This window comes from Pseudomonas sp. NPDC089547, assembly GCF_050280665.1.
GTDB lineage: Bacteria > Pseudomonadota > Gammaproteobacteria > Pseudomonadales > Pseudomonadaceae > Aquipseudomonas.
In genome coordinates this window covers 1-57671 of sequence record NZ_JBNNVS010000005.1, presented here as the reverse complement: position 1 = coordinate 57671, position 57671 = coordinate 1, and the positions used below count along the sequence as shown (strand labels likewise).

At 61.2% G+C, this 57671-nt stretch carries 49 protein-coding genes, 1 tRNA gene and 1 pseudogene (1 of these 51 running past the window's edge); 22 read left to right on the top strand and 29 right to left on the bottom strand.

Annotated features, from left to right (window positions below; all coding sequences use genetic code 11):
* The 4 genes and pseudogenes from ACQKPZ_RS05110 to tatC all read left to right on the top strand — a co-directional run.
* On the top strand, positions 1–551 hold the 3' end of the coding sequence (locus ACQKPZ_RS05110) for an NAD(P)/FAD-dependent oxidoreductase (protein ID WP_391128256.1). Its footprint begins 772 nt before the window's first position; only the last 551 of its 1323 coding nucleotides appear in the window; its start codon lies beyond the left edge, outside the window; its stop codon occupies positions 549–551.
* A gap of 62 nt (positions 552–613) precedes the next feature.
* Positions 614–820 (top strand): twin-arginine translocase TatA/TatE family subunit, encoded by a 207-nt coding sequence (locus ACQKPZ_RS05105; RefSeq protein WP_391128131.1) that lies wholly within the window; start codon positions 614–616, stop codon positions 818–820.
* 3 nt (positions 821–823) lie between these two features.
* Positions 824–1075: pseudogene (gene tatB, locus ACQKPZ_RS05100) on the top strand (Sec-independent protein translocase protein TatB); the annotation flags it as partial.
* The gene (gene tatC, locus ACQKPZ_RS05095) at positions 1075–1818 is read left to right on the top strand and encodes a twin-arginine translocase subunit TatC (protein WP_427535900.1); all 744 of its coding nucleotides are present in this window, start codon (positions 1075–1077) and stop codon (positions 1816–1818) included. The pseudogene tatB and the gene tatC, both read left to right, overlap by 1 nt.
* A 245-nt stretch (positions 1819–2063) precedes the next feature.
* Here tatC and ACQKPZ_RS05090 read toward each other — a convergent pair whose 3' ends face one another.
* From ACQKPZ_RS05090 to ACQKPZ_RS05040, 11 genes are all read right to left on the bottom strand, one after another.
* Positions 2064–3404: a CitMHS family transporter gene (locus ACQKPZ_RS05090; RefSeq protein WP_427535899.1), complete on the bottom strand. Its 1341-nt coding sequence runs from the start codon at positions 3402–3404 to the stop codon at positions 2064–2066.
* 60 nt (positions 3405–3464) lie between these two features.
* The gene (gene phbB, locus ACQKPZ_RS05085; RefSeq protein ID WP_427535898.1) at positions 3465–4208 is read right to left on the bottom strand and encodes an acetoacetyl-CoA reductase; all 744 of its coding nucleotides are present in this window, start codon (positions 4206–4208) and stop codon (positions 3465–3467) included.
* A 168-nt stretch (positions 4209–4376) separates the two neighbouring features.
* The gene (locus tag ACQKPZ_RS05080; RefSeq protein ID WP_427535897.1) at positions 4377–6020 is read right to left on the bottom strand and encodes an acetolactate synthase large subunit; all 1644 of its coding nucleotides are present in this window, start codon (positions 6018–6020) and stop codon (positions 4377–4379) included.
* Positions 6021–6090: 70 nt separating this feature from the next.
* A complete protein-coding gene (locus ACQKPZ_RS05075) occupies positions 6091–6819 on the bottom strand; it encodes a transporter substrate-binding domain-containing protein (RefSeq protein ID WP_427535896.1) in 729 nt (242 codons plus the stop codon).
* Positions 6820–6898: 79 nt separating this feature from the next.
* Complete coding sequence (locus ACQKPZ_RS05070) at positions 6899–8152, bottom strand: OprD family porin (protein WP_427535895.1); 1254 nt, start codon at positions 8150–8152, stop codon at positions 6899–6901.
* Positions 8153–8265: 113 nt separating this feature from the next.
* The gene (locus tag ACQKPZ_RS05065) at positions 8266–9582 is read right to left on the bottom strand and encodes an MFS transporter (RefSeq protein WP_427535894.1); all 1317 of its coding nucleotides are present in this window, start codon (positions 9580–9582) and stop codon (positions 8266–8268) included.
* A 62-nt stretch (positions 9583–9644) separates the two neighbouring features.
* On the bottom strand, positions 9645–10697 hold the full coding sequence (locus ACQKPZ_RS05060) for a lactonase family protein (RefSeq protein WP_427536078.1): 1053 nt from the start codon (positions 10695–10697) through the stop codon (positions 9645–9647).
* Between the two features lie 257 nt (positions 10698–10954).
* A complete protein-coding gene (acnA, locus tag ACQKPZ_RS05055; protein WP_427535893.1) occupies positions 10955–13633 on the bottom strand; it encodes an aconitate hydratase AcnA in 2679 nt (892 codons plus the stop codon).
* A 148-nt stretch (positions 13634–13781) separates the two neighbouring features.
* The gene (locus tag ACQKPZ_RS05050) at positions 13782–14669 is read right to left on the bottom strand and encodes a LysR family transcriptional regulator (protein WP_427535892.1); all 888 of its coding nucleotides are present in this window, start codon (positions 14667–14669) and stop codon (positions 13782–13784) included.
* Positions 14670–14780: 111 nt separating this feature from the next.
* Entirely contained in the window at positions 14781–15566 is a 786-nt protein-coding gene (locus ACQKPZ_RS05045; RefSeq protein WP_427535891.1) for a 2-keto-4-pentenoate hydratase, read from the bottom strand.
* Between the two features lie 7 nt (positions 15567–15573).
* Entirely contained in the window at positions 15574–16482 is a 909-nt protein-coding gene (locus ACQKPZ_RS05040; protein ID WP_427535890.1) for an NAD(P)-dependent oxidoreductase, read from the bottom strand.
* 276 nt (positions 16483–16758) lie between these two features.
* Here ACQKPZ_RS05040 and ACQKPZ_RS05035 point away from each other — a divergent pair, with 276 nt between their 5' ends.
* The 3 genes from ACQKPZ_RS05035 (at position 16759) to ACQKPZ_RS05025 (ending at position 20257) form a co-directional block, all read left to right on the top strand.
* Entirely contained in the window at positions 16759–17853 is a 1095-nt protein-coding gene (locus tag ACQKPZ_RS05035; protein WP_427535889.1) for a GlxA family transcriptional regulator, read from the top strand.
* A 218-nt stretch (positions 17854–18071) separates the two neighbouring features.
* A complete protein-coding gene (locus tag ACQKPZ_RS05030) occupies positions 18072–19142 on the top strand; it encodes an isocitrate/isopropylmalate dehydrogenase family protein (RefSeq protein WP_427535888.1) in 1071 nt (356 codons plus the stop codon).
* Positions 19143–19192: 50 nt separating this feature from the next.
* Positions 19193–20257 (top strand): AbrB family transcriptional regulator, encoded by a 1065-nt coding sequence (locus ACQKPZ_RS05025; protein ID WP_427535887.1) that lies wholly within the window; start codon positions 19193–19195, stop codon positions 20255–20257.
* Between the two features lie 4 nt (positions 20258–20261).
* Here the strand turns inward: ACQKPZ_RS05025 and ACQKPZ_RS05020 are convergent, their stop codons facing one another.
* On the bottom strand, positions 20262–21185 hold the full coding sequence (locus ACQKPZ_RS05020) for a GntR family transcriptional regulator (RefSeq protein ID WP_427535886.1): 924 nt from the start codon (positions 21183–21185) through the stop codon (positions 20262–20264).
* Between the two features lie 241 nt (positions 21186–21426).
* Between ACQKPZ_RS05020 and ACQKPZ_RS05015 the strand changes: the two genes are divergently transcribed.
* Positions 21427–22350, top strand: a complete 924-nt coding sequence (locus ACQKPZ_RS05015) for an FCD domain-containing protein (RefSeq protein WP_427535885.1) — start codon at positions 21427–21429, stop codon at positions 22348–22350.
* A 12-nt stretch (positions 22351–22362) separates the two neighbouring features.
* On the opposite strand, the gene ACQKPZ_RS05010 is transcribed toward ACQKPZ_RS05015, so the two are convergent.
* Positions 22363–23055: a transporter substrate-binding domain-containing protein gene (locus tag ACQKPZ_RS05010; protein ID WP_427535884.1), complete on the bottom strand. Its 693-nt coding sequence runs from the start codon at positions 23053–23055 to the stop codon at positions 22363–22365.
* 427 nt (positions 23056–23482) lie between these two features.
* Between ACQKPZ_RS05010 and ACQKPZ_RS05005 the strand changes: the two genes are divergently transcribed.
* Both ACQKPZ_RS05005 and ACQKPZ_RS05000 read left to right on the top strand, forming a co-directional pair.
* The gene (locus tag ACQKPZ_RS05005; RefSeq protein WP_427535883.1) at positions 23483–25903 is read left to right on the top strand and encodes a membrane-bound PQQ-dependent dehydrogenase, glucose/quinate/shikimate family; all 2421 of its coding nucleotides are present in this window, start codon (positions 23483–23485) and stop codon (positions 25901–25903) included.
* Between the two features lie 107 nt (positions 25904–26010).
* Positions 26011–26487 (top strand): winged helix-turn-helix domain-containing protein, encoded by a 477-nt coding sequence (locus ACQKPZ_RS05000; protein WP_427535882.1) that lies wholly within the window; start codon positions 26011–26013, stop codon positions 26485–26487.
* Between the two features lie 199 nt (positions 26488–26686).
* Here ACQKPZ_RS05000 and ACQKPZ_RS04995 read toward each other — a convergent pair whose 3' ends face one another.
* From ACQKPZ_RS04995 to ACQKPZ_RS04955, 9 genes are all read right to left on the bottom strand, one after another.
* The gene (locus tag ACQKPZ_RS04995; RefSeq protein WP_427536076.1) at positions 26687–27145 is read right to left on the bottom strand and encodes an ImmA/IrrE family metallo-endopeptidase; all 459 of its coding nucleotides are present in this window, start codon (positions 27143–27145) and stop codon (positions 26687–26689) included.
* A gap of 163 nt (positions 27146–27308) precedes the next feature.
* Positions 27309–29087 (bottom strand): tyrosine-type recombinase/integrase, encoded by a 1779-nt coding sequence (locus tag ACQKPZ_RS04990; protein WP_427535881.1) that lies wholly within the window; start codon positions 29085–29087, stop codon positions 27309–27311.
* A 221-nt stretch (positions 29088–29308) separates the two neighbouring features.
* Positions 29309–29384, bottom strand: a tRNA-Gly gene (locus ACQKPZ_RS04985).
* 63 nt (positions 29385–29447) lie between these two features.
* Positions 29448–30008: a CDP-diacylglycerol--glycerol-3-phosphate 3-phosphatidyltransferase gene (pgsA, locus tag ACQKPZ_RS04980; protein WP_403196287.1), complete on the bottom strand. Its 561-nt coding sequence runs from the start codon at positions 30006–30008 to the stop codon at positions 29448–29450.
* A gap of 33 nt (positions 30009–30041) precedes the next feature.
* Positions 30042–31865, bottom strand: coding sequence for an excinuclease ABC subunit UvrC (uvrC, locus tag ACQKPZ_RS04975; protein ID WP_403196284.1), 1824 nt, complete (start codon positions 31863–31865; stop codon positions 30042–30044).
* Between the two features lie 6 nt (positions 31866–31871).
* Positions 31872–32510, bottom strand: a complete 639-nt coding sequence (gene gacA, locus ACQKPZ_RS04970; protein WP_003251380.1) for a response regulator transcription factor GacA — start codon at positions 32508–32510, stop codon at positions 31872–31874.
* 63 nt (positions 32511–32573) lie between these two features.
* A complete protein-coding gene (locus ACQKPZ_RS04965; protein WP_427535880.1) occupies positions 32574–32963 on the bottom strand; it encodes a helix-turn-helix domain-containing protein in 390 nt (129 codons plus the stop codon).
* Between the two features lie 110 nt (positions 32964–33073).
* Positions 33074–33505: a GNAT family N-acetyltransferase gene (locus ACQKPZ_RS04960; RefSeq protein ID WP_427535879.1), complete on the bottom strand. Its 432-nt coding sequence runs from the start codon at positions 33503–33505 to the stop codon at positions 33074–33076.
* 11 nt (positions 33506–33516) lie between these two features.
* Positions 33517–33903, bottom strand: coding sequence for a DUF488 domain-containing protein (locus ACQKPZ_RS04955; RefSeq protein ID WP_427535878.1), 387 nt, complete (start codon positions 33901–33903; stop codon positions 33517–33519).
* 126 nt (positions 33904–34029) lie between these two features.
* Here ACQKPZ_RS04955 and ACQKPZ_RS04950 point away from each other — a divergent pair, with 126 nt between their 5' ends.
* Positions 34030–35646, top strand: coding sequence for an inorganic phosphate transporter (locus tag ACQKPZ_RS04950; protein WP_427535877.1), 1617 nt, complete (start codon positions 34030–34032; stop codon positions 35644–35646).
* Between the two features lie 173 nt (positions 35647–35819).
* Here ACQKPZ_RS04950 and ACQKPZ_RS04945 read toward each other — a convergent pair whose 3' ends face one another.
* The 3 genes from ACQKPZ_RS04945 to ACQKPZ_RS04935 form a co-directional block, all read right to left on the bottom strand.
* Positions 35820–36515, bottom strand: coding sequence for a glutathione S-transferase N-terminal domain-containing protein (locus ACQKPZ_RS04945; protein WP_427535876.1), 696 nt, complete (start codon positions 36513–36515; stop codon positions 35820–35822).
* 87 nt (positions 36516–36602) lie between these two features.
* The gene (locus tag ACQKPZ_RS04940; protein ID WP_391128099.1) at positions 36603–37100 is read right to left on the bottom strand and encodes a PaaI family thioesterase; all 498 of its coding nucleotides are present in this window, start codon (positions 37098–37100) and stop codon (positions 36603–36605) included.
* 57 nt (positions 37101–37157) lie between these two features.
* Positions 37158–38540 carry an amino acid permease gene (locus tag ACQKPZ_RS04935; protein ID WP_427535875.1) on the bottom strand — a complete coding sequence of 461 codons (1383 nt, stop codon included), beginning with the start codon at positions 38538–38540 and terminating at the stop codon, positions 37158–37160.
* Positions 38541–38795: 255 nt separating this feature from the next.
* Between ACQKPZ_RS04935 and ACQKPZ_RS04930 the strand changes: the two genes are divergently transcribed.
* A complete protein-coding gene (locus tag ACQKPZ_RS04930) occupies positions 38796–39692 on the top strand; it encodes a LysR substrate-binding domain-containing protein (protein ID WP_012273282.1) in 897 nt (298 codons plus the stop codon).
* A gap of 235 nt (positions 39693–39927) precedes the next feature.
* The gene (locus ACQKPZ_RS04925) at positions 39928–41178 is read left to right on the top strand and encodes a 2-aminoadipate transaminase (protein ID WP_427535874.1); all 1251 of its coding nucleotides are present in this window, start codon (positions 39928–39930) and stop codon (positions 41176–41178) included.
* A gap of 3 nt (positions 41179–41181) precedes the next feature.
* Here ACQKPZ_RS04925 and ACQKPZ_RS04920 read toward each other — a convergent pair whose 3' ends face one another.
* Positions 41182–41484, bottom strand: coding sequence for a hypothetical protein (locus ACQKPZ_RS04920; protein ID WP_201199645.1), 303 nt, complete (start codon positions 41482–41484; stop codon positions 41182–41184).
* A gap of 245 nt (positions 41485–41729) precedes the next feature.
* Between ACQKPZ_RS04920 and ACQKPZ_RS04915 the strand changes: the two genes are divergently transcribed.
* The 3 genes from ACQKPZ_RS04915 to ACQKPZ_RS04905 all read left to right on the top strand — a co-directional run bounded on the left by ACQKPZ_RS04915 (position 41730) and on the right by ACQKPZ_RS04905 (position 45252).
* Entirely contained in the window at positions 41730–42155 is a 426-nt protein-coding gene (locus ACQKPZ_RS04915) for a hypothetical protein (protein ID WP_427535873.1), read from the top strand.
* A 73-nt stretch (positions 42156–42228) separates the two neighbouring features.
* Positions 42229–44340 (top strand): elongation factor G, encoded by a 2112-nt coding sequence (gene fusA / locus ACQKPZ_RS04910; protein ID WP_427535872.1) that lies wholly within the window; start codon positions 42229–42231, stop codon positions 44338–44340.
* A gap of 96 nt (positions 44341–44436) precedes the next feature.
* The gene (locus tag ACQKPZ_RS04905; protein ID WP_427535871.1) at positions 44437–45252 is read left to right on the top strand and encodes an RHS repeat-associated core domain-containing protein; all 816 of its coding nucleotides are present in this window, start codon (positions 44437–44439) and stop codon (positions 45250–45252) included.
* A 121-nt stretch (positions 45253–45373) separates the two neighbouring features.
* Here ACQKPZ_RS04905 and ACQKPZ_RS04900 read toward each other — a convergent pair whose 3' ends face one another.
* The 3 genes from ACQKPZ_RS04900 to mgtA form a co-directional block, all read right to left on the bottom strand.
* Positions 45374–46816: a SulP family inorganic anion transporter gene (locus ACQKPZ_RS04900; protein WP_427535870.1), complete on the bottom strand. Its 1443-nt coding sequence runs from the start codon at positions 46814–46816 to the stop codon at positions 45374–45376.
* A gap of 92 nt (positions 46817–46908) precedes the next feature.
* Positions 46909–48069, bottom strand: a complete 1161-nt coding sequence (locus tag ACQKPZ_RS04895; RefSeq protein ID WP_427535869.1) for a hypothetical protein — start codon at positions 48067–48069, stop codon at positions 46909–46911.
* A 77-nt stretch (positions 48070–48146) separates the two neighbouring features.
* Positions 48147–50831, bottom strand: coding sequence for a magnesium-translocating P-type ATPase (gene mgtA, locus ACQKPZ_RS04890; protein ID WP_427535868.1), 2685 nt, complete (start codon positions 50829–50831; stop codon positions 48147–48149).
* 250 nt (positions 50832–51081) lie between these two features.
* Here mgtA and ACQKPZ_RS04885 point away from each other — a divergent pair, with 250 nt between their 5' ends.
* The 6 genes from ACQKPZ_RS04885 to nuoC all read left to right on the top strand — a co-directional run.
* Positions 51082–51846, top strand: a complete 765-nt coding sequence (locus tag ACQKPZ_RS04885; RefSeq protein WP_427535867.1) for a secretin N-terminal domain-containing protein — start codon at positions 51082–51084, stop codon at positions 51844–51846.
* A gap of 490 nt (positions 51847–52336) precedes the next feature.
* Positions 52337–53662 carry an isocitrate lyase gene (gene aceA / locus ACQKPZ_RS04880; protein ID WP_054913919.1) on the top strand — a complete coding sequence of 442 codons (1326 nt, stop codon included), beginning with the start codon at positions 52337–52339 and terminating at the stop codon, positions 53660–53662.
* 263 nt (positions 53663–53925) lie between these two features.
* The gene (locus ACQKPZ_RS04875; protein ID WP_427535866.1) at positions 53926–54588 is read left to right on the top strand and encodes a lysoplasmalogenase; all 663 of its coding nucleotides are present in this window, start codon (positions 53926–53928) and stop codon (positions 54586–54588) included.
* Positions 54589–54972: 384 nt separating this feature from the next.
* Positions 54973–55386 carry an NADH-quinone oxidoreductase subunit A gene (locus ACQKPZ_RS04870; RefSeq protein WP_003251427.1) on the top strand — a complete coding sequence of 138 codons (414 nt, stop codon included), beginning with the start codon at positions 54973–54975 and terminating at the stop codon, positions 55384–55386.
* 10 nt (positions 55387–55396) lie between these two features.
* Complete coding sequence (locus ACQKPZ_RS04865) at positions 55397–56074, top strand: NuoB/complex I 20 kDa subunit family protein (RefSeq protein ID WP_008096180.1); 678 nt, start codon at positions 55397–55399, stop codon at positions 56072–56074.
* 79 nt (positions 56075–56153) lie between these two features.
* On the top strand, positions 56154–57671 hold a 1518-nt coding region (nuoC, locus tag ACQKPZ_RS04860; RefSeq protein ID WP_427535865.1), incomplete at its 3' end, for an NADH-quinone oxidoreductase subunit C/D.

Sequence of the window (57671 nt, the reverse complement as noted above, 5' to 3'; positions counted from 1 at the left end):
CGATCTTCACCTACGGCAGCCTGACCCGCCCACTGACCCCGGCCGAACAGGCCAGCATCGGTGGCCATGAGTTCTGGGGTGTGATCCCGGCCGACCCGTTCGGCTCGACCCTGCGTCGCACCCACGACAACCGCATCCTGGTGCGCAACAGCTTCAGCTTCAACCCCGACGGGCGCAGCAAGGACGGTTACACCGACAAGGTCCGTGTCGCCCACCGCCAGTCGTTCGAGCGCCGCTTCCCGACCCTCACCGACGTGCCGTTCGAGCACACCTGGGGCGGCGGCCTGGGCATGACCCGCAATGGCGCCGGTTTCTTCGGCGAGCTGCGCCCGAACGTGTATGGCGCGCTGGCCTGCAACGGCCTGGGTACCGTGCGTGGCACCGCCACCGGTACCCTGCTGGCGAACCTGCTGGCAGGCAAGTCCGAGCCACTGACCGAGTTCCTGCTGGCGGCACCCAAGCCAAACTGGAACCCGCCACAGCCTGCCCTGTCGATCGGTGTCAACTTCACCCTGCGCACCGGCCAGGCCAAGGCCGGCCTCGAAGCCTGATGGCACCCGGGCTGGCGCCAGCGCGCCAGCCCGGGCCCTGCATTTCACCCAAGGAGCACACCATGGGCATTTTTGACTGGAAACACTGGATCGTCCTGCTGGCCGTCGTGGTCCTGGTCTTCGGCACCAAGAAGCTGAAGAACCTCGGCAGCGACCTGGGCGAATCGATCAAGGGCTTTCGCAAAGCCATGAACGACGAAGACAGCAAACCGCTGGATCAGGCCACGCCGCTGGCCCAACAGGCCAACGCTGCGCAGGGCAAAGACTGAACGATGTTCGGAATCAGCTTCAGTGAACTGTTACTGGTCGGCCTGATCGCCCTGCTGGTACTTGGCCCCGAGCGGCTGCCCGGTGCCGCGCGCACGGCGGGCCTGTGGGTCGGGCGGCTCAAGCGCAGCCTCAATAGCATCAAGCTGGAAGTGGAACGTGAAATCGACGCAGGCCACATCCGCCGACCGCCTGCTGCCGCCACGCCGGCGCCCCCTCTCGAATCCCCCGAACCGCCCCAAACGCCACGAGCCCCATGAGCGAATACCTGCAACACGACCAGCCGATGCCGCTGGTTTCGCACCTGACCGAACTGCGCACCCGCCTGCTGCGCTGCGTTGCCGTCGTATTCCTGATCTTTGCCGGGTTGTTCTCCTTCGCCCAGCAGATCTACACGCTGGTCTCGGCGCCTCTGCGTGACCACTTGCCGGCCAACGCCACGATGATCGCCACCGACGTGGCCTCGCCGTTCCTCACGCCGTTCAAGCTGACCATGATCGTGTCGCTGTTCCTGGCGATCCCGTTCATCCTGCAACAGGTCTGGGGCTTTATCGCGCCCGGGCTGTACCGCCACGAAAAGCGCATTGCCATGGCGCTGCTGGTGTCGAGCATCTTCCTGTTCTACGCCGGCATGGCCTTTGCCTATTGCCTGGTGTTCCCGCTGATCTTCGGCTTCTTCGCCAGCGCCACGCCGGAAGGCGTGTCGATGATGACTGACATCGCCAGCTACCTCGATTTCGTGATGACGCTGTTCTTCGCCTTTGGCGTGGCGTTCGAAATCCCGGTGGCGGTGGTGCTGCTGGTGTGGATTGGCGTGGTCGACGTGAAGTACCTGAAGCAGATCCGGCCTTATGTGGTGATTGGTTGCTTCGTAGTCGGCATGGTTCTGACGCCGCCGGATATCTTCTCCCAGACCCTGCTGGCGGTGCCTATGTGGCTGTTGTTCGAGGCTGGCGTGCTGTGCAGCGGCTTGATCCGCAAGCGTGGTGAGGGGGTATGACAGGAGGGGCCAATAAAACGCGGGCATAAAAAAAGAGGCCTTAAGGCCTCTTTTTTTTGATCCCGGCGACGCACCGAGGATCGAATTTGGAGCGGGAAACGAGACTCGCATCGGGCTTGCGAGCCATTGAAATCCAAGGGTTTTCAGCTATCCCTGAAACAGAGATAGCCTTGATTCTGGACTCATTCTCCAACCCTTTCAACGCCTGGCCCGACAGGTGGCCAGGCGCACCCACCCCAGTTTCCTCAACTCGCCATCGAGTACCACGGGTACAAGCCGAAAGCCATGGACGCTGCCATGATAATCAGACACAACAGCAGCGACCATTTGAAGGTGTACTTCTGGTGGTCACTGAATTCCACGCCCGCCAGGCCCGCCAGCAGGTAGGTCGACGCCACCAGCGGGCTGAGCAGGTGCACCGGCTGCCCGACCATCGAGGCCCGGCCAATTTCGGCCGCCGTGATGCCATAGGCTTCCGCAGCATGGGCCAACACCGGTAACACCCCGTAGTAGAAGGCATCGTTGGACATGAAGAAGGTGCCGGGGATACTGATGATGGCCGTGATCGGCGCCAGGTGCGCCCCCCAACTTTCAGGCAGTGCCCAGAGCAGGGTTTCCGACATCGCTTTGACCATCCCAGTGCCCGAAAGAATGCCCGCGAAAATACCGGCGGCCAGGAATATGGCAATCTGGTTAAGCGCAGTCGGGGCGTGAGCAGCGATGCGTCGACGCTGATCATCGATGCCCGGATAGTTGATCACCAGCGCCACCGAGAACGCCAGCATGAACAAGATCGGCAGCGGCAGCAGTTCGATCACCAGGCACGCCATCAGGGCAATGGTCAGCGCAGCATTGAGCCAGAACATCTTGGGCCGGCGCAGTTCGGCATTCTCATCGCTTAGAGTCAGCAGGTCACTGATATCATCGTCCGACACGCTGGCGTGACGGCGTGGATCGCCCGGCAAGGTCAGGGTACCTAGACGCTTGCGCTCCTGCAGGCCCAGGTAGAAGGCCAACGCCAGCACGCTGGCGAAGCCAATGATCATGGCAGGTATCAGCGGCAGGAACAGCTCTGTGGTCTCCACCTGCAACGAAGCGGCAGCACGAGCCAATGGCCCTCCCCATGGCAAGAGATTGGTCACGCTGGCTGCCAGGATGACTACGCAAGGCAAGATCAGCGGATTGATCCGCAAGCGCTTGAACAACGGCAGCATCGCCGTAAGGGTAATCATGTAGGTGGTCGAGCCATCACCATCGAGCGACACCATCCCAGCGAGCAAGGTGGCAAACAGTACGGCCTTGGCCGGATCACCCTTGATCAGTTTGATGAACGTTCGGATGACCGGGTCGAACAAGCCGGTGTCGAACATCATGCCAAAATACAGAATGGCAAACATGACCATGACGGCAGTCGGCGCAACTTTGCGTAAACCTTCGATCATCATCAAACCCATATCCCCGGTAAATCCGCCCAACATGGCGAAAATAATGGGAATAGTGGTCATCGCTACCAAAGGTGCCAAACGCTTGGTCATGATCAACGACATGAATGTGATGATCATGCCGTAACCCAGAATGGACAGCATGGGTGTCTCCGAAACAGTCTTGTAATTGTTATTTATCGTTTACATGAGTAAGCCGCCGGCTCAACTCATGTGCAGGCCGCCGTTGATAGCGAAATCAGCGCCTGTGGCGAACGCGGACTCTTCGGACGCCAACCACGCGCACATAGAGGCAACTTCTTCTGGCGTGCCGAGGCGTTTGACCGGAATGTCCTGGATCACTTTGTCCATTCGTTCGTTTTCGGTAATGGCCTTGAGACGGGCTGTGGCGATATAGCCAGGGGATACGGTATTGACGGTGACACCGCGTGCGGCCACCTCGCGAGCCAGTGCGCGGGTGAACCCACGGATCGACGACTTGGCCGTCGCATAGTTCACTTGGCCGACATGGCCCAGTTGGGCATTGACCGAGGAGATATTGATCACCCTGCCCCAGCCCCGGGCAGTCATGTCATCGATGACTTGTTTGGTGACGTTGAACAACGAGTTGAGGTTGGTATCGATGACGGTCTGCCAGTCACCGGGGGCCATGTCACGGAACAACACGTTGCAGGCAGTACCGGCGTTGTTCACCAACACATCGACGGGCCCAACGTCCTTGCGGACTTTTTCAAACGCACTGACGGTAGAGTCCCAATCCGCCACATTGCCCGAGGAGGCAATGAAATCAAAACCGGCTTTCTTTTGTTGTTTCAACCATTGTTCACGGATCGGTGAGTCCGGGCCACAACCGGCCACTACAATAAATCCATCCTTGGCCAGGCGTTGGCATACCGCTGTGCCAATACCACCCATACCACCGGTAACGAAGGCAATTTTCTTCGACATGACGTACACCCTTGTAATTGTTGTAGGGACGCTTCGACTTGCAGGAAACATCCTAGAAAGCGGGGCACGAAATGAAAATTGGTAATTATGCAATGCAGCGTTCTCCGTCAGAGAACGCTGCATTGCCCATTAAAAAAGTCCAACGATTAATTGTTACAGCTTATATATTCAAACTGCCAGGCTGCGTGCTCGGAGTTCGTTATTGAGAATACGGTCGTTCTCGCTGTAGTCGACCGGGCAATCGATTACGTGCACGCCCGGATTGGAAATGCAGTGGTCGAGCAGCGGCAGCAAGGCCTCTGCGCTTTCGACGCGGTAGCCGTTGGCACCATAGGCTTCGGCATACTTGACGAAGTCCGGGTTGCCGTAATCCAGGCCATAGTCGGTGAAACCCATGTTCGCCTGCTTCCAGCGGATCATGCCGTAGCCGTCGTCACGCAGGATCACCACGGTGATGTGCATGCCGAGGCGCACTGCGGTTTCCAGCTCCTGGCTGTTCATCATGAAGCCGCCGTCACCGCACACCGAAATTACCGGGCGGTCCGGGTGCACCAGGTGCGCCGCCATCGCCGATGGCAGGCCAGCGCCCATGGTCGCCAGGGCGTTGTCCAGCAGCACGGTGTTCGGCTTGTGCGCTTTGTAGTTACGGGCGAACCAGATCTTGTAGATACCGTTGTCCAAGGCGACGATGCCTTCGGACGGCAGTACGCGACGGATGTCGGCAACCAGGCGCTGTGGGTAGACCGGGAAGCGGTTGTCGTCTGCGCCTTCGGCGATCTGTGCTTCGTTCGCTTCACGGATGGCCATCAGGCGGGTGAAGTCCCAGTGCGCGGTGTCGTTCAGCGCTTCGCCGATCTGCCACACGGCGTTGGCGATGTCGCCGATCACTTCCACCTGTGGGAAGTACACGGCATCGACTTCGGCGGAGCGGAAGCTGATGTGAATGACTTCGGTGCCGCCGCGGACCATGAAGAATGGCGGTTTTTCGATCACATCGTGGCCGATGTTGATGATCAGGTCGGCCGCTTCTATGGCGCGGTGCACGAAGTCGCCCGAGGACAGCGCAGCGTTGCCGAGGAAGCGCGGGTGGCGCTCGTCGACCACGCCCTTGCCCATCTGGGTGGTGATGAACGGGATGCCGGTCTTGTCGATCAGCTGCTTGAGCACCTTGGCAGTCATCTTGCGGTTGGCGCCGGCGCCGATCACCAGGATCGGGCTGCGCGCGTTCTGCAGCTTGGCCACTGCCGCCTCGATGGCCACGTGCTCGGCCAGCGGGCGACGGTGCAGGCTGCGTGGGATGGGCAGCGCGTCAGTCTGCTCGGCGGCGATGTCTTCCGGCAGTTCCAGGTGCACAGCGCCCGGCTTTTCTTCTTCAGCCAGGCGGAAGGCTTCGCGCATGCGCGCCGGGATGTTGTCGGCCGAGGCGAACTGGTGGGTGTACTTGGTGATGGGGTCCATCATGCCGCACACGTCGATGATCTGGAAACGGCCCTGCTTGGACTTCTTGATCGGCTTCTGCCCGGTGATCATCAGCATCGGCATGCCGCCCAGGTACGCATAGGCGCTGGCGGTGACCAGGTTGGTCGCGCCCGGGCCCAGGGTCGACAGGCTGACACCGGTCTTGCCGGTCAGGCGGCCATAGGTGGCGGCCATGAAGCCTGCGGACTGCTCGTGGCGGGTCAGCACCAGCTTGATCTTCGACTTGCGCAGGGACTCCAGCAGGTCGAGGTTTTCCTCACCAGGAATGCCGAACACATACTCGACACCTTCGTTTTCCAGGCATTGCACAACGACATCGGCGGCCTTGGCCATTTTACTTCGTACCTCAGGTTTTGCTTCGGATTGGAGATCACATCACCCGTAATACGGGTGATCGGATTAGTCAGCGGCGGGCGCTGACATCAGTCTGCCCGGTGGCCAGCAACGCACCGCGGACAAAACCACTGCTCAGGCTGCGTTCGACGAAATCACGCACGTACGCAGCGGCGGCATCATTGCCCCGGGGCACCGCCATGGCTTGGCGGATAGCCGTGAAGGCGCCATCAAGCACCCGATAGCGCGCGTCACCGTCCGCCACTTTCTGCAAGGGCTGACGCACACCGGCAGCCGCGTCCAGGCTTTGCTCGACAAACAGGTCGACGGCGCCAGCCGAGGTTTCGGCACGCACCAGTTTGGCATGCTCAAGCGTGCGGCTCAGGTACAGGTCGTAAGCCGCCCCTTTGCCAACGGCCAAGCGCAGGCCCGCAGCGTCCAACTGGTCGACGCTGGCGTACGGCGAATCCTGCTTGACCAGGTAAGTCCCCTCGATCAGCACGTAGGGCTCACTGAAGCAGATCTGCGCTTCGCGGACAGGTTCGATGGCCAGGAAAGCCAGGTTCCAGGCCCCCTCCTCCAGCGCGGCGAAGACTTTGCCGGCGGCATCGAAGGTACGCATGTTCAGGCTGACGCCGAGTTCCTCGGCCAGTGCCTTGGCCAGGGCGACCGAGACGCCCTGAGGCTCGCCGTCGGGGCCGCGCTGGGCGAGAACCGGGTTGCCGAAGTTGATGGCGGCGGTAAGGGTGCCGTTGGGGGCCAGTTCGGCCAGGAGGGCTGGGGTGATTGGGGTGGACATTGGGTTCTCCGTTATCGGTAAGGGCCCTATCGCCGGCAAGCCGGTTCCTACAGGAGCCGGCTTGAGCCGCGAATGGGCCTCACCAGATGGGCAAGGTGTACGACACGATCAAGCGGTTCTCATCGGCGCCGCGGGCAAAGTTGGAGCGGTATGCCGCATTACGCCAGCGAATGCCCACGTTCTTCAATGCGCCCGACTGGAACACGTAGGCGATATCAGTATTGCGCTCCCACTCGCGACCTTCCTCACTACTCGTGGCAGGGTCGGCGTGGTCGCCTTTGACGTAGCGCGTCATGAAGGTAAGGCCGGGGATGCCGACTGCGGCGAAGTTGTAGTCGTAGCGCAACTGCCAGGAACGTTCGCCCGGCTCGGCAAAGTCGTTGAGCTGGATGTAGTTGGTGAGATAAGGGTCGGTGCCGTTGAGGAACGGCATCGAGGTATCACCGTTCATTTTCTGCAGGCCCAAACCGAAGGCATGGCCGCCCAGGCTGTAGGTGAACATGCCGCTCAACGCGCCACTATCGATAGCACCGCCTTGAGCGTTGCCGGCATCGTCGCTGAGCATGTAGCGCAGGTCGCTCTTTAGCTTGCCCGGGCCGATGCTCCAACTGTGATTGACGCCGAAGAAGTTCTGCCGATAAACGTCCTGCAGCTCGGCATACTGGTAGCTCAGGGTCAGGGTCTTGCTCAGCGCATAGTCGGCGCCGCCAATCCAGTAGTCATCCCCTTCCACCGCACCGGCAAAGCGCCGGTTCTTGTTGTTGAGGGTGATCTTCTGCGCATCGGTGGAGTCGCGGTCGGTCATGCGGTTGAAGCGTGCGCCGGTAAAGGTCAGGCCATCGATCTCATTACTGGTCAGCAGGCCGCCCTCGAAGGTCTGCGGCAGGATGCGCCCGGTATTGGCCTGCACGGTGGGCAGCTTGGGTATCAAGGTGCCGTACTTGAGCTCGCTCTGCGACACCTTGACCTTGGCAGTCAGGCCCAGCCGGCTGAACTCGTCCGCTGCACGGCCGTCATCGTGGACCGGCAACAGACCGGTGCCGGCACGGTCGGGGCTTGAATCAAGCTTGATGCCGAGCATGCCCAGTGCATCGAGACCGAAGCCGACAGTGCCCGGCGTGTAGCCGGAGCGGAAGTCCAGCAGGAAACCCTGGGCCCATTCTTCACGCTTGGATTGACCGCTGCCATCGCGAAAATCGCGGTTCAGATAGTAGTTCTGCATCTGCAGGTTGAGCTTGCTGTCTTCGACGAAGCCCTCGGCACTGGCAGCGCCGGCGATCATGCAGGGAGAGAGGGTGACAAGGGTACGCAGGATGTTCTTGTTGTTGTGCATCTGGCGATTTCCATCTGGTTGGCATGAGACTGCCCGACCCGGGGCATGGCACCGGGCAGTGAAAGGAAATGGAACGGGTCAGCGAGGGGGCGCGGTTGCTGCCCCCTTCAGGATCAGTGGGCCGAGGCGGCCACGGGCTGATCGGGGTCTTTGTTGGTGACGCGCATCAGTGCCGTCATCAGGAAGGCGATGACCAGCAAGGCGCTGAGGAACAGCAAGCCTGTGGCCGCGCTTTGGCTGTTGCCCTTGACCACACCGATCATCGATGGCCCAACGAAGCCGCCGAGGTTGCCGATGGAGTTGATCACGGCAATCGACACCGCTGCGGTGGCACGATCGAGGAACAGTGTCGGCAGTGCCCAGAACGGTGACTTGAAGCTGTACAGGCCGGACAGCGCGACACAGATCATGGCCATCGAGGCCACCGCACTCGGCAGCATGCCTGCCCCGATCAAGCCGAGCGCTGCGACCGCCAGCGGAATGGCCGAGTGCATCTTGCGCTCATTGCGTCGGTCGGAACTGCGCGACCAGACAATCATCGCGGCGGTGGCGACAATGTACGGCACCATGGCAATCAGGCCGATCTGAGTATGGCTCAAGTCGCTGGAGAAGCCCTTGATGATCTGCGGCATCCAGTAACCGACACCCAGGCTGCCGCACTGGTAGACGAAGTAGATGAAGGCCAGGTACAGCACCTTCTTGTTGACCATGGTTTGCAACACACCCAGACGCTTGACGTTCTTGCGACTCTGGCGGTCGCGCTCAAGCTCGGCCAGCAGCCAGTCCTTTTCCTGCTGGGTCAGCCATTTGGCTTGCTCGGGCTTGTCGGTCAGGAACAGGAAGCAGGCAATGCCGAGGAACACGGCCGGAATGCCCTCAAGGAACAGCATCCAGCGCCAGCCACTCCAGTCGAACCACTTGATGTTGTCCATGATCCAGGTGGAAAGCGGTGCACCGATGATGTAGCTGACCGGAATCGCGGCGGTGAACAGTGCCACGGTGGTTGCCAGTTCCTTGGCGCGGAACCAGTAGGTCAGGTAGACGATCACGCCTGGGAAGAAGCCGGCTTCGGCCACCCCGAGGAAGAACCGCAGTACGTACAGCTGGTTGGCGGTCTGGGCAAAGGCGGTGGCGGCGGCAATCGCACCCCAGGTCACCAGGATGCGGGCAATCCACACCCTCGCACCGTATTTGTTGAGCATGACGTTGCTGGGCACTTCGAACAGGAAGTAGCCGATGAAGAAAATTCCGGAAATGAAGCCGAACGCCTCGCTGGTCAGGGCCAGCTCCTTGTTCATCTCCAGCGCGGCATAACCGATGTTGGCGCGATCCAGGTAGGACACGATGTACAGCAGGAACATGAACGGGATGATGCGCAGGGTGACCTTGCGTACGATCGCCTGTTCGTCGACAGTTTTGTTGTTGTTCATAAGGACCTCATCGAGGGCAAGCCGTGGCCTGCCCCTTTAATTGTTATCGATACAACGGAATATCAGGCAGAAAAGATCATGCACACCGGACTGCCGGTCGAAACCGCGAAGCCGGTCTTGTTCAACGCACCGGTTTGCGGGTCCACTGCAAACGAGACGATGCTGTCGCTGTCCTCATTGAGGGCGAACATGAAGCGTTGGTTGGGGGTCAGGGAGAAGAAGCGCGGCGTCTTGCCTTCGCTCGGCACGTACTCGACCGGGCTGAGCAGGCCACTGCCCTGGTCGATGGCGAACACCGCGATACTGTCGTAACCACGGTTGGAGGCGTACAGGAAGCGGCCACTGCGGTCGACCTCGATTTCCGAGGCTCGGCTGTTGCCGGTAAAGGTCGCAGGCAGCGACGACAGCACCTGCAGCGGGCTCAGCGCACCGCTGGCCGCATCGAAGCGATAGCTGGTGACGGTCGAGTCCAGTTCGTTGATCACATAGGCGAAGCCGGCCTTCGGGTGCATGGCGATGTGGCGTGGGCCGGAACCCTCGCGGGCCACGGCGAACGGTTGCTCGGCCGGGTGCAGCTTGCCGTTGTCGAAACGGAAGCTGAAGACCCGGTCCAGGCCCTTGTCCGGCACCAGCACGAAGTTTCCCGAGGCGTCGAACGGGTTGAAGTGCGGCTTGGCGAAGGGCTGCTCGACACGGTGCGGGCCCAACGGGCCTTCCAGCTTCACCAGTTGGTTGACGCTGCCCAGGGCCCCGTCTGCGCCGACGTTGAGCACTGCCAGCGAGCCCGTGATGTGGTTGGACACCACCATGAAGCGTTCGCTAGGGTCCAGTGCCAGGTGCACGGGGTTCTTGCCTTCGCAGCTGGTCCGGTTGAGCAGGCTGAGCTTGCCGCTTTGCTTGTCGACCGTGAATGCACTGACCTCGCTGCGGTCACCGTGCACGCTGTACAAGCGGTCGCCGGCGCGGTTCAGGGCCAGGAACGACGGGTTGACCAGATCATCGACCACCTGGACCTTCTCCAGCGTGCCCGCCTGCTGATCCAGGCGGTAGACCGTGATGCCATCACCACGCGCATTGCGCTCCCGGGTGGTGCGCGATCCGACGTACGCGAACATAGGGGTGTTTCTCCCGCTTGCAGAATGGTTCGAAGACAAGGCGCTTGCCGCACTGGCCATGCCAGCCGGCAGGATCGCGCCCAACAGGCCCAGCCCAGCGGCTGCACCCAGTTGTTTGAGGACGATGCGTCGGCCCACATCCGTGTGCTCGGCGCTCACGGCATCAGGCGCGACAACAGGGGGTTGTTCGCGGTGCATAGGGGTGTTCCCTTTTGTTGTTGTGCCTGACGGCCCCGACAACCGGGGCCGTGGTCAGATCAGTGCCGGGTACGCGCGACGACCTTGCGAATCACAAAGGGCAGCACGCCGCCGTTGCTCAGGTAGCGCACTTCCTGCTGCGAATCGATTCGGGCGATGACCTTGACTTCATCGCGGCGGCCATCGGTGCGGTGGATGATCAGGCCGATTTCGTTCTGACCCACCACCAACTCGTCGAGGCCGATGAAGTCGAACTGCTCGGTGCCCTCTAGCTTGAGGTCATCGACGCTCTGGCCGGGCTGGAAGACCAATGGCAGCACGCCCATGCCGATCAGGTTGCTGCGGTGAATCCGCTCGATGCTCTGCGCCACCACCGCCTTGACCCCTAGCAGGGCCTGGGCCTTGGCCGCCCAGTCGCGACTGGAGCCGGCGCCGTAGTTGATCCCGGCGAACACCACCATGGGCGTGTGCTGGGCGGCGTAGCTCTTGGCCGCCTCGTACAGGGGCAGGCACTCGCTGTGGTCCGCATTCCAGGCCCAGGCGCCCTGCCCTGGCTGCGACTCCCCAAGCAGGCGGTTTTTCACCGACTTGTTGGTGAAGGCGCCGCGCAGCATCACTTCGTGGTTGCTGCGGCGGGTAGAGTACTGGTTGAGGTCCTGCGGGTCTTCGCCGCGCTCCAGCAGCCATTGGCCGGCCAAACTGTTGGCCGGAATGGCCCCGGCCGGCGAGATATGGTCGGTGGTGACGTTGTCACCCAGCACCATCAGTGCACGGGCACCGCTGATGGCCAGGGAAGCCTTGGGCTCGGCCTGAATATCGGCCAGGTATTGCGGGCGACGCAGGTAGGTCGACTGCGGGCTCCACGGGAACTGCACGCTGCCCTCGGCCGACAGTGCCTGCCAATGGTGGGTGCCATCCCAGACAGTGGCCAGGCGCTGCTGGAAGAACTCGGGCTTGACCACACGGGCGACTTGCGCGGCGATCTCGGTATCCGATGGCATCAGGTCGTGCAAGTACACCGGTTGGCCTTCGGCATCGGTGGCCAACGGCTGCGTGGTCAAGTCGACATCGATGCTGCCGGCAATGGCATAGGCCACACACAGGGCAGGCGAAGCCAGGTAACCGGCCGGCACCTTGGGGTTTACCCGACCTTCGAAGTTGCGATTGCCCGACAGCACTACCACACCTTTGAGACCCTGATCGGCGAACGCCTCGACATGTTCTTCGAGCTTGCCGGAGTTGCCGATGCAGGTCATGCAGCCGAAACCGGCCAGGTCGAAGCCAAGCGCGGAGAAGTCCTCCAGCAGCCCGGCCTCGGCCAGGTAGTCAGCCACGACTTGAGAGCCAGGCGACAGCGACGTCTTGACCCAGGGCTTGCGCTGCAGGCCCAGGCTGCGGGCTTTACGGGCCAGCAGGCCGGCCTGGATCATCTGCGCCGGGTTGGCGGTATTGGTGCAACTGGTGATGGCGGACATCACCACTGCCCCGTGGGTGATTGGCTGACCAAACGAAGGCTCGAAGAAGCGCTGCTCCTGCGGCGCATCGATCAGCTTGCCGGCGCCGAGCACTTCTTCATGGAAGGAGGCACCCGCCCTGGACAGCGGCTGACGCTGGTGCGGCTGGTGCGGGCCGGCAACGCTTGGCTCGATGCTGGCCAGGTCCAGCTCGATCAGCTCGTCGAATTCCGGTTCGGGCAGTTCGTCACGGCGCCACAGCGGCTGGGCGCTCATGTAGCTGACCACCTGCTCGCGCAGTTTTGCCGAACGGCCGCTGAGCTCCAGGTAGGCCAGGGTTTCGTTGTCGAACGGGAAGAACACCACCGTGGCGCCATACTCCGGCGCCATGTTCGACACGGTACCGCGGGCGGCCCAGCTCAGGGTGGAAAGGCCAGGGCCGGTGAATTCGACGAACTTGCCGACCACCGAACGCTGACGCAGGATCTCCGCCACGTGCAGCGACAGGTCCGTGGCCGTGACACCCGCGCGCAAGGCGTTGGTGACCCGAATACCGATCACTTTCGGGAAACTGATCGGCACCGGCTCTCCGACCATCGCCGCCTGCCCTTCCAGGCCGCCGACACCCCAACCCAATACGCCAATGGCATTGATCATCGGGGTGTGGCTGTCGGTGGCGACCATGTCGTCCGGGTGCAGCAAGCGCTCGCCGTTTTCGCCGCGGGTTTCCCAAACCACCTGGGCCAGGGCTTCCATGTTCATCTGGTGAATGATGCCGGTACCCGGCGGGATCACCCCGAAGTTGTCCAGGCTCTTCTGCGCCCACTTGATGAAACGATAGCGCTCGCTGTTGCGACGGAAATCGATGTCCAGGTTCTGCTCGACCGCATCGGCCTCGGCGAAGCGTTCGACGATCACCGAGTGGTCGATGGTCAGCACTGCCGGGATCAGCGGGTTCATCGCCTGCGGGTCGCCACCCAGCTCGGCGACCACATCGCGCATTCCGGCGAAGTCGGCCAGTGCAGGCAGGCAGGTGGTGTCATGGAACATCAGCCGATTCGGCTGGAAAGGCACCTCGCAATCAGGACCCTGGCCAATGGCCCGCGCCAGCACGGATGGCAGTGCCTGGGGCGAGCAGCGCGCAACGTTCTCCAGCAGGATGCGGATGGAGTACGGCAGTTTGGCCAGTTGGCTGTGATCGAGCATCTTGCTCAGGTCGACGATGGTGAAGGCATCGTCGTTGATCACCAGGGGGCTGAAGAGGTCGCAGGCAGTCTCGGTCATACTGGAATCGCTCGGCTTCTTATAATGTTCACAGGCCCTGCGCGGAGGCAGGCGGCACTGCGGATAAGCCGATACTACGAGCAGGCCGGCTGGATGAAAATTGGTCAATTGCCATAGCAGCGTTCTCCAAACGAGAACGCTGAAAACGTCAGCCGGGCAACCTGAGATGGTCGATGAAGGTCTTCAACGTGGGGGATGCGGCATCGTATTTGCGCAACACCAGCATCAGCGTGCGCCGCGCCCAAGGTTCGCTGAGCGTGACCGCCTTGAGCTTGTGGCTGCGCAGGTACTGGTTGATGACGCTGCGTGGCAGCACGGCGATGCCAAGGCCATTGGAGACCATGCGGCACATGCAGTCGAAGCTGCTGATGCGGATGCGCAGCTTGAGGGCCATGCCCAGCTTGTCGGCCTCGCTGGTCAGCAGAGTATTCATCGAGCTTTCCAGATGTGGACCGACGAACTCGTGCTCGAGCACTTCCTTGAAATTGATCGATTTGCGCTCCGCCAATGCGTGCCCAGCGGGCACCACCAGCGTCAGCTCATCGTACCGATAGGTAAAGGTCTCCAGCCCCTGCGCCGCCGTTTGCGCCGCGATGATCCCCAGGTCTGCTCGACCGTCTGCAACCGCACGAATCACCGCCGAGCCGACCCGCTCCTCGATGTCGAACTTGATCTGCGGGTACAACTCAGCGAAACCCGCCACATCCTGCGGCAGAAACTGGGAGAGTGCCGAGGTGATCGCATGCACCCGAATGTGCCCCTTCACACCACTGGAATAGCCACTGAGTTCGCTGTCCAACTGGGCCATGGTCTGCTTCAACTGACGGGCATAGAACAAAAGGGATTGCCCTGCAGGCGTCAGCTCCACGCCGCGCGCATTGCGCAGCAGCAGTGGCGAGCCGATCTGCGCTTCCAGCTCGCTGATCCGTTTGCTGATCGCCGACACCGCGACATGCTTGATCCGCCCGGCACGCGTGAGATTGCGCTCCTGGGCGACAGTGATAAATAGATCCAGGCTAGTGAGGTCGTAGCGCACGGTGTCAGTCCCGAGAAGCATCGCAGGCCAGATAACGGCCCAGTTAGCAAGGGCGTGCCTGCCAGCAACGGTTCATGGGAAACGCCGCTCGCCAAGACAGCCCTCATGGCTTTACAGCGTGAACGATAGCTCTTGGCCGAGGAATCGCGCCGCTATGCGGTAGCCCGTGCCCACCAGGTCGAAAGGTTGGCACATGGCGCCCGTAGAGACGATATCTCCAGCCCTCAAGACTTCTCCTCGCTCGGCGGCGTGGGCATAGAGTGCCGCCAGCGACGCCAGTGGATCGGTGGCAGCATCCCCCGACAACCCGCGTGCCTTCGGCTGGTCGTTCAGGTACACCACGGCCGATTCAGCCAAGGCGGCCAGCAAGCCTTCGTCGAGCCCCTCACACAGACGTTCACCGACCACCAGTGCCTCGAAGCCCACGTTGTCAGCAGCGAAGCTCGGCCAACCGACACTTTTGCGATCGACGAAGCGTGAACGCACCACTTCGAAGGTGACGCACGTCGCGCGGATATCTCCCGCTGCTGGCACTCGACCGGCATCGGGCAGGACGTCACGGTCCAGCACGAATGCGACTTCGCATTCGATGGTCACGGGGGTCTGCGCGGGTAAGCGGATATGCGCGCCATCCGGGTGGCAACGTGCCGCCTCGAGCTGACCGATCAGCGGCCGCGCCAGATTGCCCGCGCGCATGGCTGCCGGGCTACCTACACCGAGCTTCCAGCCCACGCGCCTGCCCGCAGTCCCGGCGAACATGTGATCCTGAATGTCATACCCCTGGCTCAGCAACTCAGGCTTGAGGTGCGCTGGCAAGGCGGTCAGAAGCTCGCCGCTGCGCCAGGTCTGCAACAGCAGTTCGGCCGTTCGTTGGGCAGTGAAAAGTGATGGATTCATCGTGACCTCAATGGGATGGAGGGGTGCCTTCCGGCGCCCGAAATTGCACATTCAGCAGGGACTCATAGACCTTGATCATCGCGCCCTTGTCATCAGCCCCATGTCCCTGCAACAACGCCTGCTGATAGGTGGTCATGGCGGCACTCAACACGGGCAGCGGGCTGCCTAGACCAGCACTCACCTTCATCCCATGGCGCATGTCCTTGTAGGCGTCCTGCAGCGGATAGGCGGTATCGAAGCGACCCGCGAGAATATGCGGCAAGAAATACGTCGAAGCATGGCTACGCCCAGTGCCACTGTTGACGACCTCAGCCAACTGCTGCGGATCAAGCCCGAGCTTACAGGCCATAGGCAGAACTTCGGCCAATGCCGCGCAGTTGATGTTGTACAGCAACTGGTTGACCAGCTTGGCCAATTGGCCACTCCCCACACCGCCCATGTGCAGGATGTTCGAAGCCATGCTCTGCAAGTAAGGCCGCACAGCTTCCAGAACCTGCGGATCACCACCACACATCACCGTCAGCGTGCCATCGACTGCACGGGCTGCCATGCCCGATACCGGTGCGTCCAGATAAGCGACGCCAAGCGCCGCCAGGCGCTCGGCAATACTCAGCGTGCGGTCATGGTCGACGGTGCTGGTATCCACAACGGTGCTACCGGATGCCATCCACTTCGCAATACCCGTGTCTGGCGAGAACAGGATTTCTTCGACCACATCCGCATCCGGCAGCGAAAGAAACACTAGCTCGCACCGGCCCAGCATCTGCGGATCATCGGTGGGCTGGGCGCCCAATCCCAGCAGCTCGGGGTAGGCACGCCCACTGGCAGAGTGGACACGCAGGCCGGGGCTGAATTGCAGCAAGTTGATAGCCATCGGCAGCCCCATCTGCCCGAGCCCAATGAACGCGATCGTCATACTGTTTCCTCATGAGTTACCCCGCTGTTTCCTGGCGGTGATACAAAAATGCCCACGGCACGAACCTGTGGGTCGATTTCGTTCCACGATCCAGTTGCAGCTCGCCGACCAAGACAGGAAAACGGCTGCACTGCCGGGCACTTTGTACTTCATTCTAATAAAAATCAATTAAGGCATGAGAATTGCGTCGAAAAAACCCTACCCCGCTTGAGCGGGGTGACAAAAATAAACGTTCGCACGGCCGCGACGACCTGATCTGTGTGAGGAGACACAATAATGACGCCCCATCCTTCAAACCCCGAACGCCCTCCTCAAGCCATAGGCTTTCTACTGTTGGACAATTTCACCCTGATTTCCCTGGCAGCAGCCGTCGAGCCACTGCGCATGGCTAATCAGCTGTCCGGTCGCGAGCTGTACCGCTGGCATACACTCAGCCTCGAAGGCGGCCAGGTCTGGGCTAGCGACGGCTTGCAGATTACCCCGGATGCAGCCGTCTATAACGCCCCGCCCATGGATACGGTAATCGTCTGCGGTGGCGTGGGTATTCAGCGCACAGTGACCCGCCAGCACATCACCTGGCTGCAAATGCAGGCCCGCCAATCACGACGGCTAGGAGCGATATGCACCGGTAGCTGGGTACTGGCCTTTGCAGGCTTGCTGGATGGTTTCGACTGCAGCGTGCATTGGGAGTGCCTGGCAGCCATGCAGGAAGCCTACCCACGCGTCAACATGAGCACCCGCCTGTTCACCCTGGACCGCAGCCGCTTTACCAGCTCGGGCGGCACCGCGCCGCTGGACATGATGCTGCACCTGATCAGCCGCGATCACGGTCGCGAGCTGTCGGCGGCGATCTCGGAGATGTTCGTCTACGAGCGTATCCGCAACGAACACGACCATCAGCGCGTGCCACTCAAGCATATGCTCGGCACCAACCAGCCGAAACTGCAAGAAATCGTTGCGCTGATGGAAGCCAACCTCGAAGAGCCGATCGACCTCGACGAACTGGCCGTGTACGTGTCGGTGTCGCGTCGCCAGCTCGAGCGCCTGTTCCAGAAGTACCTGCATTGTTCGCCTTCGCGCTATTACCTCAAACTGCGCCTGATCCGCGCGCGACAACTGCTCAAGCAGACACCGATGTCGATCATCGAGGTCGCTGCCGTGTGTGGCTTCGTCTCCACGCCGCACTTCTCCAAATGTTACCGGGAGTACTTTGGCATCCCGCCGCGTGACGAACGAGTGAGTTCGAATACTTCGGAGCAGGTGGTGATGACGCCTGCCCCACAAGCCCTGTCATTGCCAGCACTCAATGGGCCTCTGGCGGCCTTCAGCCAAGCACGCAACGAGTCGACGTTCGCAAGTATCAGACTCTGACGCGACCTTGACTCGAACGTAGGAGTGGAGCAAGGCATTGCGAAAATTGGCTTTTGATGCGATAAAGTGCAAATTATTGCGCTGCCAGCCCGTCAGGGTGCAGCAACAGCCGCTTGGAAAATCGTGATCGACTGCCTGCGACTGTACTTCATGGCAACGATATACATCATGAATCGCTGCCTGCTTCGCCCCTCAATAACCCACAGAAGGAAAGTGTGATGCGTATTCTGGTACTTCCTGGCGACGGCATCGGCCCTGAGATCATTGAGTCGTCACTGTTGCCGTTGCATGCGGCCAATAGCAGATACCACTTGGGTCTGAGCTTCGATCATGACGACGTTGGCTTCAGCAGCCTGGAAAAGTACGGCACCACGTTGCGCGACGAAGTGCTGGAGAAGGCCAGGACCTACGACGGCATCATTCTCGGCACTCAATCTCATGCCGACTATCCAGCCCCCGAGAAAGGCGGCCGCAACGTGTCCGCAGGTTTTCGCATCGGCCTGGACCTGTATGCCAACGTACGCCCTGCACGCACCCGGGCGTTTCTGGAGTCGAACATGAAACCGGGCAAGCGCATGGACCTGGTGATCATGCGCGAAGCCACCGAAGGCTTCTATCCGGACCGCAACATGTCGCGCGGCTGGGGGGAAGTGATGCCCTCCCCGGACATGGCCCTGTCGACCCGCAAAATTACTCGTCACTGCAGCGAGCGCATCGCCCGCCGCGCCTTCGAGTTGGCGATGCAGCGCAACCGCAAAGTCACCGCGATTCACAAGGCCAACAGCTTCCACATGACCGATGGCCTGTTCCTGGAATGCGTGCGCCACGTGGCCAGGGATTTCCCCGAAGTACAACTGGATGACCTGCTGGTCGACGCCTCCACCGCCCACCTGGTGCGCAACCCCGAGCGCTTCGACGTGCTGGTGGCGACCAATTTCTATGGTGACATCATCAGCGACCTGGCCAGTGAACTGTCCGGCAGCCTGGGCCTGGCCGGCTCGATCATGGCCAGCGACAGCCACTGCTGCGCCCAGGCACAGCATGGCTCCGCGCCGGATATTGCTGGTCAGGACAAGGCCAACCCGGTGTCGATGATCCTGTCGGTTGCCATGCTGCTGCACTGGATGGGCGACCACCACGCCAAGCCCGCCCTGGTCGAGGCCGCGAAGGCAATGGAGCACGCGGTAGACGTCGTACTCGAAGACCCGAGCAAGCGCACCCCAGACCTCGGTGGCAACTTGGGGTGCCAGGCATTCGGCGCGGCCGTCGCGGCCGTCATCACTGGCTAATGACGCAGCAGCAGTCGCGTGTGACGCTCTTCTCTACAAAGTGAAACCTTATGCTTGCAAGCCTCAAAACCTGGTGGGCCACACCCCTGGCAGGCATCGTCGGCGCGCTGCTGGCCAGTGCTGCGCACTGGCCGTTGCCGTGGATCATCGGCTCGATGCTGGCGGTGATCTTCATTCGTTGCTGCGGCTGGTTGATTGCCGAAATCCCCAACGGCCGCAAGTCGGGCCAGTGGATCATCGCCACCTCCATCGGGCTGCATTTCACCCAGCCAGTGCTTGCGCAGATCGTCAGCCATTTCCCGATGATGCTCGCCGCAGCCTTCCTCACCCTGGTGCTGGCCTTGGCCGGTATCGCCTGCATGCGGCGCCAGGGCATGGACCTGACCACCGCCTATTTCGCCTTCATGCCGGCGAACTTCGCCGAAATGATCCAGCTAGGCCTGCGCTACCGCGCCGACACCAGCCAGATCGCAGCAGCCCACAGCATTCGCCTGGTACTCATCGTGCTCACGGTGCCGCCGGCGATGTTGCTGCTGGTGCACCTGCCCCCCGGCGCCATACAGCCGCATCCCGCCGCCGAATGGCCATGGCTCGCGCCGATGCTGGCGGGAGGAATCGTGGCCGCGCTGCTGTGGAAGCGCCTCGGCCTGCCCAACCCCTGGATGTTCGGGCCCATGGCCTTGTGCGCTGGGGTGACGGCAGTGTTCGACCTGCGCACCGCCCTGCCGGTGGAGCTCAGCCACTACGGCCAACTGATGATCGGCTGCGCGCTGGGCAGCTTCTTCGATCGCGGCTTCTTCCGCCGCTCGCCGCTTTACCTGTGCAAGGTGGTGCTCTTCACCTTCTTGATGATTGCCTGCACCTTCCTGTTCGCCTGGGGCTTTGGCTGGCTGTCGGGGATGCCGGTGTTGTCGCTGGCATTGGGCATGATGCCCGGCAGCAGCACCGAAATGTATCTGACCGCCGAAGCCTTGCAGCTTGGCGCAGGGATGGTCACAGCCATGCAGATCATGCGCCTGGTCGTGGTCATGCTATGTGCAGAGCCTGTGCTCAGGCGCTGGCTGGCATGGAGCGGGGGCCGCGAAACGCCGGTAACCCATGAAGACAAGGACTGAGGGATCAGGTTGGCGGCATTGCAGGCTCGGTACCCGGCGTGCCTTGCCGCCCGATGAGCAGCGACTTGCGCGCCAGCGAATCGTTCAAGTGCTGCCTCATCAGGTTCGCAGCCTCAAGATTGTTGCCCTGCTCCAGCCACTCGAGCATCTGCAAGTGCTCGGCGCACTGCCCGCGAAAACGCTGACGATCCAGCATGGCGCGGTACTCGAGCAGCCGGCGCATGTTGTTCATCTGCTTGAGGATCATGAGGTACAGCGGGTTGCCGGACAGTCTCATCAGCTCCTCGTGGAAGCGAAAGCCAGCCTCGAGCAAGGCGTCCGTCGGGAGCGTGTCAACGCCTCCCGCCTGGAGCGCCAATTGTTCTTTCTTCAGGCAACCGAGCACCTCCAGATCGTGCTTGAAACCGCTTTCAAGCAGGGCCGCTGGCTCTATCAAGGCGCGTACTTTGTAGATATGTTGCAACGCCTCAGGCGTTTTCGCCACATCCAGCAAGCGCCAGCCGTAGCCCGGCTTGGGTTCAGCCCAGCCGACTTTGGCTGCCCGACCAAGGATGTCGATCACCTGCGCCTTGGTCAGGTCATAACGGTCGCGCAAGTACTTTTCCGTGACTTCAGCCGCTATCGCATTATTCAGCCAATCTTCGGAAAGCTGGTAGTACGCCCGGGGCTCTTGCATCGCGGTTATCTGGTCGATGCTGCCGAATGCACCCTGCGCAGCCTCCACAACGAAATAGCCGCGGTTGGGAATCTGCTCCAGCACGCCCTGCTGTGCCAGAATGCTAAGCGCCTCGCGCGCGGGCGAGCGCGAAACCTCAAAGGCATCGGCCACTTTCTGGGCGCTCAGGTGCGAGCCCCCGGGGAGGTCTCCCAGCTGAACCTTGCGCCGGATATCAAAGACAATGCGCTGCGTGAGCGGACTTGAAGCCATGCAGGTGAACCCAGTGATGAGAAAAGCCGGATGAACCCGCCATTCTGGTTATCGAAACCTGAAAATGCAAAAACATCCACCCAGCCAGGGGAGCAAGCACTGGCCATGCCTCACGCAACATGCAACCATTGAGCGCGAACCCAACCCTGACTGCAAAGCAGCGGCCATCGACTCAAGCAGCAGCCATCACCGGCCGCGATGCTCGTGACACGCCCGCAGCACCACCCTGAATCGCCCCCTGATGACAGCCAAAATCAAAGTGGACCTCGCAGGCCACCTCGCCCCCAGGATCATCGACATGGCCAGAGCACGCTCGATGCGCGCCGGCGATCCGTTGCGGGAAGAATTCTTCGCCCGGGAGCTGGGCGTTTCGCGCTCGCCGATTCGCCGCGGCTTCGCCCTGCTCGAAGAACTGGGCCTGGCCGTCAAGGAGCCCAACCGGGGCTATTTCCTGACCCTGGACTCGCGCACGATCGACACCGGCAAGCTGCCACTGGAGGTCGACCCGTTCGAAGATCTTTACCTGCGTATGGTCGACGATGTGCTTGCAGGGGACATCGCCACCTCCTTTTTCGAGGCCCAGTTGCTGCGCAAGTACGACGTACCGCGCGGTCAGTTGCTCAAGGTGCTCAACCGGTTGGCCAACGAGGGCATGATCGAGCGCAACCCTGGCCAAGGCTGGACCATTAACCATTTTCTGCACGATGCTGAAGCGCACATCCAGAGCTACCGTTTTCGCATGGCCATCGAGCCGGCGGCACTGCTCGAACCAACCTATAAGGTAAACAGTGCAGCCTTTGCCAAAGCCCGCAAAACCCAGCAGCAACTGCTTGACGGTGCGATCTTCACACTCTCACGGCCAGAGCTGTTCCAAATCAACTCACAGTTGCATGAGCTTATTGTCGGCTGCTCGGGCAACGCCTTCTTCCTCGAGGCCTTGCGCCGGCAAAACCAGCTGCGCCGCTTCATGTCCTATCAGTCCAATGTCGACCGATCACGCTTGGTCAGCCAATGTCAGGAACATATCCAGCTACTGGACCTGATCGAGGCGGGACAACGGGAGGAAGCTGCCGAGTACCTGCGCAGGCACCTGGACATCGTCAGCCGTCTGAAGGCAGCGCCGCAGATATTGGGCCACGAATCCAGAAGCGACGACCTTCTCTAATGCCTGCGTGCGTCATGGCACCAATCCGGACTCCGGTGGGGCACTGACGTCGGCCTGCCCGCTCTCGATCAGCGCCGAGCGGACAAAACCCGAGGCCTTCATGCGTTCGACGAAAGCCTGGATGTACGCGGCACCCGCCTGATGCCCCTGGGGCACGGCCATCGCTTGACGAATCGATGTGAACGATTCGCTGAGCACACGTACATTCGGGTCCTGCGCTGCAGCCTTTTCCAGAGGCTGGCGCACACCCGCTGCGGCATCGAGACGTTGCTCACGATACGCCTCGATGGCAGCCGCTGAAGTGGCCACGCGGACCAGTTGCGCGTGCTTGAGCGCACGTGTCAGGTACAGATCATAAGCTGAACCCTGCCCCACTGCCACGCGAATGCCCGGCTGATCAAGCTCACCCACGCGGTGGAAACCTGCATCACGGGCAACCAGGTAGGTGCCTTCGATGAGTACATAGGGCTCACTGAAGAGGATCTGCTCGGCACGCACCGGATCAATCGCGATGAACGCGACATCCCACGCCTGCGTCTCGAGCGCGGTGAACACCTTGCCGGCGGCATCGTAGGTCGAGAAGGTGACCGGTATCCCCAACTCCCGCCCCAGGGCCTTGGCCAACACCACCGAAACCCCCTGAGGCGTGCCGTCAGCGGCTTTCTGCGCAAGCACGGGGTTGCCGTAGTTTATCGCCACACGCATCACACCGCCTGTGCTGAGGTCGTCGATCACCGCTTGATCAACCGCGCTCCAGACATTGCTCGAAACCCCTGCGCACAGCAGCGCCACGCTTGCAGCGCCGAGCCTACGAGCAAGCAGGTTGCGGGCGGCGCATACAGCAGCAGTTACAGCGGCAACAGCAGGCAAACAGGTACAAATCATTGCAAACCTTCCAGCCAGGGCGACGCCTGGGCGCCAGTGAAGTCAGCACGGCGACCCGCATTTTTCTATCACGGAAAAATACAGGGTGCGACTTTTTGTATCTTGACACAAATAAATACAATAATCCAACAAACGAGAATTTTTCTTGTTTGTTATTGTATTTTGTATCGATGACAGACAATCATGCGCCGCTTTTCATTCATGGAACCTTGCTATGTCCGACTCACCGACACCGCAGGGACGGCGCTTGCCCTCCCTGCTTTTCGTACTCTATTGCTCCCTCATCTCGCTGCTTGGCCTGGCTTTGGCCTACAAAGGCAGTCAATTGATCGCGGCGGGCGGCTCCTGGTATTACGCCGCGATGGGCCTGGCGCTGGTCATTGCGTGTGTACTGCTGGGGCGCAATCGCAAGGCCGGCCTGTACCTGTTCGGCCTCGCGTCGATCGCCACTTACATCTGGGCGGTGACCGAAGCAGGTTACAACGGCTGGGCCTACATCCCACGCCTGGCATGGCTTGCCGTGACTGGGGTGATCTTCCTGGGGTTCTGGCCGGTCGTCCGCCGGAAGATGGTCGGCATCGAAAAACCGCTGTACTTCAGCGTGATGGGCGGGCTGCCCCTGCTGATGGGGCTGACCATCGTCGTGCCGATTCTGCTGCCCAATACTGCCCACCTGGCAGACCCGGCCACCAGCGCCGCACGCCCCAAGGAGGTGTTCAGCCCCAATGACGTAAAGTCACCTGACGGCAACGTGGCCGCCAACCACGATGAAACCAGCTGGACCGCCTACGCGGGCTCCAACCTGGGCAACCACTACTCCCCCGCCGCTCAGATCACCCCAAAGAACGTGAAGGGCCTGGTCAAAGTCTGGGAGTATCATCATGGCGACCTGAAACAGCCGGGCGAAAAAACGAAGTACCTGAACGAAGCCACGCCAATCAAGGTGGGGGACTCGCTGTACACCTGCACGCCCAAGCAGATCATCGTTTCGCTTGACGCCAGGACCGGCAAGGAGAACTGGCGCTACGACTCCAAGGTCGACCCTGCCTACTTCGCCAACGGTGGCGCCTACTGCCGCGGCGTGACCTACTACGAAGTCCCGAACGCGAGCGGCCTGTGCGCCAAGCGCATTCTGTGGGGCACCAATGACATCCGCCTTGGCGCTGTCGACGCCCAGACAGGCGAGGCCTGTCCTGACTTCGGCAACAAAGGCTTCGCCGACCTGAAAAATGGCCTGGGCACTTTCCGCAAAGGGTCGACTGGCATCACATCGGCGCCGATTGTGGTGCGCGGAGTGCTGGTCACAGGCGGCCGCGTCCTCGACTCCGACGTGCGCCCGGCACCCTCGGGTGTGGTGCGGGCCTATGACGCCGTCACGGGCCAGCAGAAGTGGGCATGGGATCTGGGTCGCCCAGATGACTCTGCGCCGGCAGCCGAAGGTGAAAACTACACCCTCAGCACCCCGAACTCCTGGGCGCCGATGTCGGCCGACGATGAACTGGGGCTGGTCTACGTCACCACCGGCAACGCCGCTGGCGACTTCTACGGCGGCACCCGCACGCCGGATGAAGACAAGTACAGCTCCTCGCTGGTCGCGATCGATGCCGCCACTGGCAAGGTGCGCTGGCACTTCCAGACCGTGCACCACGACCTGTGGGACTACGACCTGAGCCCACAGCCGAACCTGATCGACTTCCCGACGCCGACCGGCCCGCGCCGCGCGGTCATCCAGGCAACTAAGTCCGGGCAGATCTTCATCCTCGACCGCGCCACCGGCGAACCCCTGGTCGATGTGGTCGAACAACCTGCTCCGCAGGGCACCGCGCCGGGCGATCGCACCGCCGCCACCCAGCCGACCTCACCGGGCATGCCAAGCACCATGGGGCGACCTTCGCGCACCCCTGAAGTGCTGAAAGAGTCCGATGCCTGGGGCCTCACACCGTTTGACCAGATGCAGTGCCGTCAGGAGTTCGTCGAGGCTCGCTACGAAGGCATTTTCACCCCGCCCGTGGTCGGCCAACGCAGCCTGATTTTCCCGGGCCACCACGGTGGCCTGAACTGGGGTGGCGTGATGGTCGACCTCAAGCGCGGCTTGATGATGATCAACACCCAGCGCCTGCCATACATGCAGGAAGCCGTGCCGCGCGAGCATCTGGATGCCTTGCAGGCCAAGTCATTCCAGCAGGCGCCAGGCGAAGCCAAAGGTTTCCGGGTACAGGCTGGCCAGCCTTACGGTGCGGTCAAGGACCCTTGGATGTCGTCGCTCCAGCAGCCGTGCATCGCGCCACCTTGGGGCTTCATCAGCGGTGTCGATCTGCGCACCCAGGATGTGGTCTGGAGCCGCCCGTTCGGCACGGGCTATGACAGCGGCCCACTCGGCATCGCATCCCACGTGAAGCTTGAAATTGGCACGCCCAGCGATGCCACCGGGGTAGCCACAGGTGGCGGCGTCACCTTCATCGGTGCAGCCCTGGACCGCTTCATGCGCGCCTATGACAGCGAGACCGGCGAGCTGCTGTGGGAAGACCGCCTACCAGCGGGTAATCAGGCGTCACCGTTGTCCTATTCGATCAATGGCCGCCAGTATCTAGTCGCCGTCGTGGGTGGCCACGATCGTATCCCGACCAAGCTGGGAGATAGCATCATCGCATGGGCATTGCCCGAGTAGTTTGACCGCTTCAGGATTCGCCCCGCATTAGGCGGGGCGAACTTTGATCGCTCCATCCGCCATCACAGTTTCCAGCAATAGCGCCAAACGTCTATAGGCTTCACAAAATGGTTGAGATTCACTATGGGGTGCTGGCAGCCAGCAATGCTCATAAAACATCGCCGCACCAAGCGCTAAGCGCCTACCAAGAGAACACGGGCGTCGGGTTGATCGACCCTCAAGTGCACTTTGGCGATATCAGCTTACGGCCGTCTTGCCGGGAAATTATTTGTCACGGCAGTACCCTGAAAGTCAAAAAAATTTCCTTCCGAATGCTGACTCTGCTAGTGCATCACTCAGAACGTGTCGTTACTCGAAAGGAAATTTTCAAGGGTGTCTGGGGTTTTGATTTCGACACCGGCACCAAGAGAATTGAAGTACAACTCCATTATCTAAGGTGCATCCTGAAGCAGTTGAACAGTTCAGTCATCATAATGACCTATCGCGGAACGGGCTTAGGCCTACACTATTCAACTGCTGCTGAAGGCGGTAGCGATAGCGGTACTAAGAAGTACGCAAAGCCCCCAATCATGTGCCGCGCTTGATGACTCGCCCTTCTTGAAGGATGCCTTCAATACATGCGCCCTGCCCTACGAGACAACGCAGATCATGCAGCGGGTTACCGTCGACAATCAAGACGTCAGCAATTGCCCCTTGAGCAATCCGCTGGGTAGGGAGCCAGCCCCATGCATTCAATTCGATAGCTCTGGCCTTGCACGTCCTCATCACCAATCGAGGTGAAGCCTATGGCACTGGCCTCCGAGACAACACCGTCGTTAGTAAAGGACTGCCCTTGCCGAATTGGCAGGTCCAGCCAGGGGCTGGAATAACGTAGTCAACCCGATAAACACCATCGTCCTGATGAAATGATGCGCAAAACGCAGCGCTAGCCGAGGTCGCAAGTTTGATACTTCTAATGAGGCAGGCCTCAACCGACACATCAAATGTTTTACGAATTTCTGCAACCTGTTGCATTGTCGGCACACTGTCGGCGAGCTGAGGAAAACTACCCAGCGGCATCAGTAGTTCGGCCGCGCCTATATTGCATAGAACCTCAAGTTGCCAGTTATCAGCCCGGCTTGCGGTGTCTCCGCTCCGGTGGCGCACTTCTTCATGACAATCAGCAAAAAGAGAATGCGCAACCTCGTGTGCAATCGAGAAACGCAGCCGTCCACGAGGCCGCATTGGGTTGTACTCGAGCACAAGCAGACCCTCACTGGACGGACGCAGGCGCGCATCCGGTATATCGCTACGCGCCTCTGTACGGATACTTAGGAGAGAGGCGAGCGCCAGCGGCACTGCTGCAACCCGCCCTAGGAAGAGATTCTCAATGAGCCAAAAATTTACTTGGACCAACCCGTCGGTTCTAAGCTTTGCTGCGGGTGAAAATCCTGTCGCAGCAATGGAAAACCGTGCGCGGCAGCTCGTGCTTGAGGCTGGTCAGCATTCGGTAGACATCCCAGACTCCTATTGCAGGCAGTGCTTCGAATACCGCAAGTACCAGTTTGAGCTTCAACGGATCAAGCTGCCAATCCGGAATCCGCTGCCCCCGATTCCCAAGACTGACTGAGAGCAACCTCCGAGCCTTGATATCCCGGTTGAGCTGATCCCGAGACTTGCCAGCCAACCGAGCAAATGCGAGGAGTGGAAGATTACTCGGCGCTTCAAACGCTGCGAGCATCTCAGCGCGCTCTTTTTGGATGTCTGAGACCTCCCTGCCGCCAATCTCAGCCCGCGACTCGACATCTGGCTGCCTACACGATTTGGCAACATACCGCGCCGCTTTGGGCTCAGGATGCGAGAGCACATTGTGCAGTGGAACTACAAACTGTGTGGCGTCAGGCCGAGCCGGAAGGGATGCAGTGCCTTCCAGGCGTATCGTTAAGGGTGCACTTGCTGCCTGTACATGCCCTTGCGCGCAGAGATCAAGTCGATTCGCCCAGTCCTGCATCATTGCCCGGCGCTGCTCAACGTACTCGGCGTGGTTGTAGGAAGCGCTGACTTTGTCAGGGTCGGCGTGTGAAAGTTGTGCATCAATCCATGCTTTCGGGTAGCCGATCTCGTTGAGGGCCGTTGATATGGTAGCTCGCATGCCGTGTCCGGTAAGCCTGTCAGCAAAGCCCATACGCCGCAGCGCACTATTCAAAGTATTCTCGCTGATGCGTTTGCTCAAGTCACTTCGATGGGCAAGCAAATGCCGCTGCGCGGGCACTACACGCTCAAGCAGCAGACCCACCACTTCGATCGCCTGGACTGACAACGGAACAATGTATGGCGGCACCTTGGAGGCGCTGCTACGGCTCTTGCGCATCTTGAGCTGCAACTGCTTGACTACCTCTGGCGGAATGACCCACAGCCGACGCTCCAAGTCGAATTGATCAGGCGTCGCCAAACGCAGCTCACCGGTACGCACACCAGTAAGCAGCAGAAGCCAAATCCCCAATAGGGTCTGCTGACCGCCGTGATAAGCACGGAGTTTACTTAACAGCGGTGGCAGCTCAGCCATACGCAGGAAAGGATTATGCTCCACTGGAGGCTTCGGCATCGCCACAACGTCCAGATCGGCTGCAGGGTTGTGCTCCAGGCCAGGGATGCGCACCAGCGCATGCCGAAACAATTGATTGAGCCAGGTCCGGCACTTTTCCGCCGTGGTAAATGCACCGCGAGACTCGATACGATCCAGCACCTCCATGAGCACATGTCGGGTGACGTCATGGATTGAGCGGTCGCCGATGTGGGGCAGTATATCTTTGGCGAAGATGCGCAGCATCTGTGACAACGTGCTCTGTTGCCCTTCTTTGAGACTCAAGCGGCGGAAGGCGATCCACTGATTGAATACGGTCTCGAAGGCATGATCACTGGAGAGGCGCACTGCTTGGCGTTGCTGCTTGCGTTGCTCACAGGGATTGGTGCCTTGAGCAATCTGCGCTCGCGCTTCATCGCGCCGTGCACGCGCATCGCGAAGGCCGACCTGAGGGTAGCTGCCAAACGACATGCGCTTCTGCCGGCCGGCCCAGTAGTAGCGGAAATGCCAGATCTTCCCGCCCTGCGCCGTGACGTTGAGGAACAAGCCGTCGCTATCAGCGATCGTGTAGTCCTTGCCGGTGACTCGGGCGTGCCGAATCGCCATCTCCGAGAGTGCCATAGTGACCTCCTGAACCTGTCAGAGGCCAAATGCTCGTCTCGTACCCCACCTAGCTCTACCGGAAAAGCGAATTGGGCGATTTCCAATTCTGGACTCAATCCTGGACTTAAGATGTCTGGATACTGCCGGTTTTCGGTGGTTTCCGCTGGAACGAAAAAAGGGCCCTAAGGCCCTTTTTTCAACGACTTACAGAATTCCATGGAACTCTGTAGATCTATAACTGGAGCGGGAAACGAGACTCGAACTCGCGACCCCGACCTTGGCAAGGTCGTGCTCTACCAACTGAGCTATTCCCGCGTCGTGATGGGTGCCATTCTAGCGATTTCTAAAACAGCGTCAACCCCTTGATTCAAAAAACTTTTATTTTTGTTCCGAGCCTTCGCGCAGGTGCGGCCAGGCAGCCAGCAGGTAGTGCGCCATCGACCACAACGTCAGCCCCGCCGCCACCAGCAACAACGCATAACCCAGGATCACCCAGAAGGTCATCGCCGGCGGGTTGGCCAGCAGGATCACCAGCGCCAGCATCTGTGCCGCGGTCTTCCACTTGCCCAGGTTGGACACCGCCACATGCGCCCGCGCGCCCAGCTCGGCCATCCACTCGCGCAGTGCCGAGACCACGATCTCACGGCCAATGATGACTGCCGCCGGCAGCGTCAGCCAGAAGTTGGCGTGGGTCTGCACCAGCAGCACCAGGGCCACTGCCACCATCAGTTTGTCGGCCACCGGGTCCAGGAAGGCGCCGAACGGCGTGCTCTGCTGCAGGCGACGCGCCAGGTAGCCGTCCAGCCAGTCGGTGGCGGCGGCTACGGCAAACACACTGCTGGCGGCCATATAGCTCCAGTGATAGGGCATATAGAACAGCAGGATGAAGATCGGGATGAGCAGGACGCGTAGAACGGTGAGCAGGTTTGGAATATTCATCGGTACGACTGGCTGCAAGTTGAGCCCGGCATTCTACTCGCTATGCAGGCTGGCATAAATCGACTCGGCAAGCTTTTTACTGATGCCGGGGGCTTTGGCGATTTCATCGATACTGGCGCGGTTGAGCTCCTGCAGCCCGCCGAAGTGTTTCAGCAGGTCGCGTCGACGCTTCGGCCCTACCCCGGCCACGTCCTCCAGGCTGGATACCCGGCGGGCCTTGCCACGACGGGCACGGTGGCCGGTGATGGCAAAACGGTGGGCTTCATCGCGGATCTGCTGGATCAGGTGCAGGGCCGGTGAGTCGCCTTTGAGGGTGAACTCGTGGTGCACGTCGTTCAGGTACAGGGTTTCAAAGCCGGCCTTGCGGGTAACCCCTTTGGCCACGCCGAGCAGGGTCAGATCGGTGAAACCCAGTTCCTGCATCACGTCGCGGGCCATGTTCAACTGGCCCTTGCCGCCGTCTACCAACAGCACATCGGGCAGCTTGCCCTCACCGTCCTTGATACGCCCATAACGGCGGGTCAGGGCCTGGTGCATGGCGGCGTAATCGTCACCGCCTGTGACGCCCTCGATGTTGAAGCGGCGGTAGTCGGACTTCAATGGGCCTTCAGGGCCAAACACCACGCAACTGGCCACCGTGGCTTCACCGCTGGAATGGCTGATGTCGTAGCATTCCAGGCGCTGCGGCACTTCGTCCAGGCCCAGCACTTCAGCCAGGGCCTCGAAGCGCGCGGCCATGTGCTGGCGGTTGGCCAAGCGGGCATTAAGCGCCTGTTCGGCATTGGTTACCGCCAGTTGCTGCCAGCGGGCGCGGGTGCCACGCACCCGGTGGCTGATGGTTAGCTCGCGGCCACGCAGTGTGTGCAGGGCCTCAGTGATGGCATCGAAGTCTTCGTGCACCACGTTGACGATCAGTTCGCCAGGCAATTCGCGTTCGGCGTTGCCCAGGTAGTACTGGGACAGGAACGCCGCCATCACCTCGGCCACCTCCTCTTCAATACCAACCTGCGGGAAGAAGTTCTTGCTGCCCAGCACCCGACCGCCGCGCACGCTGATCAGGTGCACACAAGCACCACCGGGGTTGACGAAGGCGGCGATGACGTCGACGTCGCCGCTGCCACCCTCGATGTATTGCTGGTCCTGCACACGGCGCAACAGGGCGATCTGGTCGCGCAACTCGGCGGCCTTCTCGAAATTGAGGGCCATGGCGGCCGTTTCCATCTCGGCATTCAGCTCGTTGCCCAGTTGCTGGCTGCGGCCTTCAAGGAACATGACCGAGTGGCGCACATCTTCAGCATATTCCTCAGCGGTTACCAGGTCGGTACAGGGCGCCTTGCAGCGCTTGATCTGGTATTGCAGGCACGGCCGGGTGCGGTTGGCGTAGTAGCTGTCTTCGCACTGGCGCACCGAAAACGCTTTTTGCAGCAGGCTGAGGCTTTCACGGATGGCGCCCGCGCTGGGGTATGGGCCAAAGTAACGGCCCTTGGCCTTTTTCGCCCCACGGTGAATGCCCAGCCGCGGGAACTCGCCGTCGGACAGGAACACGTAAGGGTAGGATTTGTCGTCGCGCAACAGGATGTTGTACGGCGGACGCCATTCCTTGATCAGGTTCTGTTCCAGCAACAACGCCTCGGTTTCGTTGGCGGTGATGGTGGTTTCGACCTGGGCGATACGGGCTACCAGCGCGGCGGTCTTGGGCGCCAGGCCGGTCTTGCGGAAATAGCTGGCCAGGCGCTTCTTCAGGTTCTTGGCCTTGCCCACATAAAGCAGCCGGGCTTCGCCGTCGAACATCCGGTAGACGCCCGGGCGACCGCTGCAGGTCGCCAGGAATGCGCTGGCATCAAACACTTGGGACATGAGGTTTTACAGGCTTGCGTCAACCATGCCGTGGCGAACGGCCAGCAAGGTCAGTTCGACGTCGCTGGTGACCGAGAGTTTTTCAAAGATCCGATAACGGTAAGTATTGACGGTCTTGGGCGAGAGGCACAACTTGTCGGAGATGATCTGCACTTTCTGGCAGCCGACAATCATCAGGGCAATCTGGATTTCCCGCTCCGACAACGCGTCGAACGGCGAGCCCTGCGGCTGGAACGGTTTCAGCGCCAGCTGCTGGGCGATTTGCGGGCTGATGTAGCGCTGGCCGGCAAACGCCAGGCGGATGGCCTGGACCATTTCGTCCAGGCCTGCGCCCTTGGTCAGGTAGCCGGCCGCGCCGGCCTGCAGCAGGCGCGTGGGGAACGGGTCCTCTTCGCACACGGTCACGGCGACAACCTTGATGTCCGGGTGGCTGCGCAGCAACTTGCGGGTGGCCTCCAGGCCACCGATGCCGGGCATCTTCACGTCCATCAGCACCACGTCCGGCTTCAGCTCGCGGGCCAGCTTGAGCGCGGACTCGCCCGAATCACCCTCACCCACCACCTGCAGGCCATCGATGTCGGCCAGCATGCGGGTAATACCGGTTCGTACCAGATCGTGATCGTCGACCACTAAGACCCTAATCAAGCACACACCTCGTTAACAGGGCGATTGGATCCCGCCACCTTAACAAAATTTTTCACGGTGGGCCTAACGCATTGCTTCTGTAAGAAAGGTCTGACGTTCAACGGTGACAGGCCTCACTGTTTGCCTCGGCTTTCTATCGTTGCTCAAGCGGCCCAACAGGTGCCAGAGGGCCAACTGGTCGTCCACTGGCAACTGCCGGAAGGCGCCCAGCAAATCCGACTCGTCCTGGCTGAGCCCCTCCAGCGGGACCGGCATGCGAATGCCGCTAAGCACGTACAGTGCGTCCACCCCCCTGGCTGCCAGTGCCGCCAGGTAATCGACCCGTGGCGTACGCTCGCCGCTTTCGTACTTGCCCTGGGCGTTGGGTTCTACCCCACCGATATCGCCAAACACGCGCTGGGTCATGCCCAGGCGCTCACGCTCTTCCCGTAGCCGCGGACCAAATCCGTTCATCGTGGGCGTCTCCTTATCCCTGATCACGCTCATTCGCTGCCGCCCATCCGCAGGCGACCTGGCTTCACTATGCCCATGCCTTCCGGTCGCGACAAGCCATCATTACGCTATTAGCCAATCATGCGCTGCATGCGCATGAAGCAGTCGTCCTCGCCCATTTCGACAAAACCATGGCGCTGGTACAACAGCCGGGCGGGGTTGCTGCGAAAAACCATCAGTCTCAGCAACGGCAGGCGCCGCTGCCTGGCCCATAGCGCCAACTGTTCCAGCACCCAGCTACCGACGCCACGCCCACGGTGTTCGGGTAGCAGGTGCAGTTCGCGGATGAACAATGCATGGCGGTCCTGGCTGAGGCTGCAGAAACCCAACAGGCTGTCGCCTTCGCTGATAAGCCACTGCTCGCGCCACCCCCAGGCCTGGTCGAAGGCGTCCTCGATCCACAGCAGGTCATACTCACGGTAGTACGGCAGCATGGCGCGCCGCGTGAGGTCGCGGGCAAACGAACGGTGGCTGTCGTCGGCGGCAATCAGTTGCAGGGGCATTCCCACATCACTCACTGGGCATAGCACACGGGAGAACTGCTCGGCCCACGCCGGTCCAGCTCGCTTTCCAACCACTCGGCCAGTACCCGGGCATTGTTGTGCTCGGTATCCTTGCCCGCATAAAGCAGGGTCAGCGGGCCCTTTGTGGCCAGGTCCAGCAGCGGGTACCAGTACTCGGGGTGGGCAGCCAGTTCTTGCTGGTAACGCCGGGTAAAACCGGCAAAGTCGACCTCACCCTCATGAAACGCCTTACGCAAATCATTCGAAGGCGCCACTTCGCGCAACCACTGCCCATGCAAGTCTTCCTTGCGCTTGTTACGCGGCCACAGGCGGTCGACCAGCACGCGCTGGCCATCGTCGCCGTTGACCGCATCGTAGACACGCTTGCAGCGAATCATGGGTTTCTCCTGTACTTACCGTCCGTCTTGAGCCTAGATAATTCATTGATCGAGGTCACGGTCGGGTTACGAATTGTTTCTATGCTCAAGGCCTTCGGCAACTTGCCCAATGCCACCGGAGCCACCATGGCAACCCCGTCACTGGCCAGCCAGCCGCACCTGACCCAACGCGACGCCCGCCCGCAACTTGCACACAAGCCTGGGCGCGCCACACTCGTGTTGTTCTTCGGCCTGCTGCTGGCCGGTATCGCCTACACCGCCTGGAGCCTGAAACAGGATGTGAGCGCCAGCGGCACGGTGATCACTACGGTCACGCCGTTTCTGCTATTGGGCCTGGCATTGTTGATTGCCCTGGGCTTCGAGTTCGTCAATGGCTTCCACGACACCGCCAATGCGGTGGCTACCGTGATCTATACCAACGCGCTGCCGGCCCCGGTCGCGGTGGTGTGGTCCGGGCTGTGCAACTTCCTTGGCGTACTGCTTTCCAGCGGCGCGGTCGCGTTCGGCATCATCGCCCTGCTGCCGGTGGAACTGATACTACAGGTCGGTTCCTCGGCCGGCTTCGCGATGGTCTTCGCCCTGCTGCTGGCGGCGATCATCTGGAACCTCGGCACCTGGTGGCTGGGCTTGCCAGCGTCGTCCTCGCACACGCTGATCGGCTCGATCATCGGCGTGGGCGTGGCCAATGCGCTGATGCACGGGCGTGACGGCACCAGCGGCGTGGACTGGGCACAGGCCAGCAAGGTCGGCTATGCCCTGCTGTTTTCGCCGCTGATCGGTTTCGCCTGCGCCGCCCTGTTACTGCTGGCGCTGCGTGCACTGGTCAAGCGCAAAGCGTTGTACCAGGCGCCGGAAGGCCGCACGCCACCGCCGTGGTGGATCCGCGGCGTGCTGATCCTGACGTGCACCGGGGTGTCGTTTGCCCATGGTTCCAACGATGGCCAGAAAGGCATGGGCCTGATCATGCTGATTCTGGTGGGCACCCTGCCGATGGCGTATGCGCTGAACAAAACCATGCCGAACGAGCAGGCCCGGCAGTTTTCTGCCGTGGCCGAGGTGACCCGCCAGGCGCTGGTGCGCAGTGCCCCGCAGGTGGCCCCGGCCGACCCGCGCCAGGTACTGACGCTGTTCATTGCCAAGCCCAAGGCCAGCCCGCAACTGGTGCCGGCGCTGGCTGCGCTGACCGGGATGATCGGCGAACAGGTCGAAGGCTACGGCTCGCTCAAGCGCGTGCCGGCCGAGGCCATGGCCAACGTGCGCAATGACATGTACCTGACCAGCGAAGCCATCCGCCTGATCGAGAAAAACCGGCTGGTAGCATTCGATGCCGACACACGTAGCCATGTGCAACTGTTCAAGACCCAACTGGATGACGCCACCCGCTACATACCGCTATGGGTGAAGGTGGCCGTGGCCATCGCGCTGGGATTGGGGACCATGGTCGGCTGGCGGCGCATCGTGGTGACGGTGGGCGAGAAAATTGGCAAGACGCACTTGAGCTATGCACAAGGCGCTTCGGCGGAGGTCGTTGCCATGTGCACCATTGGCGCAGCGGACATGTTCGGCTTGCCGGTCTCGACCACCCACGTGCTGAGTTCGGGGGTGGCCGGGACCATGGTGGCCAATGACTCGGGGATTCAGAAGCGCACATTATTCAATTTGCTGATGGCCTGGGTGCTCACCCTGCCTGCGGCGATGTTGTTGGCCGGGAGCCTGTACTGGCTGCTGAACCACATCTTCTAGCAGCCTGAAATGTGATCCCTGTAGGAGCGGCCTTGTGTCGCGAAAGGGGTGCGAAGCGCCCCCGGGTTATCAGCATCTGAGCAAACCTCGCCGGGGCCGCCTTGCGGCCCTTTCGCGACACAAGGCCGCTCCCACAAGGTCCAGTGCAATCCTGTCAAATCGGTGATGGCCGCTCAGCCCGGGATTTTCAGGCCCCGCTGCACCGCCGGCCGCTCAAGGAACCTGGCCAGCACCCGCTGCACTTCCTTGAACTGGTCGAACTCCACCAGCTCACGCGCGTTGTAGCGATCCACCAGGTTGCGCACCCACGGGAAGATCGCGATGTCGGCAATACTGTATTCATCCACCATCCACTCCCGGCCTTGCAGATGCCGGTCCAGCACGCCCAGCAGGCGTTTGGACTCATTCACATAGCGGTCACGCGGACGTTTGTCCTTGTATTCCTTGCCCGCAAAGAAATGGAAGAACCCGACCTGGCCAAACATCGGCCCGACGCCGCCCATCTGGAACATCAGCCACTGTATTGTCTGGTAGCGCTGGGCAGGGTCCTGGCTCAACAGTTGCCCGCTCTTCTCCGCCAGGTACTGCAAGATCGCCCCCGACTCGAACAACGGCAGCGGCTGCCCGCCCGGCCCGTTGGGGTCGAGGATGGCCGGGATCTTGTTGTTGGCGCTGAGCGAGATGAACTCGGGGCTTAGCTGGTCATCGTTGTCGAAGCTGACCTTGTGCGGCTCGTAGGCCAGGCCGATTTCTTCGAGCATGATCGATACCTTGACGCCGTTGGGCGTTGGCAGCGAATACAGTTGCAGCAGTTCGGGGTGTTTGGCGGGCCACTTGCGGGTGATGGGGAAAGCACTGAGATCGGTCATGATCAACCTTGCCTGGGGAATGAACCTGTCACTTTAGAGACATCCCCGGCCGCTGACCATCACCGACCGCTTATCAGCGCTGCCCGCTCAGGCCTGGCCATGGGCCTTGAGCTTGAGCTTTTCGGTATCGACGCGGACGAACACCGAGTCGGCCGTCACAGTCAGCACATCACCGGCCCACACTTCGCAGATCACCCGGCTCTTGCGCCCTACTTCGCCCTCCACTCGCGCCTTGAGCACCAGCTCGATGCCCATCGGCGTGGGTTTCAGGTAGGTCAGGTTCAACGTGCCCGTCACACAGTCGATACGCGGCTGGCTGCCCGGCTCGCGGCCTTCGTGGCGGTAGTGGTAGGCCATGGCTGTCCAGTTGGAGTGGCAATCGACCAGCATCGCCAGCAGGCCGCCGTACACCAGGCCTGGCCAGCCGATAAAGGTGCTGTCCGGGGCATGGCGGCACACCAGGTGGATGCCGTCGTTGTCCCAATGGCTTTGCAGGTGCAGGCCGCTGGGGTGGGAGCAACCGCAGCCGTAGCAGGTGCCTTCTGGCGCCGCGAGGGCCTGGAGGGAAAGGGGTTGGTCGTTCATACGCTTCCTGTGCTTATAGATATGGGGGCGCGCAACGCCCCCATTAAAGCAGAAACATCAGGCGGTCTGGGCAACCACCTTGGCGCGCCGCTGGGTCAGCGAAACCAGCAGGATGAACGCGGTCACACCGGCGGTCATCAGCGTTTCATAGCGATAGGTATCACTGAACAGCATGTAGCCCAGCACCATGGCGATGGTGCCGATCACCAGCCAGGTCAGGTACGGGAACAGCCACATCTTCAGTTCCAGCGGGCGCCCTTCGCGTTCGGCGCGGGCACGCATGCGCAGTTGCGACACGGCAATGACCAGGTACACCAGCAAGGCAATGGCGCCCGTAGTGGACAACAGGAAGCCGAAGACCTTACCGGGGAACACATAGTTGACAAAGCAACCGGCAAAGCCTGCCAGGGTGGAGAAGATGACCGCCACGGTCGGCACGCCGGAACCGGAAATACGCTTGGTCACGCTCAGCGCCTGGCCACGCGCGCCCAGCGAATAGAGCATGCGCGAGGCGGTGTACAAGCCCGAGTTCATGCAGCTGGTCACGGCCACCAGCACCACCAGGTCGACCAGCAGCTTGGCGCCCGGCACGTTAAGCACTTCCAGTACGCGCTGGAAAGAACCAACCGCTTTCAGCTGCGGGTCGTTCCAGGCCACCAGCGACACCACCAGGAAGATCGACGCCAGGTAGAAGATGGCGATGCGGTACACCACCAGGTTGGTGGCACGGCGGATCTTGTCTTTCGGGTTGGCGGTTTCGTCAGCAGCAATGGTGACGATTTCGGCACCGAAGAACGAGAAGATGGTAATCAGCACGCCACCCAGCACGGTACCAAAGCCGTTGGGCATAAAGCCGCCGTTGTCCCACAGCCGGCTGACGCCGGACACCTCGGCCAGCGGCCAGAAGCCGAACACCGCCAGGGTGCAGACACCGATGAAACCGATGATCGCCACCACCTTGACCAGGGCGAACCAGTACTCGAAGGCACCAAAGTTTTTCACGCTGACCAGGTTGGTACCCGACAGCACCAACATGATCAGGAAGGCGAACAGCCAGGACGGCACGCCAGGGAAGTAGGCATGCAGGATATCGGCGCCAGCAATGGCCTCTACTGGAATGATCAGCACCCAGAACCACCAGTACAACCAGCCGATGGTAAAGCCCGCCCAGGGGCCGATGGCCTCGGAGGCGTAGGTGGAGAACGAGCCGCTGTTGGGGTTGGCGATGGCCATTTCACCGAGCATGCGCATCACCAGCAGCACCAGCAGGCCGGTCATGGCATAGGAGATGAGGATGGCCGGGCCGGCGGTGGCAATGGCGTTGGAAGAGCCGATGAACAAGCCAGCACCGATGATGCCGGCAATGGAAATCATGGACACCTGACGCGAGGTCAGGCCGTGCTGCAGGGAACGTTGTTTCTTGTTGTCTTGCGAAGCCATGAAGAACCCTCGAATGGGTCGGCCGCGGCATGGCGGCTGAAGGTCGGAGCAGATTTCTTATTAATTTCTGATACGTGTTGTTGTTGTTTTGCAGATGCCGGAAGCGGGTACTGACCTCCTCTTCGCATGACCGGTTGTAATCATTGATCCAGGTCAGTATTAATCTATAGGCTGGGGTCAACAAACGACCTTTTCGAACCACATGATTCCGTTTCGGAATGAACTCCTTCCTTTTTTGCTCGGTATTTGCCCGTCATGTCCAAACGCCTGATGCCTTCGACCACCGCCCTTCAGTGCTTCGAAGCGGCTGCCCGCCACCTCAGTTTCACCCGCGCGGCCCAGGAACTGCACCTGACCCAGAGCGCCGTCAGCAAGCAGGTGGCGCAGCTTGAAGACATGCTCTCGCACTCGCTGTTCCAGCGCATTCGCCGGCGCCTGCACCTGACCCCGGCCGGCGCGCTGTACCTCACCGAAGTGAACAAGATCCTCACCCAGATCGACATTTCCAGCCGCTATATCCTCAGCTACGGCGACGAAACCGAAGTGCTGCGCATTGCCACCCAGCCCACCTTCGGCGCACGCTGGCTGGTGCCCAAACTCAAGGGTTTCGGCGACCGATACCCCCGTATCCACCTGGACGTACGCAACGAACTGGAGCCATTCGACCTGGTGCAGGCCAAGGCCGACATCGCATTCTTCTTCGGCCAGGGCACCTGGCCCGGGGCAACCTGTATCGAGCTGTTCAGCGAAGAAGTGGTGCCGGTGTGCAGCCCGCAGTTGCTGGCCAACCACCGTTTCGACAGCGCCCAGGCGCTGACCGAGCACCGCCTGCTGCAATGCGTGTCCCGGCCCGAGGCCTGGCATGAATGGTTCCTAGGGCTGGGCTTGCACAGCCAGAACAGCTACCACGGGCCGCGCTTCGACACGTTCTACCTGTGCATCCGTGCGGCCATCGCCGGCTGCGGCATTGCCCTGATTCCGCGCTATCTGGTGGCCGAGGAGCTGAGCGAGGGCAAGCTGGTGGTGGCCTGGGACCACCCGGTGGCGAGCAATGGCCGGCACTTCATTGCGCATGCCGAGCATGCCGCCGAAGTGCCCAAGATCCGGGCCTTTGTGCAGTGGATTCGGGAGCGGGTGGCTGAGGGGGATTGAGGCAGCCTGTACCGGCCTCTTCGCGGGCTTGCCCGCTCCCACAGGATCAGCGCAAGTTCGAACACTGTGCAGTACCTGTGGGAGCGGGCAAGCCCGCGAAGAGGCCGGCACAGGAAACACAAAATACCGGCCAGATCACGAATCCATGGAATGACCGCAATCGAATAATTCGTTTGCGGAATAATCCGTCAACACGCTTGGATAATAAGAAACTCGAACAAGGTCCCGCGTGCCCATGAACCAGGAAAGTATCAGCCAGTCCATTGCCATCGTTCACCCGATCACACTTTCCCATGGCCGCAATGCCGAAGTCTGGGACACTGACGGCAAACGCTACATCGACTTCGTCGGCGGTATCGGCGTACTCAACCTGGGCCACTGCAACCCGGCCGTGGTCGAGGCCATCCAGGCCCAGGCCGCCCGCCTCACCCACTACGCCTTCAACGCAGCACCCCACGGCCCGTACCTGGCGCTGATGGAGCAACTGAGCCAGTTCGTACCGGTCAGCTACCCGCTGGCCGGCATGCTCACCAACAGCGGCGCGGAAGCGGCGGAAAACGCCCTGAAAGTGGCCCGTGGCGCTACCGGCAAGCGCGCCATCATCGCCTTCGACGGCGGCTTCCACGGCCGCACCCTGGCTACCCTGAACCTCAACGGCAAGGTCGCCCCGTACAAGCAACGGGTCGGCGAACTGCCGGGGCCTGTGTACCACCTGCCCTACCCCAGCGCCGATACCGGGGTCACCTGCGAACAGGCACTCAAGGCCATGGACCGCCTGTTCAGCGTCGAGTTGGCAGTGGAAGACGTGGCGGCGTTCATTTTCGAGCCGGTACAAGGTGAAGGCGGCTTCCTCGCCCTCGACCCGGTCTTTGCCCAGGCCCTGCGCCGGTTCTGCGACGAACACGGCATCCTGATCATCATCGACGAAATCCAGTCGGGCTTCGGCCGCACCGGCCAGCGCTTCGCCTTCCCGCGTCTGGGCATCGAGCCCGACCTGCTGCTGTTGGCCAAGAGCATTGCCGGCGGCATGCCGCTGGGTGCAGTGGTGGGGCGCAAGGACTTGATGGCGTCGCTGCCCAAGGGCGGCCTGGGTGGTACCTATTCGGGCAACCCGATTGCCTGTGCGGCGGCGCTGGCCAGCCTGGCGCAGATGACCGACGAAAACGTCGCCACCTGGGGTGAGCGCCAGGAGCAGGCCATCGTCAGCCGCCACCAGCGCTGGAAGGCTTCGGGCCTGTGCCCTTATATCGGTCGCCTGACCGGCGTGGGCGCCATGCGTGGCATCGAGTTCGTCAATGCCGATGGCAGCCCGGCCCCGGCGCAACTGGCCAAGGTCATGGAAGCAGCAAGGGCCAAAGGCCTGCTGCTGATGCCGAGCGGCAAGGCGCGGCACATCATCCGCCTGCTGGCACCGCTGACCATCGAGGCCGAAGTGCTCGAAGAAGGGCTGGATATACTCGAGCAGTGCCTGGCGGAGTTGAACTGAGCGTTACAGGCCCAGTTCTGCCGGGGTGAGCATGTCGGACTCGAAGGCAATCCAGCCGCCTTCGAGTTCGGCGTGGCCGTTGACGATCGGGCCGTAGTAGGTCAGGCCGTTCTCCAGGGTCACGCAGATGTGCGTGGCATTCTTTTCAGGTGCCGCGAGCGTACCGACGAAATGCACCTTTTTCAGGGTCTCGGTCACCGCCTCCAGGCCAACGCGCATGTTTGGGTTTTCCGAGGCCTCGGTATCGCCCCCGCGGTCTTCGGCGCTGATGGTGACGGTGGCAATGTACGGGTACTTTGTGCTCAAGCGGGGTTACCTCAGTGGGTGTTTGGCGTATGGGCGCGTAGAGTACGGCAGGCGGTCCCGGTTGTCTCTACTGGCCTCTTCGCGGGCACGCCCGCTCCCACAGGGACTGCACAGCACTCAAAGCCTGTGTTGTACCTGTGGGAGCGGGTTCACCCGCGAAAGGGCCAGGCCTGCAAAAGGTGATCTGGCTGCCCCGATCTGTTAGGGTGCCCGCCGATGCACGCCACACCACACGAGGACCCCACGTGAGCGCCGAAGAACCCCTGATCGCCGACCTGTTCGATGTCGACAAACGCCTGTCCCTCAAGCCCGTCGTGGACTTCAACAGCTACCTGCGCAACGCCTTCGGCGAAGGCCCGTGCCGCTGCCACCGCTGCGTGGAAGGTGCCGACCAGGCCACCTACAGCCACGCCCACAGCTTCACCTTCGAAGGCCGCCAATGGCACCGCCGCTTCGCCAGCACCGCCGGCAGCGACGTCGCCCAGGTGCTGAAAAAAGCCTGGCTGTCGTACACCAAGGCCGACCTCAACCTGGTCGGCGCGCTGGACCTGACCACCCTCAAGACCTTCACCGAAGCCACCCTGCACGCGCGCCTGCTGGCCCTGCTGCCCGCCAGCGGCCTGGCCCGTGAAGTGGATGGCCAGTGGATGCTGCAAGCCCAGGCCGATTGACGGCCCGGCGGCACGGCAGGATTCCACCGGTCTGCTAACGTGGTGGAATCCGCCCAGCCGCAGGTAGTCCGCCATGGCCCGCACAACGCCCATCGAGCTGTACCGCAATATCGGCATCGTCGCCCACGTTGACGCCGGCAAGACCACCACCACCGAGCGGATCCTGTTCTACACCGGGGTCAACCACAAGATGGGCGAGGTGCACGATGGTGCCGCGACCATGGACTGGATGGCCCAGGAGCAGGAACGCGGCATCACCATCACTTCGGCGGCGACCACGGCGTTCTGGCAAGGCTCGACCAAGCAGTTCGCGCACAAGTACCGCTTCAACATCATCGACACCCCTGGCCACGTCGACTTCACCATTGAGGTGGAGCGTTCATTGCGCGTGCTCGATGGCGCCGTGGTGGTATTCAGTGGCGCTGACGGCGTAGAGCCGCAGTCCGAGACGGTGTGGCGCCAGGCCAACAAATACCACGTGCCGCGCCTGGCCTACATCAACAAGATGGACCGCCAGGGCGCCGACTTCTTGCGCGTGGTCAAACAGATCGACCAGCGCCTGGGCCACCACCCGGTGCCGATCCAGCTGGCCATTGGCAGCGAAGAGAATTTCATCGGCCAGATCGACCTGGTGAAGATGAAGGCCATCTACTGGAACGATGCCGATAACGGTACCAGCTACCGCGAGGAAGAAATCCCCGCCGAACTTCAGGCGCTGGCCGACGAATGGCGCGCGCACATGATCGAGGCGGCGGCAGAAGCCAATGACGAGCTGACCATGAAGTTTCTCGAAGGCGAGGAACTGACCATCGACGAGATCAAGGCCGCGCTGCGCCAGCGCACAATCGCCAACGAAATCGTTCCGACCATTCTCGGCTCCTCGTTCAAGAACAAGGGCGTGCCGCTGATGCTCGATGCGGTCATCGATTACCTCCCTGCCCCGTCGGAAATCCCGGCAATCAAGGGCACCGACCCCGACGACGAAGACAAGCACCTGGAGCGCCACGCCGACGACAAGGAGCCGTTCTCGGCCCTGGCCTTCAAGATCGCCACCGACCCGTTCGTCGGTACACTCACCTTCGCCCGCGTCTATTCCGGTGTACTCAGCTCCGGCAACGCGGTGCTCAACTCGGTCAAGGGCAAGAAGGAACGTATTGGCCGCATGGTGCAGATGCACGCCAACCAGCGCGCCGAAATCAAGGACGTGTGCGCCGGCGACATCGCCGCGCTTATCGGCATGAAGGACGTGACCACCGGCGACACCCTGTGCGACATGGACAAGCCGATCATCCTCGAACGCATGGACTTCCCCGACCCGGTGATTTCCGTGGCGGTGGAGCCGAAAACCAAGGCCGACCAGGAAAAAATGGGCATCGCCCTGGGCAAACTGGCCCAGGAAGATCCGTCTTTCCGCGTGCGCACCGACGAAGAAACCGGGCAGACCATCATCTCCGGCATGGGCGAGTTGCACCTGGACATCATCGTCGACCGCATGCGCCGCGAGTTCAACGTCGAAGCCAACATTGGCAAGCCACAAGTGGCTTACCGCGAAAAAATCCGCAATACCTGCGAGATCGAAGGGCGCTTCGTACGCCAGTCCGGCGGACGTGGCCAGTATGGCCATTGCTGGATCCGCTTCGCCCCCGGTGATGAAGGCAAGGAAGGCCTGGAGTTCATCAACGAGATTGTCGGCGGCGTGGTACCACGCGAGTACATACCGGCGATCCAGAAGGGTATTGAAGAGCAAATGAAAAACGGCGTGCTTGCCGGCTACCCGCTTATCAACCTGAAGGCGGCGGTGTTCGACGGCTCGTACCACGACGTCGACTCAAACGAGATGGCCTACAAGATCGCTGCGTCCATGGCCACCAAGCAGCTGTCGCAGAAAGGTGGCGCGGTGCTGCTGGAGCCGGTGATGAAGGTGGAAGTGGTAACGCCCGAGGAATACCAGGGCGATATCCTGGGCGACCTGAGCCGGCGCCGCGGCATGATTCAGGATGGCGACGAAACGCCGGCCGGCAAGGTAATCCGCGCCGAGGTGCCGCTGGGCGAGATGTTCGGCTATGCCACCTCGATGCGCTCGATGACCCAGGGCCGGGCCAGCTTCTCGATGGAGTTCACCCGCTATGCCGAGGCCCCGGCGAGCATTGCCGATGGCATCGTCAAGAAGAACCGCGGGGAGTAGCGCGAAGACCTGTCAGTTTTGCCAGTTGGCGACGTTTTGTGGGCATTACAGACTGTTGCGAATGCGATAGCCGACAGACATGCCCACAGGTTCTCTATGAGAAAGCAATCACGTGCCACAGTTTCAGCGGAGCTACCAGCAACCGACTCGTCGAAGGTGACTTTAAACAGGCTGCAAAGCTCAGAGAAAAACACATGGGCTTTCTTGCCATCTGGCTTTACGTCATTGAGCCCGAGCGCCGCACCCTCGCTATTGTTCAAGGGTGAGAAGCTTGAATTTTCAGGAATTTACCTGCTGGGCGAAGGCTATCACCGCCCCTATAATCCGCAACTTATGCGATTTCACTCACCTGACACCCTGAGCCCTTTCGGCGCAGGCGGTGTTCACGCGTATGCGTATTGCGCTGGCGACCCCATCAATAACGTTGACCCAACCGGACACTATCCTGTACGGATGAAACGCTCCATCTCAATTAGCACGTTCCCCTTGGACAGCGACACCATCACCCACATCCTGGCGAACCAAAAGTCAGTCGAAGTAACCAGAGCGATGATGGACGTTGTGGTGCCTGGAAAAGCGCATTACCAAAAGATCGATATATTTGGCATGGTTGAGAAAGCGCTCGACAGTAAACGGCCAAGCGCAATCACAACGCACCTTCAAGAGCGGCTATCTGTCAGGCAGGGGGCCAATGCGTCCAATCTCGTTGACAGCTACCCCAAAACCTATGAAAAAGCGTTGGAGCAAGAAGCGAAAGCGAGGATTTTTCTAAGCCAACATAGCTCAACGACGCCAAGTTCTAATGCCAAATATGGAAAATTGGCAATCGAAGCCACAACTTCAATGCAACAGGCACTGAGCCAGCGTGAACGCTTGAAACATGTGAAAAACAGAATCAGAAGAGATGGATAGCCTTGCCGGTACATCCTGGCAAAGAAAGCGAGTGCGACGCCAGGCGCTGACGACTCCGCACGGTACAACGGGTGCAGCTCAAGCGTAACTGCTGGCCGCAACCCTTATTGTGCCAACAGCGTCAAGGCTGCTCACCCGCTCGCTTAAGCAACTTCTTGCACCGCTCCGACAGGTGAACAACGCGCAAATGCTTGCCCGCCTTGGCATAGCGCTCGCGCAAGGTCTTCAGCGCCGCGACCGCCGAGTAATCCACAAAACTCAAATGCTGGCAATCCAGCGTGACCTGGGCCGGGTCGGTGGCAGCATCGAACTGGTTGAGAAACGATGCGGTCGAGGCAAAGAACAGCGTGCCATGTACCTGGTAGCACTTGCCGCCTTCTGCGTCTTCATGGCTGTCGGCATACAACTCCCGCGCATGCTGCCAGGCAAAGTTGAGCGCCGCGATGATGATGCCGAACATTACCGCCATGGCCAGGTCGGTAAACACCGTGACCACGGTGACCGCAATGATCGCCAGCACATCGTTCACCGGCACCTTGTGCAGCACCCGCAACGACGCCCAGGCAAAGGTCTGCTGGGCCACCACGAACATCACCCCTACCAGCGCTGCCAGCGGAATACGCTCGATCAACGGCGACAGGAACAACACGAACAGCAGAATCATCACGCCCGCCACCACGCCAGACAACCGGCCACGGCCATTGGAGCTGAGGTTGATCACCGTCTGCCCGATCATCGCGCAACCACCCATGCCCCCGCACAGGCCCGAGACCATGTTCGCCGCGCCCAGTGCCACGCACTCGCGGTCCGGGAAACCACGGCTCTCGGTAATTTCATCTGTCAGGTTGAGGGTAAGCAGGGTTTCCAGCAGGCCGACCATGGCCATCAGCACCGCGTAGGGGGCAATGATCTTCAGGGTTTCCAGGTTCCAGGGTACATCCGGCAGCGCCAGCGCCGGCAGGCCGCCGGCGATGTGCGCCATGTCACCCAGGGTGCGGGTAGGCAGCCCAAGCAGGTAAACCAGCAGGCCAACACCCAGGATTGCCACCAGCGCCGGCGGTACCGCACGGGTCAGTTTCGGCAGCACATAAACCACCGCCATGGTCAGCACCACCAGGCCGATCATCAGGTACAGCGGCGTGCCACTGAGCCAGTGTTCGCCGTCTTTGAAGTGTTCCAGCTGAGCCATGGCGATGACGATGGCCAGACCGTTCACGAAGCCGAGCATTACCGGGTACGGCACCAGCCGCACCAGCTTGCCCAGGCGCAGCAGGCCGAACAGGATCATCACCACCCCGCCCAACAGCACCGTGGCCAGCAGGTACTGCACGCCGTGCTGCACCACCAGCGCCACGATCACCACCGCCATCGAGCCGGCGGCGCCGGAAATCATCCCTGGCCGGCCGCCAAACAGTGCCGTGAGGGTACAGATGATGAACGCCCCATACAGGCCCATCAGCGGGTTGAGGTGGGCCACCAGGGCAAAGGCGATGCACTCGGGCACCAGGGCAAACGAGGTGGTCAGGCCGGCAAGCAGGTCGGCGCGTAGACGGGCGGGTTTCATGGGCATCCTGATAGGCGGTGCGGGTGGGCGGTACAAAAAACAAGGGGCGCGATGTTACGTAATTTGTCTGGCAGCGGCCACCGCAACGGCGCCTATCGCCCGGCCGATGTCAGCCATTCAGCCATCGAGGTGTCTTCGAGTGCATACTCGCCACGGTTGGCCTTCCATACCAGCTCCTTGTCGCGCAAAGCATCAAGTGCCTTCTGCACATTGGGCGTAGTGGCATTGGCCTCGGCTTGGGCCAGTTCCAGCTTGCGGCTGACATCGGCCAGGGTTTGCTCGGTAAACGGCGAAAACGGCTGCTGGCCCAGCGTGCGCTCGGCCATTACCCCAAGCACTGCCTGTTGCAAGGGCGAGAGCTCGTTCCAGGCGCTTTCGTAGTCACTCCACACGCCGGCCTGATGGTTGAGTGCCCCGTTGCGCAGCAGTTCACCCAGGTTACCCGCCTCACCCAGGCCGACGCTGACCTCGGCCAACAGCTTGTTGAGCATTTCAGGGCGCCGGCCCACCAGCTCGAAAGCGTACGCCAGGTCCTCGACCTTGAACTGGTTGCTGTCAGCCAGGCGCTGGTTCCACAAGGCCGTGATGAACTCGACGTATTCACGCCCCAGCAAGGGGAATGGCGTGATACTGGCACCAAAGAACGGCTGCTTGCTCTTCAACACAAGGTTGGCCAGCTTGTCGCGGCTGGAACCGGTGAACACCAGGCGCAAGCCATCCGGGCGGTCACCACGGTTGAGATGGTCCCGCGCGGCCTTTAGCGCGAACATCGCATTCAGGCCATCTTCACTGTTGAGTGCATGCTGGGCTTCGTCGATGATCAATACCACCATCTGCCCCGACACTTGATGCAGCACGGCAAGCGCCTGAGCCAAGGTCGTACCCTCAGGCAGTTGCGGGCGAGTGAAATCCCAACTGAGGGTACGCAACAGGTTTACCTTGTCGATGCCGGCCTTTTTCGCCGCCTTGGCCAGCGCCCCTTCGAAGCTGCCCAGTGCAGCACCGATGGCACCACTGATGAGCTCTGCCGGCGCGGCGTCACGGTCCGACCACAGGTCGACGTAAACCGGTAACCAGCCGCGCCGTACGCATTCCGGAATGAAGTCATTATTGAGGAAGGTACTCTTGCCCGTACGCCGGGGCGCAGCGAGGAACATGCCCGAGCTGTAATCGACCAGCGACTCGCCCGCCAGGTCCTGGCCCAGGGCCTTGGCCAACTGATCACGACGCAGGAGCGGGCGAATGGGAGGCATGTGATTATCCTTGATTATCTGGATGACTATAATTTATAGCCTACAAGATAAAACACGTATAAAACAGCCTCCCCCGCTCAGAACCACTGGCCAAAGCGACGGATGTACAGCGCCTTGATCCCTTGCGCCAACACGCAGTACCCCACCAGCGTTGCCAGCAGCCAAGGGAAGTAGGCCAGCGGCAGTGGCACCAGACCGACCATCGCCCCCAGCGGGGAGAACGGCAGGTAGACACCCAGCCCCATTACCAACACCGTGGCCAGGGTCACCGGCAGGGCCGCACGGCTTTGCAGGAACGGCACCTTGCGAGTGCGCAGCATGTGCACCACCAGGGTCTGCGAAAGCAGCCCTTCGACGAACCAGCCCGACTGGAACAGCGCCTGCATGTGCACGCTGCTGGCAGCGAACACGTACCACATCAGCGCAAACGTGGTGATATCGAACACCGACGAGGTCGGCCCGACCCACAGCATGAAGCGGCCAATGTTGCGCGCATCCCAAGTGCGTGGTGCAAGCAGCAGGTCGCTGTCCAGCCGATCCCACGGCAGCGCCAGTTGCGAGGCGTCGTACATCAGGTTCTGCAGCAGCATCTGGATGGCCAGCATCGGCAGGAACGGAATGAACGCGCTGGCTACCAGCACCGAGAACACGTTGCCAAAGTTGGAACTGGCCGTCATGCACAGGTACTTCATGATGTTGCCGAAGGTTTCCCGCCCTTGCAGCACGCCATCGCCCAGCACCATCAGGCTTTTTTCCAGCAGGATGATATCGGCCGACTCCTTGGCGATGTCGGTAGCGCTGTCAACCGAAATGCCAACGTCGGCATCGCGCAGCGCCGGGGCGTCGTTGATGCCGTCACCGAGAAAGCCCACGGTATGGCCATTGCCCTGCAGGGCCCTGAGCACCCGGGACTTCTGCAACGGAGCAAGCCTGGCGAACACCGTGCGCGCTTCCACCTCCACACCCAACCGGGCGTCGTCCATGCCTTCGATGGCCTGACCCAGCAGCGGCTCGCCAGGGTTCAGACCAACCTCATGGCACACCTTGCAGCACACTTCGGCACTGTCGCCGGTCAGCACCTTGACCTGCACGCCCATGCCGGCAAGCGCCTGAATCGCCGGCCCGGCGCTTTCCTTGGGCGGGTCGAGGAAGGTCAGGATGCCGCGAATGACCAGGTCGTGCTCATCCTCGGCAACGTACTCCAGCTTGCCCTGATCGCTGCCCAGCTCGCGGGTGGCCAACAACAGCACGCGCAGCCCTTCGGCATTGCGGGCATCGGCAAAGGCACGCAACTGTTCACGGCGCTGCTCGTCAAGCGGCACACGCTGGCCAGCCAACTCGACCTGGCTGGCGATCTCGAGCATTTCCTCGACGGCGCCCTTGCTGACCATCAGCCGGTCGCCCAGCGGGTCCTTGACCACCACCGACAGCCGCCGACGAATGAAGTCGAACGGCAGCTCATCGACCTTGCTGTAGGCAAACGGCGCCTGGAACCCGGGCTGTTCTGCGGTACGCCGCAGCACGGCCTGGTCCATCAGGTTTTTTACCCCGCTCTGGTGGTGGCTGTTGAGCCAGGCCAGTTCCAGCAGCCGAGGGTCGACACCGCCATCGGCTGCCAGGCACTGCTCGAGGATGATCCGGTCCTCGGTCAGGGTGCCGGTCTTGTCGGTGCACAGCACATCCATCGAGCCGAAATTCTGGATCGCGTTCAGGCGTTTGACAACCACCCGCCGCCTGGCCATGGCCACGGCGCCCTTGGCCAGGTTGGCACTGACAATCATCGGCAGCATTTCCGGGGTGAGCCCCACGGCTACAGCCAGGGCGAACAGGAAAGCGTCGCCCCAGTCGTGCTTGGCAACGCCGTTGAGCAGAAACACCACCGGCACCATCACCAGCATGAAGCGGATCAGCAAGCGGCTGACACTGTTCACACCGCGATCGAAGGCGGTTTCGCTGCGCGAACCGGAAATCGCCTTGGCCAGGCTGCCGAAGTAGGTGCCCCGCCCGGTGGCAACCACAAGCGCGCGGGCACGGCCGTTGACCACATTGGTACCCATGAAGCACACGTTGGCGCGGTCCAGCAGCTGGCCCTCGTCACCGTCGTTGTCGCTGGCGCTCTTCTGCGCGACATGCCCGAGGGTGTCGTACTTCTCTACCGGCAACGCTTCGCCGGTCAGCACGGCCTGGCTGATGAACAGGTCTCGCGACTCGATCAGGCGTACATCGGCAGGGATCATGTCGCCAGCATGCAACTGCACCACATCGCCCACTACCAGTTCCGCCATCGGCACTTCGCGCAGGCGTGCGGCCTGGCCTTCATCTTCGCTACGCAGCACCGTGGCGGTAGTCCGCACCATGGCTTTCAGCGCGCTGGCAGCCTTGCCCGAGCGGTACTCCTGCCAGAAACGCAGCAGGGTGCTGAGGCTGACCATGGTGAGAATGATGATGAGCTTGGTCAGATCGGCGTCGCCAGCATTACCAGCCCGGGTCGGCAGCCAGTAATCGGTAACGAAACTGATCGCGCCCAGGGTCAGCAGCACATGGATGAACGGGTTGTTCAACGCACCGAGCAGTTGCAGCAGAGCCGACTGCGGCTTGCCGTGCAGCACCTCGTTACTGCCATGGTGCAACAGCCGCCGTGCGGCTTCGGCTTCACTCAGGCCATGCCGGCCCGATTCCAGGCGGGCGAAGGTATCGTCCAGCCCGGTGCGAGCAACCGGGGCCACAGCGGGTTGGAGGGTGTCGCGGTCTTTTACGGTCATGGTCTGTGCTCCTGCCGCAGGAGGCAATACGAAGCACAGGCCCGCCGGCTAGCCAGTGAGCAGGAGTACCTCGGATCGCAGTGTGATACTTCGTCGTACTGGCATCAGTGGTGTCTTTTGCAGGTATCGGAAACCCAAGGGTAGTTGTTGCGGGTACGGCCGGGGCGAAGCTGAAAAAGGTTTCATCATTCGCATCGGTAGCGGCCACGGCGTGATGCAGATCCAGCAGGAACCTGACAAATTTGCCATCATGTTGATTCACCCTGCGGAGATCATGGACATGCCGCTACGCCCCCTTTTCGCCTCCCTGCTGCTGGTCGCCTGCCTTGGCGCCCAGGCCGCCACCGAGGTCGTGCCGCTGCAGCATCGCGCCAGCGCCGAACTGCTGCCTGCGGCGCAGGCTTTCATCGGCAAGGACGGCACGGTCAGCGCCTTCGAGAACAAGCTGATCGTCAACGCCAGCCCAGAGCGCATCGACGATTTGCGCGCCTTGCTGCAACAACTGGACACCGCCCCCAAGCGCCTGCTGATCAGCGTCGACAACAACGACAGCAACTTCCAGGACAACCGCGGCAATGCACGCGTGATTCACTACGGCACCAGCAACCGGGACGGTGGCATGCAGCAGATTCAGGCCAGCGAAGGCCAGCCAGCGCTCATTCAGGTGGGCCAGAGCATCCCGATTACCAGCACCAGCACCGACGGCTACGGGCGCCTGCAGAGCAACACGGAATACCGCAACGTGACCCAGGGGTTCTACGTTACCCCAAGCCTGAGCGGTGACACTGTCCGCCTGCAAATAAGCACCAATAATGACCGCATCAGCAGCGAACGTGCCGATGTAGTGAAAGTGCAAAGCACCGACACGACAGTCACCGGCAAGCTCGGCGAATGGATCACCCTGGCAGGCTACAACCAGCAGAGCCAAGCCGACCGCAGCACGTCGAGCCGCAGTTACAGCACCCAGCGTGGTGAAAACATGACTTTACGTGTGAAAGTCGACCTTCTCGACTGATCCCAGGCAATTCAAGGCCTCGACCAAAGGCCTTGAAACTGACCGCCAAGTCGCATTAGACCAAAGATGTAGTAAGTGAAAAAATCCACTACAAAACATTTGACAGGGTCTTTTTCCCAAGGGCATGATGGCCTCGCTCCCGCTAATCAGGGGCCCTGGCAAGGGCCTTCGAGGCGTGCTCCTCCCACCCCTGGAGGCGCCTCGTGTCTATACGGCCCACAAGGCGGTTCGACGGGATTGTGACTGCAACGAAGAAGTTGTCCCGAGGGACGGAAGCGCATCACCGCAGTACTGGCAATCGCGTAGCACCGCAGCAAGGCAACCACGAGCCGACCTGCCGGAGCACACCTTCGCCTGGTCTGCCCACCCTTCCCCTTCGAGCCTTCGCGTTCGCCGCCGCACTCCTGCGAACAGGACAGCCGCCAGGCACCTGATCTGCTCCGAGCATCAGCACAATTAACCCAAGATCGATGCGACGAGGTTTATTTCCATGGCACTGACACGCGAACAGCAAATTGCAGCCCTCGAGAAAGACTGGGCCGAGAACCCGCGCTGGAAAGGCGTGACCCGTACCTACACCGCCGCTGATGTCGTTCGCCTGCGTGGCTCCGTGCAACCCGAGCACACCTTTGCCCGCCAGGGTGCAGAAAAACTGTGGAAGCTGGTCACCGAAGGTGCCCACCCGTCCTTCCGCCCAGAAAAAGATTTCGTCAACTGCATGGGTGCCCTGACCGGCGGCCAGGCAGTGCAGCAGGTAAAAGCCGGCATCCAGGCCATCTACCTGTCCGGCTGGCAGGTTGCCGCCGACAACAACTCGGCCGAGTCCATGTACCCAGACCAGTCGCTGTACCCGGTCGACTCGGTACCGACCGTGGTCAAGCGCATCAACAACGCATTCCGCCGCGCCGACCAGATCCAGTGGAAAGCCGGCAAGAACCCGGGCGACGATGGCTACATCGACTACTTCGCGCCTATCGTGGCTGACGCCGAAGCCGGTTTCGGCGGCGTGCTGAACGCCTACGAGCTGATGAAGAACATGATCGAGGCAGGCGCCGCCGGCGTGCACTTCGAAGACCAGCTGGCCTCGGTGAAAAAATGCGGCCACATGGGTGGCAAGGTACTGGTACCGACCCAGGAAGCCGTACAGAAGCTGGTGGCCGCGCGCCTGGCTGCTGACGTATCGGGCGTACCAACCATCATCCTGGCTCGTACCGACGCCAACGCCGCCGACCTGCTGACCAGCGACTGCGACCCGTACGACCAGCCGTTCGTGATTGGCGAGCGCACCCGTGAAGGCTTCTACAAGGTACGTGCCGGCCTCGACCAGGCCATCGCCCGTGGCCTGGCCTACGCCCCGTACGCCGACCTGATCTGGTGTGAAACCGCCAAGCCGGACCTGGACGAAGCCCGCCGCTTCGCCGAAGCGATCAAGAAGGAGTACCCGGACCAGATCCTGTCGTACAACTGCTCGCCGTCCTTCAACTGGAAGAAGAACCTGGACGACGCCACCATCGCCAAGTTCCAGCGCGAACTGTCGGCCATGGGCTACAAGCACCAGTTCATCACCCTGGCCGGCATTCACAACATGTGGCACGGCATGTTCAACCTGGCGCACGACTACGCCCGCAACGACATGACCGCCTACGTGAAGCTGCAAGAGCAGGAATTCGCTGACGCCAGCAAAGGCTACACCTTCGTGGCGCACCAGCAGGAAGTGGGCACTGGCTACTTCGACGACATGACCACCGTGATTCAGGGTGGGGCTTCGTCGGTGACTGCGCTGACCGGTTCGACTGAGGAAGAGCAGTTCCACTGATAGTGGGTTGCTGACAGAGGCCCGGGGCTTGCGAAAACCCCGGGCCTTTCTTTTAGGACTACACAGGGCTTGTAGGAGCGGCCTTGTGTCGCGAAAGGGCTGCGCAGCAGCCCCAGGATCTTGAGCAATGACATCAATTGCTGGGGCTGCTGTGCAGCCCTTTCGCGACACAAGGCCGCTCCTACAGGGATTGCGCCAAACCTGAGAACGCAAAACCCAGGATCAGGTCTATGCTTGAGGCAGCACAGCAGCAAGGACCGCCCATGCCTCGTCCAAGCCACCTGATGATTGCCGCCCTGGCCGCCGCTACCCTCTTTCTATATGCACTGGCCAGCGACAACACCCTGCTCGCCCTGCTGGCCAAACCCATTCCGGTGCTGGCCCTGATCGCCTGGCTGCGTAGCGCCCCCACCTCGCCCTACCGCATGTGGATCTCGACCGGCCTGGCGTTCTCGGTAATCGGCGACATCCTGCTGGCCATCCATGCCGACCTGTTCGTGTTCGGCCTGGCCGCCTTCCTCTGCGCCCACCTGGCCTACCTGCGGGCCTATTGCGGCCAGACCTTGCGGCCCGCCCTACCCGCACTCCTGCTCAGCGCCATCACCGGTATCACACTGTTCAGCGTACTCGCCAGTCACGGCCTCGGCCCACTATTGATCCCGGTTGCCCTGTACGCCCTGGCGATCAGCGCCATGCTGTGGCGCGCCCTGGCCTGCGGCGGCCTGGCTGCACTGGGTGCCGGCCTGTTCGTGTTCTCCGACAGCCTGATCGGCATCGACCGCTTCGTCAGCCCGTTTGCCGCCGCACCGTACCTGATCATCCTCGCCTACTGGCTCGGCCAGTGGGCCATCGCTTCATCAGTCGGTCATCGCTCAATCGATAAAGTATTGACCCAGAGCGGTGCAAGCGGCGCCGGGAGCTGCTAGAACACGAGCCTTTCGCATTTGCAAGTAGGGGGAATGGCCAGATGAACTTTACAAGGCGCAGAACAACCCAATTAAAAGGCATCAGGTCAAATGATATTAATTATCATTCCGAAACTTGTAATTCGTTACCAGTCGCAAGAAACATAATTAACAAAACCGCAGGCAATGCCCGAATTTCAAGGCTTTCAGCCAGTTAGGAGCGTGTTTTGTTCTAAATCCTACGAATAAATTTGCGACAGAAATTTTACTTGCATCGGGTTTACCCATAAAATCAGCCCGATTGATTCAGCTGCGACATTTGGTCACTGCACCTGCGACACCAAGTCGCCGCTCTACTTAATTTCAGACTGCAGAGCTTGGTCTCTGTGTATAAGGATTTCCAGCATGTCCGATTCGGCAGGACTCATCGCCCACAACTGGGGCTTTGCCATCTTCCTCCTGGGTGTCGTCGGCCTGTGTGCCTTCATGCTCGGCCTGTCCAGCCTGCTTGGTAGCAAGGCATGGGGCCGCGCCAAGAACGAACCTTTCGAATCCGGCATGCTGCCCGTCGGCAGCGCCCGCCTGCGCCTGTCCGCCAAATTCTATCTGGTCGCGATGCTGTTCGTGATCTTCGATATCGAAGCCCTCTTTCTCTTTGCATGGTCTGTGTCCGTCCGCGAAAGCGGCTGGACCGGGTTCGTCGAAGCTCTCGTTTTCATAGCAATTCTGTTGGCAGGTCTTGTCTACCTATGGCGCGTCGGTGCTCTTGATTGGGCTCCCGAAGGTCGCCGCAAGCGGCAAGCGAAGCTGAAACAATGAGGCTTTGGCAATGCAATACAATCTCACCAGAATCGATCCGGATGCGCCTAACGAGCAGTACCCGGTAGGTGAACGGGAAACCGTCACCGACCAGCTGCTAGAGGACCAGGTCCACAAGAACATCTACATGGGGAAACTCGAAGATGTGCTGCGTGGCGCGGTCAACTGGGGTCGCAAGAACTCCCTCTGGCCGTACAACTTCGGCCTGTCCTGCTGCTACGTGGAAATGACCACGGCCTTCACGGCACCCCACGACATCGCCCGCTTCGGCGCCGAAGTCATCCGGGCATCGCCGCGCCAGGCCGACTTCATGGTCATCGCCGGTACCTGCTTCGTGAAAATGGCGCCGATCATCCAGCGCCTGTACGAGCAGATGCTCGAGCCCAAGTGGGTCATCTCCATGGGGTCGTGCGCCAACTCCGGTGGCATGTACGACATTTACTCGGTCGTTCAGGGGGTCGACAAGTTCCTCCCCGTGGACGTCTATGTGCCTGGCTGCCCGCCACGCCCTGAGGCTTTCCTGCAAGGCTTGATGCTTTTGCAGGAGTCGATCGGCCAAGAACGACGCCCGCTTTCCTGGGTTGTTGGTGATCAAGGTATTTACCGTGCCGAGATGCCAGCCCAGAAAGACCTGCGTCGTGAGCAGCGCATTGCAGTGACCAACCTGCGCAGCCCCGACGAAGTCTGATCCAGCGACCTGCCGCCCGCTCCCGAAGGAGCCGGCGGCCTGGCTTCATTCTTAACGTTGACCCAAAGCGACCGAGACCATGACAGCGGACAACGCTATTTTCATTCCGCCCTACAAGGCTGACGACCAGGATGTGGTCGTCGAACTGAACAACCGTTTTGGCGCCGAAGCATTCGTCGCCCAGGAAACCCGCACCGGCATGCCCGTGCTGTGGGTCAAGCGCGCCCAGCTCAAAGAGGTGCTCAGCTTCCTGCGCGGCGTGGCCAAGCCATACAGCATGCTGTACGACCTGCACGGCGTCGACGAGCGCCTGCGCACCCAGCGCCGCGGCCTGCCTGCCGCCGACTTCAGCGTGTTCTACCACCTGTTGTCGGTCGAGCGTAACAGCGACGTGATGATCAAGGTGTCGCTCAGCGAAGGCGACCTGAACCTGCCGACCGTGACCGGTATCTGGCCTAACGCCAACTGGTACGAGCGCGAAGTCTGGGACATGTTCGGCATCGACTTTGCCGGCCACCCGCACCTCAGCCGCATAATGATGCCGCCCACCTGGGAAGGCCACCCGCTGCGCAAGGACTACCCTGCCCGCGCCACCGAGTTCGACCCGTACAGCCTTACCCTTGCCAAGCAGCAGCTTGAAGAGGAATCGGCACGCTTCAACCCGGAAGCCTGGGGCATGAAGCGCCAGGGCGCCAACGAGGACTACATGTTCCTCAACCTCGGCCCCAACCACCCTTCGGCGCACGGTGCGTTCCGTATCGTGCTGCAGCTGGACGGTGAAGAGATCGTCGACTGCGTACCGGACATCGGCTACCACCACCGTGGTGCCGAAAAAATGGCCGAGCGCCAGTCCTGGCACAGCTTCATCCCCTACACCGACCGTATCGACTACCTCGGCGGGGTGATGAACAACCTGCCATACGTGCTCGCGGTCGAGAAGCTGGCCGGCATCCAGGTGCCGCAGAAGGTCGACGTGATTCGCATCATGCTGGCCGAGTTCTTCCGCATCACCAGCCACTTGCTGTTCCTGGGTACCTACATCCAGGACGTCGGCGCCATGACCCCGGTGTTCTTCACCTTCACCGACCGCCAGCGCGCCTACACCGTGATCGAAGCGATCACCGGTTTCCGCCTGCACCCGGCCTGGTACCGCATCGGTGGCGTTGCCCACGACCTGCCGCGCGGCTGGGACAAACTGGTCAAGGACTTCGTCGAATGGCTGCCAAAGCGCCTCGACGAATACACCAAGGCTGCCCTGCAGAACAGCATCCTCAAGGGCCGCACGATCGGCGTTGCCGCGTACAACACCAAGGAAGCCCTGGAGTGGGGTACCACCGGTGCCGGCCTGCGCTCCACCGGTTGCGACTTCGACCTGCGTAAAGCCCGCCCTTACTCCGGCTACGAGAACTTCGAGTTCGAAGTACCGCTGGCCCACAACGGCGATGCCTACGATCGCTGCATGGTCCGTGTCGAGGAGATGCGCCAGAGTATCCGCATCATCGACCAGTGCCTGCGCAACATGCCGGAAGGCCCGTACAAGGCGGATCACCCGCTGACCACGCCGCCGCCGAAAGAGCGCACCCTGCAGCACATCGAA

Bases quoted from the DNA above. Each gene is read 5' to 3' on its own strand.
- pgsA (WP_403196287.1), bottom strand. From the start codon at position 30,008: ATGAATATTCCAAACCTGCTCACCGTTCTACGCGTCCTGCTCATCCCG.
- ACQKPZ_RS04900 (WP_427535870.1), bottom strand. From the start codon at position 46,816: ATGAAACCCGCCCGTCTACGCGCCGACCTGCTTGCCGGCCTGACCACC.
- ACQKPZ_RS04965 (WP_427535880.1), bottom strand. From the start codon at position 32,963: ATGAACGGATTTGGTCCGCGGCTACGGGAAGAGCGTGAGCGCCTGGGC.
- ACQKPZ_RS05015 (WP_427535885.1), top strand. From the start codon at position 21,427: ATGACAGCCAAAATCAAAGTGGACCTCGCAGGCCACCTCGCCCCCAGG.
- tatC (WP_427535900.1), top strand. From the start codon at position 1,075: ATGAGCGAATACCTGCAACACGACCAGCCGATGCCGCTGGTTTCGCAC.
- ACQKPZ_RS04960 (WP_427535879.1), bottom strand. From the start codon at position 33,505: ATGCCCCTGCAACTGATTGCCGCCGACGACAGCCACCGTTCGTTTGCC.
- mgtA (WP_427535868.1), bottom strand. From the start codon at position 50,831: ATGACCGTAAAAGACCGCGACACCCTCCAACCCGCTGTGGCCCCGGTT.
- ACQKPZ_RS05000 (WP_427535882.1), top strand. From the start codon at position 26,011: ATGGTTGAGATTCACTATGGGGTGCTGGCAGCCAGCAATGCTCATAAA.
- ACQKPZ_RS05030 (WP_427535888.1), top strand. From the start codon at position 18,072: ATGCGTATTCTGGTACTTCCTGGCGACGGCATCGGCCCTGAGATCATT.
- uvrC (WP_403196284.1), bottom strand. From the start codon at position 31,865: ATGTCCCAAGTGTTTGATGCCAGCGCATTCCTGGCGACCTGCAGCGGT.
- ACQKPZ_RS05070 (WP_427535895.1), bottom strand. From the start codon at position 8,152: ATGCACAACAACAAGAACATCCTGCGTACCCTTGTCACCCTCTCTCCC.
- ACQKPZ_RS05060 (WP_427536078.1), bottom strand. From the start codon at position 10,697: ATGTTCGCGTACGTCGGATCGCGCACCACCCGGGAGCGCAATGCGCGT.
- ACQKPZ_RS05040 (WP_427535890.1), bottom strand. From the start codon at position 16,482: ATGACGATCGCGTTCATTGGGCTCGGGCAGATGGGGCTGCCGATGGCT.
- ACQKPZ_RS05035 (WP_427535889.1), top strand. From the start codon at position 16,759: ATGACGCCCCATCCTTCAAACCCCGAACGCCCTCCTCAAGCCATAGGC.
- ACQKPZ_RS04905 (WP_427535871.1), top strand. From the start codon at position 44,437: ATGAGAAAGCAATCACGTGCCACAGTTTCAGCGGAGCTACCAGCAACC.
- ACQKPZ_RS05045 (WP_427535891.1), bottom strand. From the start codon at position 15,566: ATGAATCCATCACTTTTCACTGCCCAACGAACGGCCGAACTGCTGTTG.
- ACQKPZ_RS04875 (WP_427535866.1), top strand. From the start codon at position 53,926: ATGCCTCGTCCAAGCCACCTGATGATTGCCGCCCTGGCCGCCGCTACC.
- ACQKPZ_RS04930 (WP_012273282.1), top strand. From the start codon at position 38,796: ATGTCCAAACGCCTGATGCCTTCGACCACCGCCCTTCAGTGCTTCGAA.
- ACQKPZ_RS05090 (WP_427535899.1), bottom strand. From the start codon at position 3,404: ATGCTGTCCATTCTGGGTTACGGCATGATCATCACATTCATGTCGTTG.
- aceA (WP_054913919.1), top strand. From the start codon at position 52,337: ATGGCACTGACACGCGAACAGCAAATTGCAGCCCTCGAGAAAGACTGG.
- acnA (WP_427535893.1), bottom strand. From the start codon at position 13,633: ATGACCGAGACTGCCTGCGACCTCTTCAGCCCCCTGGTGATCAACGAC.
- ACQKPZ_RS04925 (WP_427535874.1), top strand. From the start codon at position 39,928: ATGAACCAGGAAAGTATCAGCCAGTCCATTGCCATCGTTCACCCGATC.
- ACQKPZ_RS04945 (WP_427535876.1), bottom strand. From the start codon at position 36,515: ATGACCGATCTCAGTGCTTTCCCCATCACCCGCAAGTGGCCCGCCAAA.
- ACQKPZ_RS04935 (WP_427535875.1), bottom strand. From the start codon at position 38,540: ATGGCTTCGCAAGACAACAAGAAACAACGTTCCCTGCAGCACGGCCTG.
- ACQKPZ_RS04955 (WP_427535878.1), bottom strand. From the start codon at position 33,903: ATGATTCGCTGCAAGCGTGTCTACGATGCGGTCAACGGCGACGATGGC.
- phbB (WP_427535898.1), bottom strand. From the start codon at position 4,208: ATGTCGAAGAAAATTGCCTTCGTTACCGGTGGTATGGGTGGTATTGGC.
- ACQKPZ_RS04950 (WP_427535877.1), top strand. From the start codon at position 34,030: ATGGCAACCCCGTCACTGGCCAGCCAGCCGCACCTGACCCAACGCGAC.
- ACQKPZ_RS05080 (WP_427535897.1), bottom strand. From the start codon at position 6,020: ATGGCCAAGGCCGCCGATGTCGTTGTGCAATGCCTGGAAAACGAAGGT.
- ACQKPZ_RS04990 (WP_427535881.1), bottom strand. From the start codon at position 29,087: ATGGCACTCTCGGAGATGGCGATTCGGCACGCCCGAGTCACCGGCAAG.
- ACQKPZ_RS04940 (WP_391128099.1), bottom strand. From the start codon at position 37,100: ATGAACGACCAACCCCTTTCCCTCCAGGCCCTCGCGGCGCCAGAAGGC.
- ACQKPZ_RS04885 (WP_427535867.1), top strand. From the start codon at position 51,082: ATGTTGATTCACCCTGCGGAGATCATGGACATGCCGCTACGCCCCCTT.
- ACQKPZ_RS04870 (WP_003251427.1), top strand. From the start codon at position 54,973: ATGTCCGATTCGGCAGGACTCATCGCCCACAACTGGGGCTTTGCCATC.
- ACQKPZ_RS05105 (WP_391128131.1), top strand. From the start codon at position 614: ATGGGCATTTTTGACTGGAAACACTGGATCGTCCTGCTGGCCGTCGTG.
- ACQKPZ_RS04895 (WP_427535869.1), bottom strand. From the start codon at position 48,069: ATGCCTCCCATTCGCCCGCTCCTGCGTCGTGATCAGTTGGCCAAGGCC.
- ACQKPZ_RS05025 (WP_427535887.1), top strand. From the start codon at position 19,193: ATGCTTGCAAGCCTCAAAACCTGGTGGGCCACACCCCTGGCAGGCATC.
- ACQKPZ_RS05065 (WP_427535894.1), bottom strand. From the start codon at position 9,582: ATGAACAACAACAAAACTGTCGACGAACAGGCGATCGTACGCAAGGTC.
- fusA (WP_427535872.1), top strand. From the start codon at position 42,229: ATGGCCCGCACAACGCCCATCGAGCTGTACCGCAATATCGGCATCGTC.
- ACQKPZ_RS05020 (WP_427535886.1), bottom strand. From the start codon at position 21,185: ATGGCTTCAAGTCCGCTCACGCAGCGCATTGTCTTTGATATCCGGCGC.
- ACQKPZ_RS04865 (WP_008096180.1), top strand. From the start codon at position 55,397: ATGCAATACAATCTCACCAGAATCGATCCGGATGCGCCTAACGAGCAG.
- ACQKPZ_RS05010 (WP_427535884.1), bottom strand. From the start codon at position 23,055: ATGCGTGTGGCGATAAACTACGGCAACCCCGTGCTTGCGCAGAAAGCC.
- ACQKPZ_RS05075 (WP_427535896.1), bottom strand. From the start codon at position 6,819: ATGTCCACCCCAATCACCCCAGCCCTCCTGGCCGAACTGGCCCCCAAC.